Genomic DNA, 56,626 nt, shown 5'->3' with positions numbered 1-56,626 from the left:
GCGTCGATCCCGGTGCCGTTCTTGTCGAACCCGGCGGCGAGACCGAACCGGTTGGGGAAGACCAGGCCCATCGCAGCCACCGGGATCCCGGGTGCCGGGATCCGGGAGAGCAGCGGGCCGGCGGCCTGGATCGCCCGGAAGGCGTTGTGGTGCGCCTCCTCCGGGTCCTGGTGGACGAAGTAGTGGTCGAACAGGACCCGGTAGGGGCGGCCCATCACGAACGACCTGAGAGGGTCGCCCACTCCTGGAGCGAGCGGACACCGATCTCGCCGCCGCGCAGCGCCGCGATCCCCTGGACCGCGGCTGCGGCGCCCTGGACCGTCGTGATGCACGGCGTGCCGGTGAGCACAGCGGCAGCGCGGATCTCGTACCCGTCGTGGCGGGCGCCGGTGGCCGAGCCGTTCGGGGTGTTGACGATCAGGTCGACCTCGCCGTCGAGGATCATCCCGACGATGGTGCGCTCCCCGTCGGGGCCCTCACCGGCGGAGTGCTTGCGCACGACCGTGGACGGGATGCCGTTGCGACGCAGCACCTCGGCGGTGCCTTCGGTGGCGAGCAGCTCGAAGCCGTAGCCGGCCAGGACGCGCGCGGGGAAGATCATCGTCCGCTTGTCCCGGTTGGCGATCGAGATGAAGACCTTGCCCTCCATCGGCAGCGGGCCGAAGGAGCCGGCCTGCGCCTTGGCGAACGCCTTGCCGAAGTCGGCGTCGAAGCCCATCACCTCACCGGTCGACTTCATCTCCGGGCCGAGCACGGTGTCGACGAACTGACCCTCCTTGGTCCGGAACCGGTTGAACGGGAGGACCGCCTCCTTGACCGCGATCGGGGCATCGGCCGGGAGCAGGCCGCCGTCGCCCGTGGCGGGCAGCAGGCCGGAGGCACGCAGCGCGGCGATCGACTCACCGAGCATCACCCGTGAGGCGGCCTTGGCCAGCGAGGTCCCGGTCGCCTTGGAGACGAACGGCACCGTGCGGGAGGCGCGCGGGTTGGCCTCGATCACGTAGAGCACGTCGGCACCCAGCGCGAACTGGATGTTGATCAGACCGCGGACCCCGACGCCCTGGGCGATCGCCTCGGTGGCGACCCGGATGCGCTCGATCTCGGCGCGACCGAGAGTGATCGGCGGCAGCGCGCACGAGGAGTCACCGGAGTGGATGCCGGCCTCCTCGATGTGCTCCATCACGCCGCCGAGGAACAGCTCGGTGCCGTCGTACAGGGCGTCGACGTCGATCTCGACGGCGTCGTCGATGAAGCGGTCGATCAGGACCGGGCGGTCCTCGCTGATCAGCTCGGTGGCCGCCTCGAGGTAGGTCTCGAGGGTGTCGTCGGAGTAGACGATCTGCATCCCGCGTCCACCCAGGACGTAGGACGGCCGCACCAGGACCGGGTAACCGATCTCGTGCGCGATCGCGCGAGCGTCCTCGAACGAGACGGCGGTGCCGTGCTTCGGCGAGATCAGTCCGGCCTCGGCGAGCACCTGGCCGAACGCGCCGCGCTCCTCAGCGAGCTCGATCGCCTCGGGGCTCGTGCCGACGATCGGAACACCCGCGTCCTGCAGACCCTGGGCGAGACCCAGCGGGGTCTGGCCACCGAGAGTGGCGATGACGCCGGCGATCGGGCCGGCCGCCTTCTCGGCTTCGTAGATCTCGAGCACGTCCTCCAGGGTGAGCGGCTCGAAGTAGAGCCGGTCGGAGGTGTCGTAGTCGGTCGAGACCGTCTCCGGGTTGCAGTTGACCATGATGGTCTCGTAGCCGGCCTTCGACAGCTCCTGGCTGGCGTGCACGCAGGAGTAGTCGAACTCGATGCCCTGACCGATCCGGTTCGGACCCGACCCGAGGATGATCACCGCCTGGCGCTCGCGCGGGACGACCTCGGTCTCCTCGTCGTAGGAGGAGTAGTAGTACGGCGTCTTGGCAGCGAACTCCGCGGCGCAGGTGTCGACGGTCTTGTAGACCGGCCGGACACCGAGGTCGTAGCGGGTCGACCGGACGGTCGCCTCGGCCAGGCCGCGGATGTCGGCGATCTGGGCGTCGGAGAGCCCGTGCCGCTTGGCCAGCCGCAACGTGGCCGCGTCCAGCTCGGGCGCCTCGGCGACTGCCTGGGCGACCTCGTTGATCAGGAAGAGCTGGTCGACGTACCAGGGGTCGATCTTGGTGGCGTCGAAGATCTCCTCGGCCGTGGCGCCGGCGCGGATGGCGAGCATCAGCTTCTGGATGCGGCCGTCGTGCGGACGGTTCACGTCGGCCAGGATCGCGTCCTTGTCGCCGGTCTCGGCGGTCCAGGAGAACTGCGAGCCCTTGGACTCCATCGACCGCAGCGCCTTGTTCAGGGCCTCGGAGAAGTTGCGGCCGATCGACATCGCCTCACCCACGGACTTCATGTGGGTGGTCAGGGTCGAGTCGGCGGTCGGGAACTTCTCGAACGCGAACCGGGGCACCTTGACCACGACGTAGTCGAGGGTCGGCTCGAAGGACGCCGCCGTGGAGCCCTGCGGCCCGGCGGTGATGTCGTTCTCGATCTCGTCGAGGGTGTAGCCGATCGCGACCTTGGCGGCGATCTTGGCGATCGGGTAGCCGGTCGCCTTGGAAGCCAGCGCCGAGGAGCGCGAGACGCGCGGGTTCATCTCGATCACGATCACGCGCCCGTCGACCGGGTTGACCGCGTACTGGATGTTGCAGCCACCGGTGTCGACGCCGACCTCGCGGATGACGCCGATGGCCAGGTCGCGCAGGTGCTGGTACTCGCGGTCGGTCAGCGTCATCGCCGGGGCGACGGTGATCGAGTCACCGGTGTGCACGCCGACCGGGTCGAAGTTCTCGATCGAGCAGATGATGACGACGTTGTCCTTCTTGTCGCGCATCACCTCCAGCTCGTACTCCTTCCACCCGAGGATGGACTCCTCGATCAGGACCTCGGTGGTCGGGGAGGCCGAGAGGCCGGCGCCCGCGATCCGGTGCAGGTCCGACTCGTCGAAGGCGATCCCGGAGCCGAGGCCACCCATGGTGAAGGAGGGCCGGACGACCGCCGGGTAACCGAGCTCGGCGACCGCGGCCTCGACCTCGTCCATCGTGTGGCAGATGAAGGAGCGGCAGACCTCGCCGCCGACCTTGCGGACGATGTCGTTGAACAGCTCACGGTTCTCACCGCGGTGGATCGCCTCGAAGGAGGCACCGATCATCTCGACGTCGTACTTCGCCAGGACGCCGTTCTCGTGCAGGGCGGTGGCGGTGTTGAGCGCGGTCTGGCCGCCCAGCGTCGGGAGGATCGCGTCGGGGCGCTCCTTGGCGATCACCTTCTCCACGAACTCCGGGGTGATCGGCTCGACGTAGGTGGCGTCGGCGAACTCCGGGTCGGTCATGATCGTGGCCGGGTTGGAGTTCACCAGGATCACCCGCAGGCCCTCGGCCTTGAGGATCCGGCAGGCCTGGGTGCCGGAGTAGTCGAACTCGCAGGCCTGGCCGATCACGATCGGGCCGGAACCGATGACGAGGACGCTCTTGATGTCATCGCGCTTGGGCATCAGAGGGCCCCTTCCAGCAGGGAGACGAAGCGGTCGAAGAGGTAGGCGGCATCGTGCGGGCCGGCCGCGGCCTCCGGGTGGTACTGGACGGAGAACGCCTTGAGGTGGCCGTCCGCGTCGTGCAGCTCGAGACCCTCGACGCAGTCGTCGTTGAGGTTCACGTGGCTCACGGTGGCGGCGCCGTACGGCGTCTCGGTGGCGCGGTCGAGGGGCGCGTCGACGGCGAAGCCGTGGTTGTGCGCGGTGACCTCGACCTTGCCGGTGGTGCGGTCCTGGACGGGCTGGTTGATCCCGCGGTGGCCGTACTTGAGCTTGTAGGTGCCGAACCCGAGGGCGCGGCCGAAGAGCTGGTTGCCGAAGCAGATCCCGAAGTAGGGCAGGCCCTCGGCCAGCGCGCCCTGGAGCAGCTCGACCTGGCCGGTCGTCGCCGCCGGGTCACCGGGGCCGTTGGAGAAGAAGAGCCCGTCGGGGTTGATCGCCTTGACCTCGTCGAGCGTGGCGGTCGCGGGCATCACGTGAACCTCGATGCCGCGCTCGGCCATCCGGTGCGGCGTCATCTCCTTGATCCCGAGGTCGAGTGCGGCCACGGTGAACCGCTTCTCGTTCCCCCAGGTCCCGGGGAGTGCGGGGACGACGTAGGTCTCGGAGGTCGAGACCGCCTCGGACAGGTTGGCGCCGGTCATCTCGGAGCTGGCCCGCACCTTGGCCAGGAGGGTCTCGGGGTCGGTCTCGGTGGTGGAGATGCCGACGCGCATCGAGCCCGCCTCGCGCAGGTGGCGGGTCAGGGCACGAGTGTCGATGCCGCTGATCCCGACGACGCCCTGCTCGCGGAGCGCGTCCTCGAGGGAGCGCTGGCTGCGCCAGTTGCTGGGCACCCGGGCGGGGTCACGCACGACGTAGCCGGCGACCCAGATCTGACGGGACTCGGGGTCCTCGTCGTTCATCCCGGTGTTGCCGATGTGCGGCGCGGTCATCACGACCACCTGGCGGTGGTAGGACGGGTCGGTCAGGGTTTCCTGGTAACCGGTCATTCCGGTCGAGAACACGGCCTCGCCGAAGGTCTCGCCTTCGGCTCCGAAGGACTCACCGTGGAAGGTGCGGCCGTCCTCGAGGACCAGGATCGCGGGCGCATGCAGCGGCATGCCTACCTCCTTCTCCGCCTCACGGGACGGCTCTTTAAAGGATGTCGGGTCGAGGCCCGACACTACCAGCGCCCATCGACAGCCGATGCATCGCCAAGCCGAACGTGACGCCCGTCCCACCGACGTCGCAGCCACCGGTCGTGGGAGGCGATCACGACCGTGCCGGCGCTGTGCTCCAACGCCTCCTCCAGCTCTTCGGCGAGGGCCAGGGAGAGGTGGTTCGTGGGCTCGTCGAGCAGCAGGACGTCGGGCGCGACCGCGACCGCGGTGGCGAGCGCGAGGCGGCGGCGCTGGCCCACCGACAGGGCGCCTGCGGGGCGGTGCAGGTCGCTCGGTGCGATCAGCCCGAGGGTGCGCAGCGGGGTCCGTTCGGCGATCTGCTCCCCCACCGCGTCGCGGTAGACCACCTCGGCCGAGCGGGCCGGATCAGGCAGCACGGGATCCTGGACCAGCTCGACGACCCGCCGCCCCGTCACCTGCCAGCTGCCGGCCGTCGGGGCGAGGCGACCGGACAGGATCCCGAGCAACGACGACTTCCCGACGCCGTTGGGTCCGGTGACCAGCAGGTGCTCGCCGGGCGCGAGATCGAGGGTGACCGGCGCGAGCCGGCCGGCGAGCTCGACCGCGCGGACCGCGATCGCTCCCCCGCCCCCACCGGTCAGGGCGCTGTCGAAGCTGAGCAGGGGCCGCGGCTTGCGGACCTGGGACTCCTCGGCCTCGGCGAGGCGGCGCTCGGCATCGCGGCGCCGCCGGGCCAGGGTCTTGTCGACCTGCTGCCCCTTGAAGGCGTGGATGAACTTGTCGTTGTCGGTGGGCCCGCGGTTGTGCGCGATCGAGGAGGTGCCGAGCGACGCCCGCGCGCGGAGTCGGTCGATCTCCTCGTTCTGCGCGGCCCAGGTCTGCTCCCACCGCGCACGGGCGGCACGCTTGTGCTCCAGGTAGGCGCTCCACCCGCCCCCGAAGCGGCGGCCGCCCTCACCGTCGGTGCCGAACTCGCTCGGGTCGAGGTCGACCAGGGCGGTCGCGACGTCGTCGAGGAAGACCCGGTCGTGGCTGGCGAGGAGGACCACCCCCGGCAGGTCGCGGAGGAACTCGCCGACCAGGCCGATCGCGTCGTCGTCGAGGTGGTTGGTGGGCTCGTCGAGGAGCAGGACGTCGGGCCGGCGGGTGATCGCCGCGGCCATCGCGAGCCGGGTGCGCTCCCCGCCCGACAACGTTGCGATCGGGCGACGTTGGTCGAGTGCCTCCAGCCCGAACCGGGCCGCTGCCTCCTCCGCCCGCCGGGTCGCGTCCCAGGCGTCGTGGGCGATCGCCCACTCCAACAGCTCCGCGTACCGCTCCGCGGCGCTCGGGTCGTCGAGCCGGTCGCTGAGCACCTCGAGCTCGGCCACGGCCTCGTGCAGCGGTCGCAGCGCCGAGGCGAGGGCGTCCCCGATCCGCGCGTCGTCGCGGAAGGGAGGCTCCTGGGCGAGCCGGATCAGGTCCGAGCTGGCGCTGATCGAGCCGGTGAGGACGGCGGAGCCCGGAAGCGAGCCGGCGACGGCCCGGAGCAGGGTGGACTTCCCGGCGCCGTTCTCGCCGACCAGGGCGACCCGCTCGCCGGGGTTGACCGTGAGGTCGATCCCTCGCAGCACGGCGTGGGCACCGAAGTTGACGCTGAGGTCGGAGATGAGGAGGGGTTGCATGCAGGAGCCTTCGGGGCGGAGGTGGGATCCACCGGGCGGGGCCGCGGTCGTGGATCGGATCAGCGCAAGGTCAGCATGGTGGATTCAGGCTAGTCGCAGGGCCAGCAGTCGCCAAACCAATAACGTGTTCTCCATGGGAGCGGGCACGACCTACGACGTGATCGTGATCGGATCCGGTTTCGGCGGCAGCGTCACCGCGCTGCGGCTGACCGAGAAGGGCTACCGGGTCGGGGTCCTGGAGACCGGTCGGCGGTGGACCGACGCCGACTTCGCGCAGGCGGGCGCGAGGGACACCCTGTGGGCGCCACGGCTGGGCATGTTCGGACCGATGCGGCTGAGCCTTCTGGGACAGATCTCGTTGTTCAGCGCGGTCGGCGTCGGCGGAGGCTCGCTGATCTACGCCAACACCCTCTACGAGCCGCATGCCGAGTTCTTCACCGACCCTTCGTGGGCGAGGATCACCGACTGGCGCGCCGAGCTGGCGCCGTACTACGACCAGGCGAAGCGGATGCTCGGCGCCACCACCAATCCGCGGCTCGGGATCGCCGATGAGCACCTGCGAGTGATCGCCGCCGAGCTCGGTGTCGGCGAGACCTTCACGCCGACCGAGGTCGGCGTGCTCTTCGACGAGAGCGCGCCCGGCCGCACGATCGCTGACCCGTACTTCGGCGGGGTCGGTCCGGAACGAAACGCCTGCGTGCACTGCGCGCGCTGCACCACGGGGTGTCCCTCCAACGCCAAGAACACCCTGCCCAAGAACTACCTGCACCTCGCCGAGGCAGCTGGGGCCGAGGTGCACGACCTGAGCGAGGTCACCGACGTGCGGGCCCGGCGCGGAGGCGGTTACGAGATCACGGCGCGGCATCCGGCACGGCGAGGACCGACGCGGACCTTCCACGCCGACCAGGTGGTCTTCGCCGCGGCGGCACGGGGGACGCAGGAACTGCTGCTGCGGCTGCGAGCCAGTGGCTCGCTCCCAGCGATCTCGCCACGCTTGGGCGAGCTGTCCCGCTCCAACTCTGAGGCGATCGTGGTCGCGGTCGCACCGCGTCCGAGCGGGCTCGACACCGGAGTCGCGATCACGTCCTCCATCCATCCCGAGCCGCACACCCATGTCGAGCTGTGCCACAGCAGTCCGGCCCAGGATGCCGGCGCGGTGGTCAACATGCCCCTCACCGACGGCGGCCCGCGGCGTCTCCTGCGGTTCTTCGGCGGACTGCTCCGACATCCGCTCCGCTTCCTGCGCACCCGCAGCACCCGAGGGATCTCGACCCGATCCGTCCAGCTCCTGGTGATGCAGTCGCTCGACAACTCGCTGACCGCCTACCTCCGCCGCGGGCGGCTCCGCACCCGTCAGGGCTCGGGTCAGCCCAATCCTTCCTGGATCCCGGTCGCTCACGACGTCGCGCGCCGCTATGCCCGCCGGATCGGTGGGGAGCCGATGTCGTTGGCCACCGACCTGGTCGGGATGCCCGCCACCGCGCACTACATCGGCGGTGCGGTGATCGGCAGCGACGCCGCCAGCGGGGTCGTGGATCCGTACCACCGCCTCTTCGGGTACGACGGCCTGCACGTGATCGACGGGTCCACCATCGGAGCCAACCTCGGCGTCAACCCGTCGCTCACGATCACCGCGATGGCCGAACGCGCCGCTGCACTCTGGCCGAACAAGGGCGGGGCCGACCCGCGACCTGCACCCGGCGCACCCTATGTCGCCGTGGCCCCGGTTCCTCCGCACTCCCCCGTGGTTCCCGCGTCCGCCCCGGCTGCCCTCCGGCTACGGTGAGGCCATGCCGACGTACGTCTCCCTGATCCGCGGCATCGGCCCGGGCGATCCGAAGAAGTCGAACGAGTCGTTGCGTGGGGTCCACGAGGAGCTCGGGTTCACCGACGTGCGGTCGGTGATCAGCAGCGGGAACGTCGTGTTCACGAGCGACGAGACCGACTCGGCAGCACTGGGCGAGCGGATCGAGGCCGCCTGGCCCGAGCTGCGCGGGTTCACCGCGATGACGGTGGTCCGCTCGGCCGAGGAGATCGCGCACCTGCTGGCGCAGCGGCCGTTCGGCGACGTGCCGCACGAGAAGGCGACGTACCAGCTGGTGACGTTCTTCAAGACCCCGCTCACCTCGAGGCCCGACGTGCCCGAAGGTCCGGCCGTGTCGGTGGTCGGGATCGTCGACGGCGCCCTGTGCACCCAGCACGACACCACCACGACCAAGGGACCGGACGTGATGGCGTGGCTGGACAAGACCTACAAGAAGCAGACGACCTCACGCACGCCGCTCACCCTGGAGCGGATCCTGAAGAAGATGGAGGGCTGAGCCCATGTCGGATGGCCTGATGGTTGCCGGACTGATCCTCACCGGGATCGCCGCACTGCTGCACGTCTACATCTTCTGGCTGGAGTCCTTCGCCTGGACCGGTGCCGCCCGCGGCGTCTTCGGTACCTCCCGGGAGGAGGCGGAGGCGACCAGGGAGCTCGCGTTCAACCAGGGCTTCTACAACCTGTTCCTCGCGATCCTGGTCGCGGTCGGCACGGTGCTCTACGTCGCCGACCAGCACGACGCCGGCGTGGCCCTCGTCCTCGCCGGCGCCGGGTCGATGGTCGCGGCCAGCCTGGTGCTGTTCGTCTCCAGCCCGGACAAGCGGGGTGCCGCACTCAAGCAGGGCCTGATCCCCCTGGTCGGGGTCGTCCTGCTGGCCTTCGGTCTCAGCTGAGTCGCAGCGCCATCTCGACCAGGTCACCCTGCGCGGGGTCCAGGTCGAGCGGTCGGGTGCGGCCGGTGGCCGTGAAGCCGTGCCGGCGGTAGAACCGCCGCGCGGGGTCGCTGCCCTCGAAGACCCAGAGCCGCAGCTCCGGCGCTCCGGTGGCGGCGGCCCACGCCAGGACCGGCTCGAGCAGGGCGTCGGCGACGCCGTGGCGACGGAACTTCTTGGTCACGTAGACACCGGTCATCACCGGGGTGCCGCCGTGCTCGTCGTTCGGGAGGCCCTGCATCATCCCGATCCAGCGGCCGGAGCCTGTCTCGATCGCGGCGAAGCAGGCGGTCGAGGGATCGTCGCCCCGCCGGGCGCGCATCCGCCAGTCGTCCTCGGTGAAGCCGAGGGTCGTCTCCTCGGTGGCGCCGTAGGAGATCGGGTGCTCACGGGCGTTCTCGAGCCGGAAGTCGCGCAGCTGCTCCCAGTCGGACTCGGTGGTCGGGCGCACCTCGAACGCCGCGGCGCGTCGTGACGGGCCCGGCCGAGCCGCTCCGAGCGGGCGCACCATCACCAGGTGGCCCTCCTCGTTGGCGCCGCGCAGGGTGGTGAAGCCGACCTTGGCCAGGACCCGGAGGCTGGCGGTGTTCGTCGGATCGACGCTCGCCCGGATCCGGACGCCGTCGGCCTCCGCGGCGGCGACCATTGCGGTCAGGGCCTCGGTCGCGAAACCGTAGCCACGCGCCTCGGCGACGAGGCCGTAGCCGACCTCGGTCTCGGGAACCGTGGAGCCGTCCGGGTCGACGTACTCCTCGGGCGGGCCGAAGAAGCCGATCGAGCCGAGGACCGTGGTGCCGCGCACGATCGAGCGCGGGCCCCACGGATCGCCGTCGACCCACATCGTGGCCGCGTCGGCGTCGTCCTGGCGCGGGAACTCCGGGTGCCAGTGCGGGCTGCGCGCGATCTCTCCGCGGATCGCGGCGACGTCACGGCCCTGCCAGAGTGGGAGCGAGAGACGTGCGGTGGTCAGCGTTGCGGGCAGGCTCACGCGATGCTCATCGGGCGTAGGTCTGCTTCCCGCGCAGGTACGTCGCCACGACCGCGCCGGTCAGCTCCCGGCCGTGCCAGGGGTTGTTCCGGCTCAGCGACAGCGAGGCGTCCCGGTCGACGGTCCACGTCGCGGCGGGGTCGACCAGCGTGAGGTTGGCGGGCTCGCCGACCGCCAGCGGCGCACCGTGGCCGTCGAGCCCGGCGATCGCGGCGGGGTTGTGCGACATCACCCGCGCGATGCCGGCCCAGCCGAGCTGCTCGCCCAGCACCGTCCACACCACGGGCAGCGCGGTCTCCAACCCGAGCATCCCGAAGGCGGCGTCGATGAACGCGTGCTCCTTGTCGTGCCGGGCGTGCGGCGCGTGGTCGGTGGCGACCGCGTCGATGGTGCCGTCGAGCAGGGCCTCGCGCACCGCGACGATGTCCTCCATCGGGCGCAGCGGCGGGTTGACCTTGTAGACCGGGTCGTAGCCGACCAGCAGGTCCGTCTCGAGGATCAGGTGGTGCGGGGTGACCTCGGCCGTGATCCGGACCCCGGCGGCCTTGGCCGCCCGGATGATCTCGACCGAGGCGGCGGTCGACACGTGCGCGACGTGGACCCGGGAGCCGGTGTGGCGGGCGAGCTCGACGTCGCGGGCCACGATCACGGACTCGGCGATCCCGGGCCATCCCGGCAGACCGAGCTGGGCCGAGACCGGACCCTCGTGGCAGCAGGCGCCGTGCGGTGCGAGCGCCGGGTCCTGGCTGTGCTGGCTGATCACACCGTCGAAGGCCTTGACGTACTCCAGCGCGCGACGCATCAGGCGGGCGTCGCTGACGCACTTGCCGTCGTCGGAGAAGACCCGGACCTGCGCCTCGGAGTGCGCCATCAGGGCGATTTCGGCGAGCTCGTCACCCTCGAGCGCCTTGGTCACGGCCCCGACGGGCTGCACGTCGACCAGACCGGCGGCACGGCCGAGGTCGAGGACGTGCTCGGCCCTCTCCGCGGTGTCGGTGACCGGCGACGTGTTCGCCATCGCGAGGATCGCGGTGAATCCACCCGCGGCTGCCGCGCGTGATCCGGAGAGGACCGTCTCGGCGTCCTCCCGGCCGGGCTCGCGCAGGTGGGTGTGCAGGTCGACGAGACCGGGCAGCACGACGAGGCCCGAGGGCTCCGCCGACGGCGTGATCGCGCTGATCAGTCCGTCCTCGACCGCGATGTCGACGGCGTCGCCGCCCAGCAACGCCGCCCCCTTGATGACGGCCTCGTTCTTCGTGGTGCTCACGCGCGCGCTTCCTCTCCGGCCAGCAGGTGGTACAGGACGGCCATCCGCACGGCGACGCCGGCGGAGACCTGGTCCAGGACGGCGGAGTCGACCGCGTCGGCCGCCTCCGGGGAGATCTCGAGGCCACGGTTCATCGGGCCCGGGTGCAGGATCGGGGTGCCCGGCTTCAGCTTCTCCAGGCGCGACCGGGTGAGGCCGTATCCGACGGTGTACTCCCGCGCCGACGGGAAGAACCCGCCGCTCATCCGCTCCTTCTGGACCCGCAGCATCATCACCGCGTCGGCGTCCGGCAGGACCTCGTCCAGGTGGTACGACGTCGCGAACTGCTGCTCCCAGTCCCCCGGAGCGGTCGGCATCAGCGTCGGCGGCGCCACGGCGGTGACGGTCGCGCCGAGCTTGGTCAGCGACTTCACGTTGGACCGGAAGACCCGGCTGTGGGTCAGGTCGCCGACGATCGCGATGTGCTTGCCCGCCAGGGACCCCAGTCGCTGGGTCAGCGTGTAGCCGTCGAGCAGCGCCTGGGTCGGATGCTCGTGGGTGCCGTCACCCGCGTTGATCACGGGGATGTCGAGCCACTGCGCCACCTGGTGCGCCGAGCCGGAGGCGCTGTGCCGCATCACGAGCCCGTCGATCCCCATCGCGGTGACGGTCAGCACCGTGTCGCGCAGGCTCTCGCCCTTGGAGGCCGAGGAGCCCTTGGCCGACAGGTTGATCACGTCGGCCGAGAGCCACTTGCCGGCGATCTCGAAGGACGAACGGGTGCGGGTGGAGTCCTCGAAGAAGAGGTTGATCACCGTGCGCCCACGCAGGGCGGGGAGCTTCTTGACCTCGCGCCGCTGCACGTCGTGCATCTCGGCTGCGGTCTCGAACAGCACCCGGATGTCGTCGGCGGTGACGTCGTCGATGCTCAGCAGGTCACGTTTCACGCCAGGTCCTCTGCATGTCTCATGCGATGTCTTCGTCCTTCAGGGGGCCATCGACGATCCGCACCTCGTCGCCGGCCTGGGCCCGGTCGGTCTCGGCGAGCCGGACCCGGACCTTCTCGCTGCGCGCGGTGGGGAGGTTCTTGCCGACGTGGTCGGCCCGGATGGGGAGCTCACGGTGGCCACGGTCGACCAGCACCGCCAGGCGAACCGCGGCGGGGCGCCCCAGGTCGGAGAGCGCGTCCAGGGCGGCACGGATGGTGCGGCCGCTGTAGAGCACGTCGTCGACCAGGACGACGACCTTGCCGTCGATCCCGCCCGCCGGCAGAGCGGTCTTGTGCGGAGTGCGGGTGGGGTGGTTGCGCAGGTCGTCGCGGTACATCGTGACATCGAGCTCGCCGACCTCGATCTGGGCACCCTCGACCTCAGCGATCCGTGCCGCGAGGCGCCGGGCGAGCGGGACACCGCGGGTGTGGAGTCCGAGCAGGACCAGGCCGTCAGCGCCCTTGTTCCGCTCCAGGATCTCGTGCGAGATACGCGTCAGCGCGCGTGCGACATCGCCGGCGTCGAGGACGATCCGTCCGTCAGCCACAGGGCTGCCGGCACCGGTGTCCGTTGGTCGAGCACTCATGCTCACCACCCTTCTCCGCCTCACGGGACGGATCGTTAAAGGGATCTGGATAACGAACCGAACGCTAGCGCATCACTCCGGGAGCTCGGCGATCGCGGACTCGATCGCCCGGTGGAAGGTCGGGTAGGCGTAGATCATGGTGCGCAGCTGCGCGATCGGAACCTCGGCATGGACGGCCAGCACGAGGAGGCCGATGATCTCCCCGGCTGCCGGGCCGACGACCGACGCCCCGACCAGGACACCGCGGTCCGTGTCGGCCACCACCTTGACGTGACCCGTGGCGCCGGGCCCGTGGGTGAACCCGCGGGACGACGCAGCGAGGTCCGTGGTCCCGACGGCGACCGTGATTCCGGCAGCCCGGGCGGCCGCCTCGGTGAGGCCGACGCCGGCGACCTCGGGGTCGGTGAACGTCACGTGCGGCAGTGCTCGGTAGTCGGCGGCGGGGCCGTCCTGGCCGAGGATGTCGCGCAGCGCGATCCCGGCCTGGTACATCGACACGTGGGTGAAGGCGCCGTGGCCGGCGACGTCGCCGATCACCCAGAGTCCCTCGGCCGCACGCATCCGGTCGTCGACCCGCAGGTCCGCCGGGGAGAGTCCGATCGTCTCGAGGCCGACCCCGTCCAGGTTCGAGGTCCGCCCGGCGGCGACGAGCAGTCGGTCCGACTCGAGGACCTGACCGTCGGAGAGGGTGACGGTGAAGGTGCCGTCGGCGTGGCTGACCGCCGTCGCGTCGGTGCCGGTGAGCACCCGGATCCCCTCGGTGACGAAGACGTCGTGGACGATCGTCGAGGCCTCGGGCTCGTTGCGCTCGACCAACCGGTCGGCGTGCTGCACGACCGTGACCCGAGCGCCGAAGCGGGCGAAGACCTGGGCCAGCTCGACGGCGATCGGCCCGCCGCCGATCACGACCAGGCTGCCCGGCACGCTCTCGGCCTGCACGACATCACGGTTGGTCCAGTACGGCGTCGCCGCGAGGCCCTCGATCGGCGGTGCGGCTGGACGGGTGCCGGGGTTGAGCACGACACCGACCCGGGCGTCGTACTGGAGATCGGTGCCGTCCGCGAGCGTGATGCTGACCTGACGCGGTCCGGTCAGCCGGCCGGTGCCGTGGTGCAGCGTCGCGCCGGCCTTCTGCAGCCGTTCGACCGCGACGGTGTCGTCCCAGTGGTCGGTCGCCTGGTCGGCGATCCGGCACGCGACGGTGGACCACGAGGGCACCACGTCGGCGGCGCCGCCGACCTCGGGCAGGCGTCGTGCCTCGGCGATCGCGTCGGAGCCGCGTACCATGATCTTGGTCGGGATGCACCCGTAGTAGGGGCACTCGCCGCCGACCAGGTGCTTGTCGACCGCCACCACCCTCAGGCCGGCGGCGGCCGCCCTGCTGGCGAGGGTCTCGCCGCCGGGGCCGGTTCCGATGACGACGAGGTCGACTTCAGTCATGCCCCCAGCATGCCGTGGCCCGAAAACTCGGGCCAGACCTCAGACCAGAGTCGCCTTGTCCCGCTCGATCGCGCCGAGCACACCGTTGACGAAGACCGGCGAGTCGTCGGTCGACAGCTCGCGCACCAGGTGCATCGCCTCGCTGATCGCGACGTGCGTCGGCACGTCGGTGGCGAAGAGGATCTCCCAGACGCCGAGCCGCAGGACGTTGCGGTCCACGGCCGGCATCCGGTCGAGCGTCCACCCGGTGGCGTACGTCGCGAGCAGCTCGTCGATCCGAGCCGACTCGGCGGCGGCGCCACGGACGAGCGTCGAGGTGTAGACGTTGGTCGGCCCCTCGCCGTCGGCGATCGCCGAGTCGAGCAGCTCGACCGGGCTGATCCCCCGCTGCTCGGCAGCGAAGAGGATGTCGAGAGCCCGCTTGCGCGCCTTGGTGCGTGCGGTGGGCTGGCCGGAGGGTGCGCTCACTGGATCGACGATCAGCTCTTGACGCGGGAGAGGTACGAGCCACCCTCGCGAGTGTCGACCTTGATCTTCTCGCCCTGCTCGATGAAGAGCGGGACCTGGATCTCGGCGCCGGTCTCCAGCGTGGCCGGCTTGGTGCGGCCCGTGGCGGAGTCGCCGACGACGCCGGGCTCGGTGTAGGTGACGATGAGCTCGACCGAGGCCGGGAGCTCGACGAAGAGGACGCGGCCCTCGTTGGTGGCGATGTTGACGGCCTGGTTCTCGAGCAGGAAGTTGGCCACGTCACCGACGATGTCGTCCTGGACCTCGAGCTGGTCGTAGGACTCGACGTCCATGAACACGTAGGCCGAGCCGTCGTGGTACAGGTACGTGAAGGAGCGGCGGTCGACCGTGGCGGTCTCGACCTTGGTGCCGGCGTTGAAGGTCTTGTCGACGTTCTTGCCCGACTCGACGTTCTTCAGCTTGGTGCGGACGAAGGCCGGGCCCTTGCCGGGCTTCACGTGCTGGAACTCGACGACCTGCCAGAGGCCGCCTTCGATGTTGAGAACCATGCCGTTCTTGAGGTCGTTCGTGGTTGCCATCGTCCAGCCTTTTCGTCTGCAGGTATCAAAAGTTCATGGCACGAGAACGTGCCAGCGGAAGAGTTTATCGGCGCGGCGCGACTCAGCGCGAACCGGCGATGAACTCCAGCGCGCGACGGTACCCCGGCAGCCCTTCACCCTCGATCACGAGGGTGGCGTGCGGCGAGACCACCGACGTGTGCCGGAACACCTCGGCGCGCTTGCTCGGGGCACTGATGTGCACCTCGACCAACGGCGCGGTCAGCTGCGCGCAGGCGTCGTACAGGGCGTAGGAGTAGTGGGTCCACGCGGCGGCGTTGAGCACCACCGGGGTGGCGTCGTCGGCGGCGGCGTTGAGCCAGTCGACCATCGCGCCCTCCCAGTTGGTCTGACGCACCTCCACCTCGAGGCCGAGCGCAGCCCCCCACTCGATGCAGAGGTCGGTCAGCTCGGCGTGCGTGGTGGTGCCGTAGATCTCCGGCTCCCGCTTGCCGAGCCGGCCGAGGTTGGGTCCGTTGAGGACGAGCACCTTCATCCGGCCACCACCGCGAACGCGTCCCGGAGCAGGGCCTCGTCCGGGCCGGCGAGGATGCCCGGCTGGGCGAGCCCGTCGAGCACCAGGAACCGCAGCACGGAACCGCGGGCCTTCTTGTCGACCCGCATGGCGCCGATCAGCTCGTCGAACCCGGCTCCGGCGTACGTCGTCGGCAGACCGACCCGACCGAAGGCCGTGGCGTGCCGCGCGGCGACGGTGTCGTCGAGCCGGCCCGCGAGCCGGGAGATCTCGGCGGCGTAGCAGGCGCCGATGGCGACCGCCTCACCGTGCCGGACGGTGTAGCCGCTGTGCTTCTCGATGGCGTGGGCCAGGGTGTGGCCGTAGTTGAGCACCTCGCGGCCCGGATGACCGTTGGCGCCACCGGTCTCCTTGAGGTCGGCGACGACGACGTCGATCTTGACCTGGATGGCGCGCTGGATCAGCTCGGCCAGCACCGGCGAGTCAGCGGTCAGTGCCGCCGGTTCGGTGGACTCGACCAGGCGGAGGATCTCCGGGTCGGCGATGAAGCCGCACTTGATCACCTCGCCCAGGCCGGAGACGAGCTCGTCGCGGGGCAGGGTCTCGAGGGTGGCGAGGTCGCAGAGCACCCCGGCGGGCTCGTGGAACGAACCGACGAGGTTCTTCCCGGCGCCGGTGTTGATCCCGGTCTTCCCGCCGACCGCGGCGTCGACCATGCCGAGCAGGGTGGTGGGCACGTGGACGACGCGGACCCCGCGCAGCCAGGTCGCCGCGACGAAGCCTCCGACGTCGGTGGTGGCTCCCCCGCCGAAGGTGACGACGGCGTCGGACCGGGTGAAGCCGGCCTCGCCGAGGCCTTCCCAGCACTGGACGGCGATGTCGGCGGTCTTGGCCTCCTCGCCCGAAGGCAGGCCGAAGCCGTGCACGTCGTAGGAGTCCTGGAGGGCGCGGGCGATGCGCTCGGCCTGGGCGCCGAGCTCACCGGCGTACAGCAGGGCGACGCGCTCGACCTGAGGTCCGAGGATGCCCGGCAGCAGGTCGGCGAGGTCGCGACCGATCACGACCTCGTACGGCGACGCGCCGGTCACCGGCAGGACGACGGGCTCACTCACGACTGCTCCTTCTGCTCGCTCAGCGCGAGCTCGATCAGGTCGGCGACCTCGTCGGGGGTCCGGCCGTCGGTGTCGACGACCATGGTCGCGACCGCTTCGTAGATGGGGGTGCGCTCGTCGAGCAGCTGCTTGACCCGGGAGCGGACGTTGCCGAGGAGCAGCGGACGGCCGGTGCCGAGTCCGACCCGCTTGACCGCGTCGGCGAGCCCGACGCGGAGGAAGACGACGCGCTGGCCGACGAGCACCTCGCGGGTGGCTTCGGCGAGGACCGCTCCCCCGCCGAGGGAGAGCACGCCGGCGTGCTCGGCGACCGCGGTCGCGACCGCAGTCCGCTCAAGTGCACGGAAGGCGTCCTCGCCGTCCTCGACGAAGATGTCGGAGACCGGCTTGCCGGCGACCGCCTCGACGTCGGCGTCGGTGTCCCGGACCGGCAGGTCCCACCGCTCACCGAGGAGCTCGGCGACCGTGGTCTTGCCGGCTCCCATCGGTCCGATCAGGACGACCCGCGGAGCGGTCACGAGTACCGCAGCGTGTCGAGGTAGGAGCGGTGGTTGCGGGCCACCTCGGCGACCGAGTCCCCACCGAACTTCTCCAGCACGGCGTCGGCGAGCACGAGCGCGACCATCGCCTCGGCGACGATGCCGGCCGCGGGCACGGCGCAGACGTCGGAGCGCTGGTGGTGGGCGACGGCTTCCTCGCCGGTGGCGACGTCGATCGTGCGCAGCGCCCGCGGAACGGTGGCGATCGGCTTCATCGCCGCCCGGACGCGCAGGACCTCACCGGTCGACATGCCACCCTCGGTGCCACCGCTGCGACCCGACGTGCGCCGGATGCCCTCGGGGGTGGTGACGATCTCGTCGTGCGCCTGGCTGCCGGGGGTGGCGGCCAGGTCGAACCCGTCGCCGACCTCGACCCCCTTGATCGCCTGGATGCCCATCAGCGCGCCGGCCAGGCGGGCGTCGAGGCGGCGGTCCCAGTGCACGTGCGAGCCGAGGCCCGGCGGGAGGCCGTAGACCACGACCTCGACGACACCGCCGAGGGTGTCGCCGTCCTTGTGGGCCTGGTCGATCCGCTCGATCATCTGCTTCGAGCCGTCCGCGTCGAGGACGCGCACCGGGTTCTCGTCGAGGAGTGCGACGTCGTCGGGGGTCGGCAGCTCGGCGCCGGGGGTGCGGACACCGCCGATCTCGAGCACGTGGGAGACGATCCGGGCACCGATCGCCTGCTCCAGGAAGTTGGAGGCGACCCGGCCCAGCGCGACCCGGGCCGCGGTCTCGCGGGCCGAGGCCCGCTCGAGGATCGGACGAGCGTCGGAGAAGTCGTACTTCTGCATCCCGACCAGGTCGGCGTGGCCCGGGCGGGGCCGGGTCAGAGGTGCGTTGCGCGCCTGACCGGCGAGGACGTCGGCGTCGACCGGGTCGGCCGACATCACGGTCTCCCACTTGGGCCACTCGCTGTTGCCGACCTCGATGGCGACGGGGCCACCCTGGGTCTCCCCGTGCCGGACGCCGCCGACGAGGGTGACCTGGTCGGCCTCGAACTTCATCCGGGCGCCGCGGCCGTAGCCGAGACGACGGCGAGCGAGGGAGTCAGCGACGTCGTCGGAGGTCAGCCGGACGTGGGCCGGCAGGCCTTCGAGGATCGCGACGAGGGACGGGCCATGGGACTCACCCGCGGTCAGCCAACGCAACATGGGCCACATCCTCCCATGGGCGATGGTGCTGGTGTGTCGGGGTCACACGGTCCCGAGACAGCACGCCGCGATCAGGGCGAGCCAGGCGCCGGCCAGCATCGAGGGGCCGAACGGCACGTGCGCCTTCATCAGTCCGGTCGTGGTGCCCTGGTTGATGCTGGAGCCGCGCCGCCGCATCGGGATCAGGGCGAGCAGGCTGACCAGCCCGGCGGCGATGATCGAGAGCACGATCGGCGAGAGTCCCCACGGCCCGAGGACGAGCCCGATCACCCCGCCGAGCTTCACGTCGCCGAAGGCCAGCGCACGCGGGGAGATGAACCAGAACAGCCCGTACCAGGCGAGCAGTCCGGCGCCGCCGTACAGGGCGTGGAGCACGATCGCTGGATCCTCCAGCGCGATCGCCGCGGCGACCACCGCGATCGCCGCGCTGAGCGCCGCGGGGACGATCAGCCGGTTCGGCAGGTACCAGGTCTCGAGGTCGATCACGGCGAGCGCCAGCGCGAACGGGAGGACGACGACGACCAGGCCGACCCCCCAGACCAGGCCGAAGAGCAGGCCGAGGACGCCCGCGGCGATCGCGCCGATCACGACGCACCAGACCCGGACCCGAGAGCGCCGACCGAGCTCGGCGAACGGGATCGGATCGGGGAAGTCGTCCGGGTTCTCGCTCGGGTCCGGGGTGATGTCGGGCGTGGAGGCGATCAGCCGGGGCGCGATCGTGCCGGCCAGGGCGCCGAGCACGGCCCAGATCGCCGCCGCCCACCAGTCCATCGCCGGATCCATGGCCGGAGACTAGCGTGCTGCGAGGGCCGCCTCACCGGCTTCGCGCATGGCCGCGAGCGGTGCCGGCTGTCCGGTGAAGTGCTCGAACTGGAGGGCCGCCTGGTGGACCAGGAGGTCCATCCCGGAGACGATCGCGGAGCCAGCGATCTCGGCGGCGACCACCAGGGGGGTCGGCCAGACGTTGTAGGTCACCTCGAAGAGCACCTCCGAGCCGCCGAAGCGGGCCACCAGGTCCCGGTCCTGCGCGTCCACCGGGATGGTCGAGACCACGAGGTCGTCGCCGTCCAGCGCAGCAGCGTCGAGCAGGTCCACCTCGATCACAGGCGCGTTCGGGTGCGCCGCGATGGCCTCCACCGTGGCGCCGGCCCGGGAAGGGTCCCGGACGGCGAGCCGCAGCCGCCCGACGCCGAGCTCGGCCAGGGCGATGCCGACGGACGCCGCGGTCGCACCGCCGCCGAGGATGACGGCGCTGGAGAGCTGCGCGGCGTGGCGCTCCCGGATCGCGTTGACGGCGCCGGGCAGATCGGTGTTGTCCCCGACCCAGCCCGTGCCGCCGCGCACCAGGGTGTTGACCGCACCGGCGAGCTGGGCCCGGTCGGTGAGCGTGCTGGCCAGGGCGAGCGCCTCACGCTTGTGCGGAGCGGTGACGGAGAGCCCCCGCCACTCGTCCTCGGAGTCCTCCAGCGAGGCCAGGAAGGCAGCGACCCCTCCGGTCTCGACCCGCACGGCGTCGTACCGCCACCCGGCGAGGCCGGCTGCCCGGTAGGCGGCGGTGTGGATCACCGGGGAGAGCGAGTGCTCGACCGGATCGCCGATCACCGCGCAGCGGTGCATCAGCAGCGGTCCGACTGGGTGGCGCAGTACTCCTGGTACTCGGCCTTGTACTGCAGGAACTCGTCGTAGGTCTCGGCGAACTTGGTCTCACCGGTGGCCAGGTTGACGGTGACGTAGTAGTACCAGTCACCGTCGGCCGGGTGGAGCGCGGCCTGGATGGCCTCGTCCCCAGGAGCACCGATCGGACCCGGCGGGAGCCCGGCGTACATGTAGGTGTTGTACGGGGAGTCGGTCGACTCGATCTCGTCCGTGGTCAGCGGGCTGTTGCCGTCACGGCCGAGGGCGTAGAGCACGGTGGCGTCGATCTGGAGCTTCCCGACGGTGCCCTCGTCGTGGTTCTGCAGCCGGTTGTAGATCACGCGGGCGATCTTGGCCATGTCGTCGCCGCGTCCCTCGGCCTGGACCAGCGAGGCCACGGTCATGACCTGCTCGGGCGTGCACCCGGTGGTCTTCCCCTCCTCGCACCCGAGCGAGGCGGCGATCGACTCGACGTCGTTGTCGCCGACGGACTGGCGCCAGCGGTCGACCATCTGCTTGAGCATCGCGGTCGCGTCGTCCTTCGGACCGAACGCGTACGTCGCCGGGAAGAGGTAGCCCTCGGCGTTGCCGTTGGCGAAGTCGGGCAGGCCGATCGACTTCGGCTTCTGCAGCGCCTTGTTGAACGCCGACTTCTTCAGCCCGGTCTCCTTGGCCAACGTGGCGACGATGTCGGTCAGGCGCAGGCCCTCACGGATCGTGACCGTGGTGGTGACGATGTTGGCGGGGTCGACGAGGACCTCCAACGCCTCCTCCGCCGACATCTCGGTCTCCACGGGGTAGAAGCCGACCTGGATCCCGGCCGACTCCGGATTCGCGGCGGCAGCGTTGATGAACGCGTCGACGCTCTGGGTCACGCCCTCGGCCTTGAGGTTGCGGCCGATCTGGGCGATCGAGTCACCCTCGTGCACCTCGAAGGTCACCGGCGTCCCAGGGGTGCCGGCCGCGTAGTCCGACGGCCCACCGAAACCGTCGAGCATGTCGCTGACCTTGCCCCAGGCGAACCAGCCCAGGCCGATCACGATCGCCATCGCGACCAGGACCGCGAGGCAACCCGGGATCCGGGAACGGCGGGAGGTGTCGGCACGCCGGCTGCCACCCCGCGCCGCAGCGGCGGCCGCGGCGCTGCCGCCGTCGGGCTGCTGTCCTTCGGGCAGGTGGACGATCATCGCCGGCCGTTCCGCGGTGTCGTCGAAGCCCGGCACCAACGGCTCGTCGCCGTCGGGCCGCACGCCGTCGTTCTCGGGAGTCTCAGACATCGGTTCCTTCTGGTTCGGCCGGAAGCACGAGCAGTTCTCCGGGAGCGTTCCCGGAGGCACGCTCGGTGTCGAGCGCGTGTTGCAGGATGAAGACGGCGGCCGCCTGATCGACGACCGAGCGCCGGTCGGCGCCCTTGCGACCTCGGTCGCGCAGCATAGCCTCCGCCGAAACGGTCGTCAGTCGTTCATCGACGAGCCGCACCGGGACGGGTGCGAGCGAACCGGCGAGCGTCGCGGCGAACTCCCGGACCTTGGTCGTGGCCGGGTTCTCCCCGCCCTTGAGCGAGCGCGGCAGGCCGACGACGACCTCGAGCAGGGTCGACTCCTCAGCGATCTCGGCAGCGATCTGCCGGATCCGCCGTCGTGCGGCCTTGCCGCCGCGGTCCAGCTTGATCGTCTCGACCGGGGTCGCGAGGAAGCCGGTCGGGTCGCTGCGTGCGACACCGATCCGCGCGTCCCCGGGGTCGATCCCGAGCCGTACTCCGTGACGCATCGGATCAGGCGCCGGTGACCAGACCGGTCACGAGCGCGAGCGCCTCGTCGATCCGAGCCACCTCGGTGCCGCCGCCCTGGGCCAGGTCGTCCTTGCCTCCGCCCTTGCCGCCGAGGACCGGGCTGAGTCCGCGCAGCAGGGTGTTGGCCGAGAGCCCCCGAGCACGCGCGGCCTCGTTGGTCGCGGTCACGACGGACGCCTTGTCGTCGGCGTCGCCGATCAGCACCACGACGGCCGGCCGGTCACCCAGTCGGGCCCGGATGTCCATCGCGAGCGTGCGGACGTCGCCGCCACCGGCGCCGGCGGCACGGGCGGCCACGACAGCCACCCCGTCGACGTCGGCGGCCGCCTCGGCCATCGCACCGGCCGAGGCCAGCAGCTGACCGACCCGGATCTTCTCGATCTCCTTCTCCGCGGCACGGAGCCGCTCGGTGAGGTCCGTGATCCGGCCGACGAGGTCGTCGGGCTGCGCCTTGACCAGCTCGGTGAGCTGGCCGACGATGTCGCGCTCGCGGGCCAGGTAGCGGAAGCCCTCGACCCCGGTCAGGGCCTCGATCCTACGGTTGCCCGAGCCGACCGACGCCTCGCCGGTCAGCACGATCGTGCCGATCTGGCTGGAGTGGTCGACGTGGGTGCCACCGCAGAGCTCGCGGCTCCAGGGGCCCCCGATCTCGACGACCCGGACCTTGGAGTCGTCGTAGGTCTCACCGAAGAGCGCGATCGCGCCCCAGTCCTTGGCCTGACCCAACGTCATGTAGTCCCAGGAGACCGGCAGGTCGGCGCGCAACGCGTTGTTGGCGACCTCCTCCAGCTCGCTGAACTGGCCCGGGGTCAGCCCCTGGGTCCAGCCGAAGTCGAGGCGCAGGTAGCCGGGGCGGTTGTAGGAGCCGGACTGGAGGGCGGTCGGCCCGAGCACCTCGCGCAGGGCGGCGTGCACGACGTGGGTGCCGGAGTGCGCCTGACGGGCACCGATCCGCCACTCGGGGTCGACCTGGGCGTGCAGCGCGTTCGCCCCCGGCGTGAACTCACCGTCGACGACGCGGACCTGGTGAACGACCAGACCCTTGACGGGGCGCTGGACGTCGAGCACCTCGAGCCGACCGCCGTCGAACTCGATGATGCCGGCGTCGGCGACCTGGCCTCCGGACTCGGCGTAGAACGGGGTCCGGTCGAGCACGAGCTCGCCGACCTCGCCGTTGCCCAGACTGGTCGCGGGGCGACCCTCCTGGAGCAGCGCGATCGGCGCGGACTCGGTGGCGAGCGTCTCGTAGGCCAGCCAGGTGGTCGGCCCGTTGGTGTCGAGGATGTCGCGGTAGACCGAGACGTCGGCGTGCTGGCCCTTCTTCGCCTTGGCGTCGGCCTTGGCACGCTCGCGCTGCTCAGCCATCAGGGAGCGGAAGCCAGCCTCGTCCACCGTCAGACCGGCCTCGGAAGCCATCTCGAGCGTGAGGTCGATCGGGAACCCGTAGGTGTCGTGCAGCTGGAAGGCCTGAGCACCGGCCAGGACGGTGGCGCCGGAGGACTTCACGTCGGTCGCGGCCAGGTCGAAGATCTGCGTGCCGGCGGTGAGCGTCTTGCGGAACGTCTCCTCCTCCGCCGTGGCGACACGCAGGATCCGGTCCCACTCGGAGTGCAGCTCGGTGTAGGTCTCCCCCATCTTGTCGCGGGAGACCGGCAGCAGCTCGGGCAGCGCGGGGTCGCCGTACCCGAGGAGGCGGACGTTGCGGATGGCGCGGCGCATCAGGCGACGCAGCACGTAGCCACGGCCCTCGTTGCCCGGGGTGACGCCGTCGCCGATCAGCATCAGCGAGGAGCGGATGTGGTCGGCGATCACGCGGAAGCGGACGTCGTCCTCGTACGACGCGCCGTACCGCTTGCCGGTGAGCTCCTCGGCCTTCTCGATCACGGGGAAGACCACGTCGGTCTCGTACATGTTGTTCTTGCCCTGGAGCAGGTAGGCGACCCGCTCGAGGCCGAGGCCGGTGTCGATCCCGGTCTGGGCGAGCTTCCCGGCGATGTCGACGTCGTACTTCGAGCGGGCGGCCGAGATGTCGTCCTGCATGAAGACGAGGTTCCAGAACTCCAGGTAGCGGTCACCGGCGTCCCAGTCGCGGTCGGCGCCGAAGGCCGGGCCACGGTCGATCAGGATCTCCGAGCAGGGGCCACCCGGACCAGGGACACCCATCGACCAGTAGTTCTCGCTCGGGGGCAAGCGGACGATCCGGTCGTCGGGCAGGCCGGAGATCTTCTTCCACAGCGCGACGGCCTCGTCGTCATCGTCGAGCACGCTCGGGTAGAGCACGGACTCGTCGAAACCGAACCCACCGTCGGCGATCGACTTGGTGACCAGCTCCCAGGCGAGCGTGATCGCTCCCTCCTTGAAGTAGTCGCCGAAGGAGAAGTTGCCGCACATCTCGAAGAAGGTCCCGTGCCGGGTGGTCTTGCCGACCTCTTCGATGTCGGGCGTCCGGATGCACTTCTGGACGCTGGTCGCGCGCTGGTACGGCGGCGTGGCCTGGCCCAGGAAGTACGGCTTGAACGGCACCATGCCGGCGTTGACGAAGAGCAGGTTGGGGTCGTCGAGCAGCAACGACGCCGACCGGACCGGCTCGTGCGGCAGGGCGGTGTTGTCCGCGAAGTGCGAGGTGAAGCGCCGGCGGATCTCCGCGGTGCTCAGCCAGGTGTCAGGGCGCGACTCGGCTGCGGACGACTGGGGGTCGGTCACTTTTCGTTATCCAGTTCTTCGAGTGGTGCGGGCAGTTCAGACGTCACGGGGGGCCGCGTCGGAGCGGAGTTGAGCTGCTTGTCGCGCGCCGCCTGGCGGAGCGCGAACTCCTTGTCGACCTGGGCCTGCGCCATCTGCTGGCGCAGCACCCGCGCTCCGGCCTTGAGGGACTCGGTGCGCTCGTCGCCGTGGGCCTCGCGGTAGGCACGCACGGCGGCCTTGATCTTGAGCTTGCGGTCGTGCCGCCGCCGCTTCCACTCGGTCGAGGCCAGCAGTCGGGCCTGGAAGAGCGCCTCGGGGTCCAGGGCGGCACGGATCCCGGACCAGCGGGAGGCGGCCCAGATCCGGGACTCACGCGGCAGGTCGGACGGGTTCACAAGGATGGAGCCTATCGGACCTCAACCACCCCGGATGATCCGCCGCACTCGCTCCCAGCGCTCCTTGATCCCCGCCTCGGCGCCGATCTCCTTGGGCTCGTAGTACCGGGCGTCGAGCAGCGCGTCGGGGAGGTGTTGCTGGGGTGCGATCCCGAACGGGTAGTCGTGGGCGTAGCGGTAGTCGACACCGTGGCCGAGCTTCTTCGCGCCGGCGTAGTGCGCGTCGCGCAGCGGCGCCGGGACCTGTCCGATCCGCCCGGCTCGGACGTCGTCGAGCGCCGCCCCGATCGCGGTCGTGACGGCGTTGGACTTGGGGGCGATCGCCAACGCGATCGTGGCGTGGGCCAGGGTCAGCTGCGCCTCCGGCATCCCGATCAGCTGGACCGTCTGCGCGGCCGCGACGGCCGTCGTCAGGGCGGTCGGGTCGGCCAGGCCGATGTCCTCGCTCGCCGAGATCATCAGCCGTCGGGCGATGAAGCGCGGGTCCTCCCCCGCCTCGAGCATCCGGGCGAGGTAGTGCAGCGCGCCGTCCACGTCGGAGCCGCGGACGGACTTGATGAACGCGCTGATCACGTCGTAGTGCTGGTCACCGTCGCGGTCGTAGCGCACGGCGGCGACGTCGGCGGCGGTCTCCGCGGTGACCAGGTCGATCACGCTGCTGCCTGCGGCCTGCGCGGCCCCGGCGGCCGCCTCGAGGTAGGTCAGGCTCCGGCGTGCGTCCCCGCCGGCGAGACGGACCAGGTGGTCGAGGGCGTCGTCGGCGATCTCGAACTCGCCGGCCAAGCCGCGCTCGTCGGTCAGGCCCGCGCGCAGAACGCCCCGGATGTCGTCCTCGGTGAGCGACTCCAGCCGCAGCAGGAGGCTGCGCGAGAGCAGCGGCGAGACCACGGAGAACGACGGGTTCTCCGTGGTCGCGGCGATCAACGTCACCCAACGGTTCTCGACCCCGGGCAGGAGCGCGTCCTGCTGGGCCTTGGAGAAGCGGTGCACCTCGTCGACGAAGAGCACGGTCTCCGCACCGGTGGCCGCGAGCCGGCGCCGGGCGCTGTCGATCGCGGCCCTGACCTCCTTGACCCCGGCCGAGACGGCCGAGATCTCGACGAACGTCCGGTTCGTCGAGCGCGAGACGATCGAGGCGATGGTGGTCTTGCCGGTCCCCGGCGGCCCCCACAGCAGGAGCGAGAGCGAGCGCTCCCCCTCGGTCACCTGGTGCAGCGGGGAGCCCGGCGTCTTGAGGTGACGCTGCCCGACCAGCTCGTCCAACGTCCGCGGCCGCATCCGCACCGCGAGCGGGGCGTGCGCATGGTCCGCATCAGCCAGCGAGCCGCCGGACGAAACGTCCGACGGCTCACCGGCGATCTCGAAGAGTCCGTCACTCACCAGGTCAGCCTAGAGGCGCCGCAAGGACGGACGGGGCGGCGGATCAGGCCTTGCCCATCGTGTTGTTCGTCAGGTCGAACCAGGTGTCGGAGAAACCGGGGGTCGACGGCAGCTCGATGGCCGGGCCCTGACCCGGGTCGTGGTCACCGAACTCGTTGACACCGAGCAGGCGCTGCGTGATCGGCTTGCTCGGGTGCTGACCGAGGTCGCCCGGGAAGTGGCAGGCCACCTTGTGCTTCGCGCCGATCTGGAGCAGCGGCGGCTCGACCTTGGCGCAGATCTCCTGGGCGATCGGGCACCGGGTCCGGAAGTGGCAGCCCGACGGCGGGTTGATCGGCGACGGGACGTCGCCGGTCAGCCGGATCCGCTCGCGGCGGCCACCGACGTGAGCCTGCTTGATGTCGGGAGCGGCCGACAGCAGCGCCTGGGTGTACGGGTGGTGCGGGCGACCGTAGATCGTGTCGCGGTCGCCGATCTCGACGATCTTGCCCAGGTACATCACCGCGATCTGCGGCGAGAAGTGCCGCACGATCGCGAGGTCGTGGGCGATGAAGAGGAACGCGATCCCGAACTCCTTCTGCAGGTCCTGCAGAAGGTTGATCACCTGGGCCTGGATCGACACGTCGAGCGCGGAGACCGGCTCGTCGGCGACGAGGAGCTTCGGCTGCAGCGTCAGGGCGCGGGCGATGCCGATGCGCTGGCGCTGACCGCCGGAGAACTCGTGCGGGTAGCGGTTGTAGTGCTCCGGGTTGAGACCGACGATCTCGAGCAGCTCCTGGACCCGCGGGAGGACCTTGTCCTTCGGGACGATCTTGTGGATCTCCAACGGGGCACCGACGATCGAGCCGACGGTCTGCTTCGGGTTCAGCGACGTGTACGGGTCCTGGAAGATCATCTGGATGTCGCGGCGAAGCGGCAGCAGCTGCTTCTCCTTGATCCTGGTGATGTCCTGGCCCTCGAACCGGATCGAGCCACCGGTCGGCTCGTAGAGCCGGGTGATCAGGCGGCCGGTGGTCGACTTGCCACAGCCCGACTCACCGACGAGGCCGAGCGAGTCGCCGGCGTTGAGGGTGAACGAGACGCCGTCGACGGCCTTGACCGCACCCACGGTCCGACGGATGATCCCCGACGACTTCACCGGGAAGTGCATCTGGAGGTCCTCGACCTCGAGGATCGGGGTGCTGGCCGGGGTACCGGCGGTAGAGGCGGCCGGAGTGGCCGGAGTGGCGCTCACGCGGAGGCTCCCGTCTTGGCGAAGAGGCTGGCCGGGTCGATCAGGTGGCACCGCTTGAGGTGCGGGTCACCGGCCGTGATCGGGACGAGGTCGGGCTGGGTGGTGACGCACTTGTTGTCCGGCACCTCGGCCACGTACGGGCAGCGCGGGTGGAAGGCGCAACCCGTCGGCGGGTTGAGCAGGCTCGGCGGGTTGCCGGGCACCGGGATGAGCGGCTCGTTCGGGTCGGAGTTGACGTCCGGCACGCTGGAGAGCAGGCCCCAGGTGTAGGGCATCTCCGGGTCGGTGAGGATCTGTCGCGTCGAGCCGTACTCGACGGCCTTGCCGGCGTACATCACGAGGACGTCGTCGGCCATCTCCGCGACGACACCGAGGTCGTGGGTGATGATCATGATCGCCGAGTGGAACTCGCGCTGCAGGTCCTGCAGCAGGTCGAGGATCTGGGCCTGGACCGTCACGTCGAGTGCCGTGGTCGGCTCGTCGGCGATGATCAGGCTCGGGTCGTTGATCAGGCCCATCGCGATCATCGCGCGCTGACGCATACCGCCGGAGAACTGGTGCGGGTAGTCGTCGACGCGGCGGTCGGGCTGCGGGATGCCGACCCGGTCGAGCATCTCAATGGTGCGGGTGCGAGCCGCCTTCTTCGAGACGTCGTTGTGGACCAGGTAGGCCTCCATGATCTGGTTGCCCACCGTGTAGTACGGGTGCATCGCCGAGAGCGGGTCCTGGAAGATCATCGCGACGTCGAGACCGCGGCGCTTGCGCATCTCCTCGTCGGAGAGCTTCAGCAGGTCGACGCCGTCGAGCAGGATCTCGCCGCTGACCTGGGCGCGGGTGTTGCGGTGCAGACCGAGGATCGTCGAGGTCGAGACCGACTTGCCCGATCCCGACTCGCCGACGATGCCGAGCGTCTTGCCCTTCTCGAGGGAGAAGCTGAGCCCGTCGGTGGCCTTGACGATGCCGTCCTGGGTCGGGAAGTGGACCTTGAGGTCGCGGACCTCGAGGTACGACGTGTGGCTGGTGTTCATTCTTGTTCCTGTCCTACGCCGCTGGTCAGTTCACCCGCACGCGCGGGTCGATGAACGAGTAGAGGATGTCGACGATCAGGTTGGCGATGATGAAGACCATGCCGGAGAAGACCACCATCCCGATCAGGGTCGGCAGGTCGAACGCCTGGGCAGCGCCGAGCGACAGCTTGCCGAGGCCGTTGTAGTTGAAGACCGACTCGGTGATGATCGCGCCGGTGAGCAGGGCGGCGAGGTCGAGACCCGCCATCGTGACCAGCGGGGTGAGCGCGGCGCGGAGCGCGTGCTTGAAGATGATCGGGCGACCCTTGAGGCCCTTGGCCCGGGCGGTGCGGACGTAGTCCTCACCCAGGGACTCGATCACGAAGGATCGGGTGACCCGGACGTAGGCGGCCATCAGGAGGCCGGCCAGGGTCAGGCCGGGCAGCACGATGCTGACGGCCCAGTCGGCTGGGTTCTCCGTGAACGGCACGAAGCTGGGTGTGGGCCACAGTCCCCACTTGATCGACACGAACCTGAGCAGGAACGTCCCGGTGAAGAAGACGGGGAAGGCGTAGATCACCAGCGCGACGCCGACGATGCCGCGGTCGAGCAAGGTGCCCTTCCTCAGCGCGGCGATGATGCCGATCCCGAGTCCTCCGATCATCCAGAAGATGATGGCGGCCAGGGAGAGCGACAGCGTGACCGGCAGGCCGTCGGATATCTCCTGGTTGACCGTCTTGTTGTTGATCTTGGAGTACCCGAAGCACGGGGCGGCACAGTGCACCGCCTGCTCGGGGTGGGCCTCGCGGAACGCGTCGTCGGCGGGGTAGTCACGACCGACGACGATGCCCTTGACGAAGTCCCCCCAGACCCGGATCGGGTCCAGGATGATGTCGTCGACGAAACCCTGGCCCTTCTCGGGGTAACCGAGCGAGAGACGCGCCTGGGCGAGCAGCTCGGGCGACGGGTTCTTGCCGGCCGCGTAGCGGGCGGGGTCCACCGGAGAGGCGAAGAAGAGGATGAACGTCACGAGACTCATCACCAACAGCATGATGATCCCGACGAAGATTCGTCGTACGACGTAGGCGAACAATTTTCCCTCGATCCGGCAGGTGTTTCAGGTGGTACGGCAGGTGGTGCGGTCGTGCTGTGCGCAGGTATCCGGGGGTGAGGCAGCGCCTCACCCCCGGAATACTTGCTGTGTTACTCGGGTGTCAAGAGGTCACTTCTTGATACCGATGGCACCCAGGTCCGGGAAGCCGTTGGAGGCAGCGTTGGTCGTGAAGTTCGCGACCTTGGAGCCCCAGGCCCAGTTGAACAGCGACTGCTCGAGCGGGATGTACGCGACGTCCTCACCCAGCTGGACGTCGGCCTTCTTCAGGGCCTCGGTCTGAGCGTCGAGGTCGGAGGCGTTGGCGGCCTCGTCGACGAGCGCGTTGAACGCGTCGCTGTCGTACTGTCCGTAGTCCTGACCGGTGGAGTTCTTGGTCAGGTTCGGGCGGGAGTCGAACAGCGGCGGCGTCACCGTGATGGCGGACGGCCAGTCAGCACCCCAACCGGCCCACGTGATGTCGGACGTGTTGTTCGGCTTCTGGATGACGTCGTAGTACGTGTCCGTCAGCGGGTCCAGGGTGACCTTGAAGCCGGCCTTGTCCCAGGTGTCCTTCAGCGCCGCGGCCTGCTTGGCAGCGGTGTCGGTGGAACCGTCGAAGGTGAACTTGATCGGGTACGGCATCTTCACGCCGGCGTCGGTCAGGATCTTCTTCGCGCCCTCGATGTCGCCCTCGAGCGGGATGTCCTTGAACGCCGGGTTCGGCTCGTAACCGGTGACCGCGGTGTTCACGATCGAGTCGGCCGGGACGTAGAACTTGTCGCCGCCACCGGCGGTGATCCAGGCCTTCTTGTTGGTCGCAGCGGCCAGGGCCTTGCGGATCTCGAGCGAGAGGCGCTTGGTGTTCGGGACCAGGTAGTCCGTGTACGGCGAGTCGACGTTGGAGTAACGCGTCTTGTCGGTGACCTGCGGCAGGTACGCCGGGGGGATCCGGGACCCGGTGACGGCGCCCTGCGCCTCACCCGAGTCGGCGATGATCAGGTCGTAGATGTTCTCCGGGGTCTTGCCGATGTCGAACGTGATCTTGTCCGGCAGGGCCTTGCGGAGGTCCTGGCTGTCGGTCTTCGCGTCGTAGTTCGTGTTGCGAACGAACGTGGCGCCCTTGTCCTTGTCCCACGCGGTGGTGCCACCGTCGATCATGTAGGGACCGTTGGAGAAGATCGAGTAGTTGGACAGGTCGCCCTTGTCCTGGTCCTTCTTGTACGGGTCCATCATCTCGAGGGACGCGACCGCGAGCGGGAAGTCCGGCCACGGCTTGTTGAAGTGGTAGGTGATCGTCTTGCCGTCGCAGGTGATCGCCTTGTCGAAGGCCGCCTGGCCCTCGGGGGTCGACTGGTACGGACCGGTGTAGGACGGCAGGCCGGTGGCCGGGTCCTTCGGGACGTCGAGGTAGCTGAGCAGGTAGTTCGGGCCACCGGTGATCACGTCGGTCGCGAACACACGGGAGGCGCCGTACTTGAAGTCCTCACACGTGATGTCGGACCCGTCCTGCCACTTGATGCCGTCCTTGAGCGTGAACGCCCAGGTCTTGCCGCTGTCGGTGGCGGTACCGGTGTCGGTCGCCAGGTCGGAGACCGGGGTGTTCGCAACGGCCGGGTCGTCGGACATCGGGAAGGACACCAGCGTGCGGTACACCGTGCGACGGAAGTTGACCAGGTCGCGACCAACGTAGAGACGCTGGGGGTCGGTGTGGCTCAGCGGAGCGGTGATGTAGTAAGTGAGGCTGCCGCCCTTGGACGCCTCGCCGGACGAGCTTCCGCTGTCGGAGTCATCGCTGCCACCGCAAGCGGCGAGCGAGAACGCGAGAGCGGCCGCAGCGGTGCCCGCGAGGAACCGCTTCGTGTTGTTGGCCATTACTTCTCCTTGGATGTGTGACGCGCCGAGGACGGCGGCACTGACTGGTGACCCACTGTCACCAGAGACTGTGGGGGCGCTGGATCAGCGGTTGGACTTCGGGTCGAGCGCATCGCGCAGGCCGTCACCCAGCAGGTTGAAGCAGACGACGAGCGTGGCGATCGTGACGCCCGGGAGCAGGAAGTAGAAGGGCACGATCTGCGCGTAGTTGAGCGTGTCGTAGAGGACGTTGCCCAGGGTCGGCGTGGGCGGCGGGACGCTGACGCCCATGTAGGACAGCGCCGCCTCGGTGGAGATGTACAGCGGCAGGATCAGCGTGAACTGGATCAGCAGCAGGGTCCACAGGTTCGGCAGGATCTCCTTGAGGTAGATCCGGCGCCGCGAGGCACCGAGCACGACCGCGGCGTCGACGAACTCGCGCTGCCGGGTCGAGAGCACCTGGGCACGGACGAGCCGGCACAGGCCCGGCCAGCCGAAGACGGCCATCACCACGGTGACGTAGAGCGCGGCGGCGAACGGCTTGTTCGAGATGCCGATCGTCTCCTGGATGAACGCCAGGGCCAGACCCGAGAGCGCCAGCAGCATCAGCTGCTGCGGGAAGGACAGCACCAGGTCGCAGGAACGGCCGATGAGGCCGTCGAGCCACCCGCCCCGCATGCCGGCGATGATGCCGAGCAGGGTGCCGACGAAGACGGAGAGCAGGCTGGAGATCAGCGCGATCGTGACCGAGATCGACAGGCCGAGCCACACCCGGGACAGCATGTCGCGGCCCGAACCCGGCTCGATGCCGAGCGGGTGCTGCCACGAGGCACCACTGAAGGCGCCCTGGGGAAGCGTGTCCTCGCCCAGCAGGTCCTGGTGGAACGAGTACGGGTCGATGATGCCCAGCTTGAGCACGATCGGCGCCGTGATCGCCAGCACGACGAACCCGACGATCACCCAGAAGGAGACCATCGAACGTCGGTCTTCCCGGAAGCGCGCCAAGGCAAGCTGATTGGGCGACTTGCTGGCGACCGCGGTCGCCGGTGCGGCTTGGGCAGGCGGAAGTGCCTCGGTGGTTGTCACAAGTGTGACCCTAAGTGACCAAACGACCCCGACCGATCAATCGGGAGTAACGATTGGATCAAGACGGGGCCGTAGGGTCACGAGTCGGTCACGATGCTGCTCAGGCGGGGTCGTCGACCTGCTTCGGCTTGGCGTCGACGCCGGCCTCCTTGCGCTGCTCGACGGTGATCGGCGCAGGCGCCTCGGTGAGCGGGTCGAACCCGCCACCGGACTTCGGGAAGGCGATCACGTCGCGGATCGAGTCCACCTTGGCCAGGTGGGCCACGACGCGGTCGAGACCGAGCGCGATGCCGCCGTGCGGCGGGGCGCCGAACTTGAAGGCGTCGAGCAGGAAGCCGAACTTCTCGTCGGCCTCGTCGTCACTGATCCCCATCACGTTGAAGACGCGCTTCTGCATCTCCTCACGGTGGATACGGATCGATCCGCCGCCGAGCTCGGAGCCGTTGCAGACGATGTCGTAGGCGTAGGCCAGGGCCGAGCCCGGGTCGGAGTCGAAGGTCTCGGCGAACTCCGGCTTCGGACCGGTGAACGCGTGGTGGACCGCGGTCCAGGCACCCGCGCCGACGGCGACGTCACCGGAGGCGACGGCGTCGCTGGCCGGCTCGAACATGGGAGCGTCGACGACCCAGACGAACTCGAACCGCTCGGGGTCGAGGTGACCGAGGCGCTTGCCGATCTCGAGGCGGGCCGCACCGAGCAGCGCCCGGCTGGCCTTGGTCGCACCGGCGGCGAAGAACGCGCAGTCCCCCGCCTTCGCGCCGACCAGCTCGGCCAGACCGGCCTGCTCGGCCTCGGAGAGGTTCTTGGCGACCGGGCCGCCCAGGGTGCCGTCCTCGTTGAACAGCACGTAGGCCAGACCGCGGGCACCGCGCTGCTTGGCCCAGTCCTGCCAGGCGTCGAGCTGCTTGCGCGGCTGGCTGGCGCCACCCGGCATCAGGACGGCGCCGACGTACTCGGACTGGAAGACCCGGAACGGGGTCTCCTTGAAGTAGTCGGTCGCCTCGATCAGCTCCAGGCCGAAGCGGAGGTCGGGCTTGTCCGAACCGTAGAGACGCATCGCGTCGGCGTAGGTCATCCGACGGATCGGGGTGGCGATCTCGACGCCGATGGTGCGCCACATCGCGGAGAGGACGTCCTCCATCATCTCGATGACGTCGTCCTGGTCGACGAAGCTCATCTCGATGTCGAGCTGGGTGAACTCCGGCTGCCGGTCGGCGCGGAAGTCCTCGTCGCGGTAGCAGCGTGCGATCTGGAAGTACTTCTCGATGCCGCCGACCATGAGGAGCTGCTTGAACAGCTGGGGGCTCTGCGGCAGCGCGTACCAGCTACCGGGCGAGAGCCGCGCCGGGACCAGGAAGTCACGGGCACCCTCGGGGGTGGAGCGGGTCAGGGTGGGGGTCTCGACCTCGGTGAAGCCGCGACCGGTCAGGACCCCGCGCAGGGCGGCGTAGACGTCGGAGCGCAGCCGGATCGCGGCGGCCGGGCCGGAGCGGCGCAGGTCGAGGTAGCGGTACTTGAGGCGCGCCTCCTCGCCGACCTCCACGTGGTCATCGATCTGGAACGGGAGCGCGGCAGCGGTGTTGAGCACCTCGACGTCGTGGGCCACGATCTCGATCTCACCGGTGGCGAGGTTCGGGTTGATGTTGCCCTCGGTGCGCGCGACGACCTCACCGGTCACCTTGAGCACGAACTCGTTGCGCAGCGGGTGCGCGACGGCCTCGTCGCGGATGACGACCTGGACGATGCCACTGGCGTCGCGCAGGTCGATGAAGGCCACACCACCGTGGTCGCGGCGACGGCCGACCCACCCGGCGAGGGTGACGGTCTGGCCGACGTGGTCGGCTCGCAGGGTGCCGGCGTCATGGGTGCGGATCACTTCGTTGTCTCCTGTGCTGCGGTGGTGGCTGCGGTGCTGGCTGCAGTGATGGTGGGGCGGAGGTCCTCGCTCGGAGGCGCCCAGGTCTCGGGGTCCATCGGGGTCTGGTCCCCGCTGCGGATGTCCTTGATCTCCGGACCATTCTCGGTCACGAAGAGGACGAACGGGATGCCGCGCTTCTCGGCGAAGCGGATCTGGCGGCCGAACTTGTCGGCCTTGGGGGCGATCTCGGTCGCGATCCCACGGCTTCGCAGCTGGGCTGCCAGTCGATCAGCCTGAGGACGCGACTCCTCGTCGGTGAGAGCGACCAGGACAGCGCTGGGCACGCTCCGGTTCGCCGTCACGGCACCGTCCCCGATCAGGGGGACCAGGGTGCGGCTGACGCCGAACGAGATGCCGACGCCGGGGTAGGTGCTGCGACCGTCACTGGCCAGGGCGTCGTACCGTCCGCCGGAGCAGATCGAGCCGAGGCCCTCGTACCCGTCGAGGCGGGTCTCGAAGACGGTGCCGGTGTAGTAGTCCAGGCCGCGGGCGATCGAGAGGTCGGCCACGACCCGGACCCGGTCGTCGGTGATCGCGGCGCAGCCCTCGATCACGGCGGCCAGCTCGGTGAGGCCCTCGGTCAGCAGCGGGTGGGTGACGCCGAGCGCCTCGACCGCCGCGACGAAGCTGGTGTCGTCGGTCGTGATCTGGGCCAGGGCGAGGGTCTGCTCGGCCTGGTCGGCGGTGAGTCCAGCATCCGTCTGCAGCAGCTCGGCGATCTTCTCGGCCGGAACCTTGTCGAGCTTGTCGACGACCTGCATCACCTTGGTCGGGTCCGCGGCGCCGAGGCCGGCGTAGAAGCCCTGGATCAGCTTGCGGTTGTTGACCTGGATCCGGAAGCCGGGCAGGAAGGTGAGCTTGCCCAGCGCCTCGGCCATCACCCGGGCGACCTCGACGTCGTGGTGGAAGCCGAGGGTGTCGCGGCCGACGACGTCGATGTCGGCCTGGGTGAACTCCCGGAACCGGCCCGCCTGCGGGCGCTCGCCGCGCCAGACCTTCTGGATCTGGTAGCGCCGGAACGGGAACTCGAGCTTGCCGGAGTTCTCCAGCACGAACCGGGCGAACGGGACGGTCAGGTCGAAGTGCAGGCCCATCCCGGCGTCGCCGGCCCCCTCGTCCTGGAGCCGCTTGAGGACGTAGACCTCCTTGGAGGTCTCGCCCTTGGCGAGCAGCTGGTCCATCGGTTCGACCGCGCGGGTCTCGAGGTTGGCGAAGCCGTGCAGCTCGAAGGTGCTGGCCAGGGTGGCGAGGACCTGCTGCTCGACGATGCGGTCGGCGGGCAGGAACTCAGGGAAGCCGGAGAGCGGCGTGGGCTTGGGCATGTCGGTCCTGTCACAGGTCCTGGAGGAAGGGGTTGGTGGCGCGTTCGCAGCCGATGGACGTCTGCTCGCCGTGGCCGGGGAGCACCACGATGTCGTCGGCGAGCGGGAGCACCTTGGTGCGCAGGCTGGTCAGCATCTGGGCGTGGTCCCCGCCCGGGAGGTCGGTGCGGCCGATGGAACCGGCGAAGAGCAGGTCCCCGGAGAACATCACCTCGGAGATGTCGGCCGGGTCGGTCCACGGCGTCCGGAAGGCGACCGAGCCGGCGGTGTGGCCCGGCGCGTGGTCGACGGTGAACGTCAGGCCCGCGATCTCGAGGCGCTGACCGTCGGTGAGCTCCGCGACGTCGTCGGGTTCGGCGAAGGTGTAGTCCCCGCCGAGCAGCATCCGAGCGCTCTGCGGGCTGACCCCGGCCATCGGGTCGGCCAGGAGGTGTCGGTCCCCCGGGTGGATCCACGCGGTGGCGTCGTACGTCCCGGCGACGGGGGCGACGGAGAACATGTGGTCGATGTGGCCGTGGGTGAGCATGATCGCGACCGGCTTGAGCCGGTGCTCGCGGACCAGGTCGGCGATGCCGGACGCTGCATCCTGGCCCGGATCGATGATGACGCACTCGGTCCCCGGGCCGGTCGCGGCCACGTAGCAGTTGGTGCCCCACGCACCTGCAGGGAAACCGGCGATCAGCACCCCGGAAGCCTAGCGAGGAACAGACCGGCGCACTGCATCGGCCAGCATCGACCCAGGAAACGTCAGGCATGCATAGGATGTGGGCCGTGACCACGCCTGAGCCTGACAACACCCCCTGGGGTCGCGTCGACGAGGACCGCAATGTGTACGTGCGCACCGCTGACGGGGAGCGCGCTGTCGGACAGTTCCTCGACGGGAGCGCCGAGGAAGCACTTGCGTTCTTCACCGACAAGTACGACCAGCTCGCCTTCGAGGTGGAGCAGCTCGTGCTGCGGGTGAACGCCGGGAAGGTCACGCCGGACGAAGCCGCCGAGGCGGTCAAGATCGTCCGGGGGCGCGTCACCGACGCTCGTGCGGTCGGCGACCTGGCCGCCCTGAACGCCAAGCTGGACGCGCTCGCCCCCGTGCTCGCCGCCCAGCGCGAGGCCCGCAAGGCCGAGCGTTCGGCACGCGCCGAGGAGACCCGCGTCGCCAAGGACGCGATCGTGACCGAGGCCGAGACCCTGGCCGTCGGCACCGACTGGCGCAACGGCGCCAACCGGCTCCGCGACCTGCTCGAGGCATGGAAGGTGCTCCCCCGGCTCGACCGCGGCAGCGACGAGGCGCTCTGGAAGCGCTTCTCCACCGCGCGGACGACGTACACCCGGCGCCGCAAGGCGCACTTCGCCGAGCTCAACGAGAAGCGGGCGGGTGCGCAGGCGATCAAGGAGAAGCTGGTCGTCGAGGCCGAGGCGCTCTCGGCGTCGGACGACTGGGGCGTCACCGCTGGGCGCTACCGCGACCTGATGGCGCGCTGGAAGGCCGCCGGCCCGGCGCCCAAGGAGATCGACGACGCGCTGTGGAAGCGCTTCCGCGCCGCCCAGGACGCCTTCTTCGGCGCGCGTGACGAGACGAACGCTCAGATCGACGCGGAGTTCGCCGCCAACGCCGAGGTCAAGGAAGTCATCCTGGTCGAGGCCGAGGCGCTGCTGCCGGTGACCGACCTGGCCGCGGCCAAGGCCGCGTTCCGCGACCTCGCCGACCGCTGGGACGCGGCCGGCAAGGTGCCCCGGGCTCGGATCAAGGAGCTCGAGGGCCGGATGCGCAAGGTCGAGCAGGCGATCAAGGCCGGCGAGGACGAGCAGTGGCGCAAGTCCGACCCGGAGAAGTCGGCTCGCGCCGACGACATGATCACCAAGCTCGAGGACGCGATCGCGAAGATCGAGGCCGACATCGCCAAGGCCGAGGCCGCCGGGGATGCCAAGAAGGTCGCGACGCTGCAGGAGAACCTCGACGGTCGCCGCGCCTTCCTCGACATGGCCAAGAAGGCTTCCGAAGACTTCTCCTGACCTGCCCGCCCCGGATCAGGTGCCGAGCTGTCGGGCGCTGACCGAGAACGTGTCACACGCCCGCGGCCCCTCGTCGAAGCCGGTCTCGAACCACTGCTGGCGCGCCGCGCTGGACCCGTGCGTCCAGGTCTCGGGGTTCGCCTGACCCTGCGTGCGCTCCTGGATGCTGTCGTCACCGACCGCGGCCGCGGCGTTCAGCGCGTCGGCGATCTCCGCCTTCGTCGGCGGCTCCAGGATCCGGTCCTGGCCGCGTGAGGCGGCTCCGATCCACGCGCCCGCGTAGCAGTCGGCCTGGAGCTCGAGCCGGACCGAGTCCGAGGCACGGCCGGTCGCGCGCAGGTCGAGGCCCTTCGTCTGGCCGGTGATCGCCTGGATGTGGTGGCCCCACTCGTGCCCGACGACGTAGACCTGCGCGAGCGGCCCCGCCGTGGCACCGAACTGGTCGCGCAGGACGTCCCAGAACGAGGTGTCGAGGTAGATCTGCTGGTCGGCCGGGCAGTAGAACGGCCCGACGGCGGACGTTGCGCTCCCGCACCCGGTCGAGGTAGCGCCGTCGAAGATGATGATCTGCGGGTCCGTGGCGCCCTTCACCTGGCTCGCCCAGTAGACCTTCAGCGACGCGGCCGAGGCCTGCACCCGACAGTCGATGTCGTCGTTGGCCTGCTGTGCCGAGCAGCTCAGCGCGGTCTCGCTCGGATCGCCGGCCGGGTCACCTCCCGACGCGCCGAGCAGCGCCGACGGATCGACGCCCGTGAGCGCGGCGATCAGCACGACGATCAGGGCCAGCCCACCACCGCCCAGGCCGAGCCCGATCCCCGCGCTCCTCCCCCGGCGACTCACCCGGCCGCCCGAGATGTCCGAGTTCGGATCGAACGTCATGCTCCGAGGCTATCCCCACCCGCGACTTGAGGGTTCCAACCGCCGACTTGAGGGTTCCAACCGCCGAGTTGAGGGTTGGTGCAGCCGAGTTGAGCCACGTTCCGTCCCAGACTGTGGTGCCTGAGAGGTTTGTCCACAGCTGGGGCGATCCCAGGAACGACCGCGTCGTGTTCAGATGCAACGTCGGCCCATGGTCGCCATCGTTCTCTCCCCGGTTCCTGATGTTCCCTTCACGCGCTCCGATCTCGCCAGGTTCGCGATCTCCGACGCCCAGCTGCGGGCATGGATCGCCGCCGGCACCGTCAAGCGCCCGACTCGAGGGCTCTACATCCCTGATCATCTGGGTGACACGCTCACCATGCGCGCCTACGCCCTGTCTCTGGTGGTCACGCAACATCACGTTGTGGTCGATCGGACGGCGGCCTGGCTGCACGGGGTCGGATCCTTCGCCTACGGCGAACTTCAGACCGTCCCACCGATCGAAACCTGTGCACTCCCCGGTCATCGCCCGACCGAGCGGCCCCTGACTCGCGGTCGCACCCGTGACCTCAGTCCTGATGATGTCGTCGACATCGGCGGCCTTTCAGTGACATCGCCACTCCGGACGACCCTCGACCTGGGCTGTCATCTCCGCCGGCGCGAGGCGTTCGCTGCGATGTGCGCGCTGGTCGACAGCTGTGGCATCGAACTCAGGTCGCTGGTCGAGACCAGCCTGAGATTCCGCGGTCGCCGGGGCGTCGTACAACTGCGCGATCTCCTGACTAAACTCGTCCAGGGCCTGGAATCACCACGCGAGGGATGGACTTACTTGGCCATCCTCGACGCCGGCCTTCCGGCACCAACGCTGCAATTCTGGATCGAGATCGACGGCGTCCCGACCTACCGACTCGACTTCGCCTACGAGAAGCGACGAATCGCCATCGAGTACGACGGCCGCGAAGGTCACAGCACACCAGAGCAGCTCCAGCACGATGCCGAGCGACGCGCGTGGCTCGTCGCGAACGGCTGGATCGTCATCGTGATCAAGGTAGGCGACTTCTCCGGCCGTGGGATGGACCGGTGGCTGGGCGAACTTCGGCAAGCGCTGGCGTCGACGTACTCGTCCCGGCGTTGGTAACCCTCAACTCGGGGCCAATAACCCTCAAGTCGGCGGTCGGAAACCTCAAGTCGGCGCCCCGAACCCTCAATTCGGCGGAGGGGACTACGACGTCACTCGGTAGGCGTCGAAGACGCCGGGGACGGAGCGGACCGACTTCAGGACCTGGTCGAGGTGCTTGGCGTCGGCCATCTCGAAGGTGAAACGGCTCTTGGCGACGCGGTCGCGGTTGGTCGAGAGGTTGGCCGAAAGGATGTTCACGTGGCTGTCCGAGAGGGCCATCGTGATGTCGGAGAGCAGCCGGGAGCGGTCGAGGGCCTCGACCTGGATGTTGACCAGGAAGACCGCGGTGGCGCTCTGGGACCACTCGACGTCGATCATCCGCTCAGGGTGGGTGTGGAGCGAGTCGGCGTTCGTGCAGTTCTCCCGGTGGACCGAGACCCCGCCGGCCTTGGTGACGAAGCCGATGATCTCGTCACCCGGAACCGGGGTGCAGCACTTGGCGAGCTTGGCCCAGACGTCGGGCTGCCCCTTGACCAGGACGCCGACGTCGGTCGACGTGGTGGCCTGACCGCGGCTGGAGCGCCGGGTCAGGGTGACGGCCTCGGCCAGGTCCTCCTGCGCCGCGTCGCTGCCACCGTGCTCGTCGACCACCCGGCGCACGACCGCCTGCGCGGAGATGTTGTGCTCGCCGACCGCGGCGTACAACGCTTCGACGTCGGCCACGTTGAAGTGCTTCGCCGCCAGGGTCAGCGACTCGTGGGAGAGCAGCCGCTTGAGCGGGAGCCCTTCCTTGCGCATCATCTTGGCGATCTGCTCCTGGCCCTTCTCGATCGCCTCGTCGCGGCGCTCACGGGTGAACCAGGCCTTGATCTTCGAGCGGGCACGACTCGACTTCACGAAGCTGAGCCAGTCGTGGGACGGACCGGCGGTCGGCGACTTCGAGGTGAAGACCTCGACCGTGTCGCCGTTCGTCAGCGTCGACTCGAGCGGCACGAGACGACCGTTGACCCGCGCCCCGATGGTGTGGTGCCCGACCTCGGTGTGGACCGCGTAGGCGAAGTCGACCGGGGTGGCGTCGGCGGGCAGTGCGATCACGTCGCCCTTGGGCGTGAAGACGTAGACCTCGGTCCGGTTCATCTCGAAGCGGAGCGACTCCAGGAACTCGCCCGGGTCCTCGACCTCGGACTGCCAGTCGAGCAGGGTCCGGACCCAGCTCATGTCCTGGCCGCCGGCCTCGGGGCCGAGCGGGCGGTCGGTGTCGACCCCGGCTCGCCCGTCCTCCTTGTACTTCCAGTGCGCGGCGACACCGTACTCAGCGCGACGGTGCATCGCGAAGGTCCGGATCTGCATCTCGACCGGCTTGCCGGCCGGCCCGATCACCGTGGTGTGCAGCGACTGGTAGAGGTTGAACTTCGGCATCGCGACGTAGTCCTTGAACCGGCCGAGGACCGGGTTCCAGCGCGAGTGCAGCACACCGAGGACCGAGTAGCAGTCCCGGTCGGAGTCGACCAGGATCCGGATCCCGACCAGGTCGTAGATGTCGGCGAAGTCCTTACCGCCCACGATCATCTTCTGGTAGATCGAGTAGTAGTGCTTCGGGCGCCCGGTGACGGTCGCCTTGATCTTCGACTCCTTCAGGTCCTCCTGGACCTGGCTGATCACCTGCGCGAGGAACTGGTCGCGCGAGGGTGCGCGGACGGCGACCAGGCGCACGATCTCGTCGTAGATCTTGGGGTGCAGGGTCGCGAAGGCGAGGTCCTCCATCTCCCACTTGATCGTGTTCATGCCGAGCCGATGGGCCAGCGGCGCGTAGATGTCGAGCGTCTCGTTGGCCGTCCGCTCCTGGCTCTTGAGCGGGACGTAGCGCAGGGTGCGCAGGTTGTGCAGCCGGTCGGCGAGCTTGATCACGAGGACCCGGATGTCGCGCGACATCGCCACGATCATCTTGCGGATGGTCTCCGACTGCGCGGAGTCGCCGTACTGGACCTTGTCCAGCTTGGTGACGCCGTCGACGAGCTGGGCGACCTCGGCGCCGAACTCCTTCTTCAGCTGCTCGAGCGTGTACGGCGTGTCCTCGACCGTGTCGTGCAGCAGCGCGGCGACCAGGGTCGCTTCGGTCATGCCCAGCTCGGCGAGGATCGTGGTGACGGCGAGCGGGTGGGTGATGTACGGGTCGCCGCTCTTGCGCATCTGCCCGCGGTGGAGCCGCTCGGCGGTCACGTAGGCGCGCTCGAGCAGCGCCAGGTCGGCCTTCGGGTGGTTGGTCCGAACGGCGCGGAACAACGGCTCCAGGACCGGGTTCGCGGCCCCGCTGCGCTGACCCATCCGAGCCAGTCGGGCCCGCATGCTGCGCCCGGAGGTGACACCGCCGCCCGGCGCCGGGGCGGGCGAAGGAGTGGGCTCCCCGCTGACCGGGACAGCGCTCCGTCGTGCTGGTGCGACGCTGCGATCCTCGGTCATTCCGTCAGTCTACGGTGACCAGCGAGGTGACGGGCAGCGATGGAAGGGCCGCCCGACCGGGCAGGAACGCCAGCTCGATCAGCACCGCGACACCGGCGACGGTGCCGCCGGAGCGCTCGATCAACCGCCGGGTCGCGGCCAGCGTGCCGCCGGTCGCGAGCACGTCGTCGATCAGCAGCACCCGGTCGCCCGGCACGATCGCGTCGGCGTGGATCTCCAACGTCGCCTGGCCGTACTCGAGGTCGTAGGACTCCCCCACGACCTCGCGCGGCAGCTTCCCGGCCTTGCGGGCAGGGACGAAACCGACGCCGAGCTCGAGGGCGACCGGGGCGGCGAAGATGAACCCGCGCGCCTCGGTGCCGACGACCTTGGTCACCGTCGTGCGACCGCCGGCGTCCAGACCCGCCGCCGCCAGGCCGCTCACCGCTGCACCGAACGCACTCGCGTCGGTGAGCAGCGGCGAGATGTCCTTGAAGACGACACCCGGCGTCGGGTAGTCCGGCACGTCCAGCAGGTACGTCGCCAGATCGATGGTCACCGGAACGGCCCTGCCTACTTCTTGCCGCGCTGCGAACGCGGCTTGCGGCTCGGCTGAGGACGCCCAGCCGCACCGGAGTCCTCGACCGGTCCGTGCGCCTCGGGCGCGATCCGGCCCTTGCCCATCGGACGGGTGTCAGGCGCCGTGCCGGCTCCGGTGCTGGGACGCTCGACCAGCTCGCCGGTCTCCTCGTCGAAGTCGTAGCCCTCCGGGTCCTCCACGGCCATCGACTCGCTGAACGACGGCACCGAGGCGTACTTGTCGGCGGCGTGGCGCTCGCGAGCCTTCGCCCGGCGCTCGGCCAGCTTGACCTCGTCCTCGGTCGACTTGAGGTGGACCAGGATGCGCGGGGCCACCCAGACCGAGGAGAAGACACCCGCGGCCATACCGACGAACTGCGCCAGCGCGAGGTCCTTGAGCGAGCTCGAGCCCAGCAGGATCGAGCTGGTGAAGAGGATCGCGCCGATCGGGATGAGGGCGACGATCGACGTGTTGATCGAGCGCACCAGGGTCTGGTTGACGGCCAGGTTCGCCGCCGGAGCGTACGGCGTCCGCGGGTTCTTGGTGTTCTCCCGGATCTTGTCGAAGACCACGACCGTGTCGTAGAGGGAGAAGCCGAGGATCGCGAGCAGACCGGTCACGGCGGCCGGGGTGACCCGGAAACCGGACAGCGAGTAGACGCCCATCGTGATGACCACGTCGTGGAAGAGCGCGACGAAGGCTGCCGCGGACATCTTCCACTCGCGGAAGTAGATGCCGATGAAGAGCATCGACAGCACCAGGAAGATGATCACGCCGAGGATCGCGCGCTGCGCGACGGCCTGGCCCCAGCTGGCGCCGATCTCGTCCTGCGAGACCTGGTCGGCCGGGATCCCGACGGTGGAGGTGATCAGGGCGAGCATCTTGGTGCTGCCCGCCTGGGACAGCTCCTCGACCTCGATCGTGATGCCGTCGCGGCCCGAGGTGGCCACGGTCGGCTCCTCGGCACCCTCGATGCCGGCTTCAGCGATCGTGTCGCGGAGGGTGTCGACGGTCTCCTGGGTGGCCTGGCTCGAGGTCAGGCCGCTGAGCTGGTACTGGGTACCGCCGGTGAACTCGACACCGAAGGTGAGTCCCTTGAAGACGACGATCAGCAGCGCACCGAGCACGATGGCGCCGGAGATGGAGTACCAGAGCGCTCGCTTGCCGATGAAGTCGAACGACTTCTCACCGGTGTAGAGGTCGTGGCCGAGCTTGGAGAAGTTGAACATCAGGCCTTGCCTCCGACACGGGCCGCACGACGGACCTCACGCGGGTCGACACCGAGCGCGTGCACGCTCAGCCCCGACATCGCGCCGCCGCCGTTGAAGAACTTGTACCGGGCGAGGAAGCTCACCATCGGCTTGGTGAACCAGAAGAGCACGGCGAGGTCGATCAGGGTCGACAGACCCAGAGCGAAACCGAAGCCCTTCACGACACCGGTGGCAAAGATGTAGAGCACCGCAGCGCTCAACAGCGAGACCACGTTGGCCGCCACTCGGGTCTGGCGGGCACGGACCCAGCCGGACTCGACCGCGACCCGCATCGACTTGCCGTCGCGCATCTCGTCGCGGATGCGCTCGAAGAAGATGATGAACGAGTCGGCAGTGATACCGACCGCGATGATCAGACCCGCGATACCGGGCAGGGTCAGCGTGAAGCCGGCCGTCTTGCTGAGCAGCAGCACCAGCGCGTAGGTCCAGGCCGCCGCGACCAGCAGCGACGCCAGCACGACGATGCCGAGACCGCGGTAGTAGATCAGGCAGTAGAGCATCACCAGGAACAGGCCGATCGCACCGGCGATCAGGCCCGCGCTGAGCTGGTTGCCGGCGAGGGTCGGACCGACGACCTCGACCGAGACGTCCTTCTCGAACGCGATCGGCAGGGAGCCGTACTTGAGGCTGGTGGCGAGGCTCTTGGCCTCCTCCATCGTGAAGTCGCCCGAGATCTGGGCGCTTCCGCTGATCCGCTCCGAGGCGGTCGGTGCCGAGAGAACGACACCGTCGAGGACGATCGCGAACTGCTGACCGGTCTGCGAGATCGCGCCGGTCGCATCGGCGAAGGTGACCCGGCCGTCCTTGTTGAAGTCGAGCGTGACGACGTAGTTCGCCTGGTTCTGCGGGATCGCGAAGCCGGCGTCAGAGAGCTCGGTGCCCTGGATGATCGTCGGGCTGAGCAGGTACTTGATCTGGCCCGTGGGGTCGCAGGTGATCAGCGGCTGGGCGGGATCGTCGTTGATGTCGCCGGTCGTGGCCGGGCAGGTGAACGCGTTGTACTTGTCGGTCCACTCCGCCGGCGGGTTGTTCATGAACTCCACGGCCGCGTCGAAGACGCTCTTGTCCTCGGCCGGGGCACCGGACGCGGAGGCCGTCGGCGAGCCCGTCGGGCTGGCCGCGGTGACCGACGGCGAGGCGCTGGCGGTCGGGCTGGGGGTGGCGTCGGCCTGCTTCACGCCGTAGCCGAGCGGTGCGCGCTGGGCGGTGCCCGGAGCCGTGATGCCACCGGTGCCGTCGGACGGGGCGACCGCGGAGGAGCCCGTGCCACAGGTGGCACTGGACGACGAGTCACACGCCACGAAGCGGAAGCGGAGCTGGGCCTGGCGGGCCACGGTGTCGACGAGCTCGCGGCGGTTGGCGCCGGGGATCTCGACGACGATGAACTGGTTGCCCTGCGTCGTCACCTCCCCTTCGGAGACACCGGAGCCGTTGACCCGGTTGTCGATGATGCTGCGGGCCTCTTCGAGGTCCTCCTGCGACGGGTTGCCCTTGGCAACCAGGGTGATCCGGGTGCCGCCCTGGAGGTCCAGGCCGAGTTCGGGCTTCCATTTGCCGCCGATGGCCACGAGGCCGTAGGCGATCGCCAAGGCCAGGAAGAACACCACCAGGGTGCGTCCTGGCTGGGACTTGCGTGCCATGGTGTGTCAGTTCTCCTTGGGAGCCTCGGCAGCGCCGGGCTCGTCAGTGTCAGTCGCGTCCTGCGGCTCCGCCGCCTCGATCGCGTCCACGTCGTCGTCAGCCGCCGGCTCGTCCTCGGGCAGCACGTGACCGATCGCCGCCCGGGCGATCTCGACCACGACGCCGTCAGCGATCTCCACACGAGTGTGGTCGTCGGAGTTCTCCACCACCGTGCCGAGGATCCCGGAGGTGAGCATCACCCGGGAGCCGGCCTGAGCCTCACGCTGGGTCTTCTGCTGCTCGACCTGACGGCGACGCTGCGGACGGATCAGGAGGAACCAGAAGACGACCGCAATCAGGAGAAGCGGCAACAACTCAGCCATGAGGAGAACTTTCCAACAGGGGACATGCGACAGGGACCCGGAAGGGTCGACGGGTCAGTGTAGCCATGCGGCACACACGATCCGGTGATTCAGCCTGCCATGGCACGCATCGTCACCGGAACTTCACCCGGCACTCCTCGAACTACTCCTCGAACAGGGTCCCGTCGGAGCCGTAGGCGACCACCGGCGCAGCGAGCCCGAGATGCCCCCAGGCGGCCGGAGTGGCGATCCGCCCGCGTGGTGTCCGAGCGAGGAAACCGTTGCGGACGAGGAACGGTTCGGCGACCTCTTCCACGGTCTCGCGCTCCTCGCCGACCGCGACGGCGAGCGTGGACAGCCCGACCGGACCGCCCCCGAAACGACGGCACAGGACGTCGAGCACGGCACGGTCCAGCCGGTCCAACCCCAGCGGGTCGACCTCGTAGAGATCGAGCGCAGCGGCTGCGATCGGCTCGGTCACGACGCCGTCGGCGCGGACCTGGGCGTAGTCGCGGACCCGGCGCAGCAGCCGGTTCGCGATCCGTGGGGTGCCCCGCGACCGCGAGGCGATCTGGGCGGCTCCCCCATCGGTGAGCGTGACGTCGAGCAGCCCGGCCGATCGACGGACGATCAGGTCGAGATCAGCGGGGTCGTAGTACTCGAGGTGGCCGGTGAACCCGAAGCGGTCGCGCAGCGGACCGGGCAGCAGCCCCGCACGGGTGGTCGCACCGACGAGGGTGAACGGCGGGATCTCCAACGGGATGCTGGTCGCTCCCGGCCCCTTGCCGATGATGACGTCGACGCGGAAGTCCTCCATCGCCATGTAGAGCATCTCCTCGGCGGGTCGCGACATCCGGTGGATCTCGTCGACGAAGAGGACGTCGCCCTCGTTGAGGCCGGACAGGATGGAGGCGAGATCGCCGGCGTGGGTGATCGCGGGGCCGCTCGTGAGCCGCAGCGGCACCGTCATCTCGGCGGCGATGATCATGGCGAGAGTGGTCTTGCCCAGCCCCGGCGGGCCGGAGAGCAGCACGTGGTCGGGGGTCCTCCCCCGTTGGCGCGCAGCCTCGAGCACCAACCCGAGCTGCTCACGGACACGGACCTGACCGACGACCTCGTCGAGGGATCGCGGTCGGAGAGCGGCCTCGACCGCACGCTCGTCGCCTTCGGCCTCAGCGGTCACGATCCGCTGCAGGTGCAGCTCCTCGGCGGCGTCGAGCTCGTCCTCGTGGAAGGGCATCTCGGGTCAGGCCTTGGACAGGATCTGGAGCGCGGACTTGAGCAGCAGGCTGACGTTGACCTCGCCGGTCGGCTCGGGCACGGCCTCGACCGCACGGTCGGCGTCCTTGGCGTTGTACCCCAACCCGACGAGCGCCTCGCCGACCTGGGCGCGCCACGGCGCAGCGCCCTGGGGTCGGGTTGCGGAGGCCGCACCGGTCGGCGCGCCGATCCGGTCCTTGAGCTCGAGGATGATCCGCTGGGCACCCTTCTGCCCGATCCCGGGGACCTTGGTCAGTGTCTTGACGTCGTCGGTGGAGATCGCGAGTCGGAGCGTGTCCGGGCTGAGCACCGCGACGATCGCCTGCGCGACCTTCGGCCCCACCCCCGAGGCGGTCTGGACGAGCTCGAAGGTCGCCTTCTCGTCCTCGTCGGCGAACCCGAAGAGCGTCAACGAGTCCTCCCGCACGACGAGCGAGGTCGGCAGCAGCGCCTCGGAGCCGGATCGGAGGCCGGCGAGCGTCGACGGGGTGCAGAGCAGCTCCAGGCCGACTCCCCCGACCTCGAGGACGGCGCTGGAGAGGGTCACGGCGGCGACCGTGCCGCGGACGTGGGCGATCATCGGGGGATCCTGTCTTTCGAGGGTACGGCGGCCAGGGCCGCGTCCAACCGAGCCTGAGCGCCTCCGCGCCAGATGTGGGTGATGGCCAGGGCCAGTGCGTCAGCGGCGTCGGCGGGCTTGGGCATCGCGTCGAGCCGGAGGATCCGCACGACCATGGCGCCGACCTGCGCCTTGTCGGCGCGACCGTTGCCGGAGACGGCTGCCTTGACCTCCGACGGCGTGTGCAGTGCCACCGGGATCCCGCGCCGGGCCGCGCAGACCATCGCGAGCCCGCTGGCCTGGGCGGTGCCCATGATGGTGGAGACGTCGGAGCGGGCGAAGACCCGTTCGATCGCGACCGCGTCGGGACGGTACTCGTCGAGCCGGGCCTCGATGCCCTGCTCCAGCTGCACCAGCCGCTCCCAGACCGGGAGCGAGGCCGTCGTACGGATGACCGAGACGTCGACCAGACGCAGCGGGCGCCCGACGGAACCCTCGACCACGCCCGCGCCACAGCGGGTCAGGCCGGGGTCGATCCCGAGCACGCGCATCGGCACGCCTTCCTAGGTAAGTCGAACATCTGTTCTAGGAAAACACTAGCCCCCTGCCAGTGGCAGGGGGCTAGTGACACGCGGATCAGGCAGCGAGACTCACTCCGCGTCCAGCTCGGCGAGGATCTCGGCCGAGATCTCCGCGTTGCTGTACACGTTCTGCACGTCGTCGAGGTCGTCGAGCACGTCGACGAGCTTCATCACCTTGGTCGCGGTGGCGGCGTCGGCGACGGGGATGTCCATCGACGCGATGAACTCGACGTCGGCGGACTCGTAGTCGAGGCCAGCGTCCTGGATGGCGGTCCGGACCGCGAGCATGTCGGTCGGCTCGGAGATGACCTGCCAGTGCTCGTCGTGGTCGTTGACGTCCTCGGCCCCGGCGTCGAGCGTGGCTTCGAGCACCGTGTCCTCGTCGACGGCCGTGCCTTCCTGGTCCTTGGCCAGCACCACGATGCCCTTGCGGTGGAACAGGCGCGACACCGAGCCCGGGTCGGCCATGGTGCCGCCGTTGCGGGTGACCGCGGTGCGGACCTCCATGGCGGCACGGTTCTTGTTGTCGGTCAGACACTCGACCATCAGCGCCACACCGGCCGGGCCGTAGATCTCGTACATGATCGTGTCGTAGGAGACCGCTTCGCCGCCGATGCCGGCGCCACGCTTGACCGCCCGATCGATGTTGTCGTTCGGGACCGACTGCTTCTTGGCCTTCTGGATCGCCTCGTAGAGCGCAGGGTTGCCCGACGTGTCAGCGCCGCCGGCCTTCGCCGCGACCTCGATGACCTTGATCAGCTTCGCGAAGCTCTTCGCGCGCTTCTGGTCCTTCGCAGCCTTCTGGTGCTTGGTGGTTGCCCATTTGGAGTGACCTGACATGGGAACAGATCCTATCGAGCGTTGATGAGGTCGAGGAACAGGCCGTGCAGTCGGGTCTCCCCGTTGACCTCGGGATGGAAGGACGTGGCCAGCTTCCGCCCCTGCCGTACGGCGACGGGGTGGCCGCCAGCCCGGGCGAGCACCTCCACGTCGGGCCCGACCTCCTCCACCCACGGAGCGCGGATGAAGACGGCGTGCACGGGGTCGTCGAGTCCCTCGACCGCGAGCGACTCCTCGAAGGAGTCGACCTGGCGACCGAACGCGTTGCGGCGCACGGTCAGGTCGAGACCGCCGAAGGTCTCCTGGTCGGCGGTGCCGTCGAGGATCCGGTCGGCGAGCAGGATCATCCCGGCGCAGGTGCCGAAGACCGGCATGCCGGCCGAGATCCGCTCGCGCAGCGGGTCGAGCAGGTCGAAGATCCGGGCCAGCTTGGCGATGGTGGTCGATTCCCCGCCGGGGAGGACGAGACCGTCGACCGTGGCCAGTTCGGCGGGGCGACGGACCGTGATCACGTCGGCGCCGAGCGTGCTCAGTGCCGTGACGTGCTCGCGGACGTCACCCTGGAGTGCGAGGACCCCGACCCGTGGACGGGGTGAGGTCACCAGCCGCGCTCGGCGAACTGGATCGACCGAGCGGGCTCGTCGACATTGATCCCGACCATCGCCTCACCCAGACCACGCGAGACCTTCGCCACCACGTCCGGGTCGTCGAAGAACGTCGTCGCCTTCACGATCGCCTCAGCCCGCTGAGCCGGGTTGCCCGACTTGAAGATGCCGGAGCCCACGAAGACACCCTCAGCACCGAGCTGCATCATCATCGCCGCATCCGCCGGCGTCGCGATCCCACCCGCAGTGAACAGCACCACGGGCAGCTTCCCGTTCTCGGCGACCTCCTTGACCAGCTCATAAGGCGCCTGGAGCTCCTTGGCCGCCACGTACAGCTCATCGGTGGTCAACGCAGCCAACGACCGGATCTGCTTGCGGATCGTCCGCATGTGGGTCACCGCGTTCGAGACATCACCCGTGCCGGCCTCACCCTTGGACCGGATCATCGCCGCACCCTCGGTGATCCGACGCAGCGCCTCACCCAGGTTCGTCGCACCACACACGAAGGGGACGGTGAAGGTCCACTTGTCGATGTGGTTCTCATAATCAGCCGGAGTCAGGACCTCGGACTCGTCGATGTAGTCCACACCCAACGACTGCAGGATCTGAGCCTCGGCGAAATGCCCGATCCGGGCCTTGGCCATCACCGGGATCGAGACCGCGGAGATGATCCCGTCGATCATGTCCGGGTCACTCATCCGCGACACCCCACCCTGGGCACGGATGTCAGCCGGAACACGCTCCAACGCCATCACGGCGACAGCACCGGCGTCCTCAGCGATCTTGGCCTGCTCCGGAGTGACGACGTCCATGATCACGCCGCCCTTGAGCATCTCCGCCATCCCACGCTTCACGCGCGAGGTCCCCACGACGGTGTCCTCGATCTTGCTGTTCTCGGTGCTCTCAACCATGAGTTCCATCCTAGGTGCGACCTGCGCCGCGGATGTCACAGGGGTTTCAGGCATCCAGTGCCAGCGCCTGCTGGCGAACCACCCAGACCCGCTGGATGACCGTGATCGTGCTGGCCGCAGCCAGGACCCACAGCGTCAGGAAGCACATCCACGGCTGGTTGAAGAGATCGGACAGTCCCGTCATCACCAGGATCGCGACCAGCCGGTCCGCGCGCTCGGCGATGCCGACGTGCGCGTCGAGGCCGATCGACTCGGCCTTCGCCCGGGCGTACGAGGTCACCGACCCCATCACGACGCACCACAACGACAGGTAGAGGTAGAGGTCGGAGTCACCGGGCCCGGCGAAGTAGAGCGCCAGCGCACCGAAGATCGCGCCGTCGCCGATCCGGTCGAGCGTGGAGTCCCAGAACGACCCGAAGGTGGAGGCACCCTTGCTCCGGCCGACCTTGCGCGCCATCGCGCCGTCGACCAGGTCGGAGAAGACGAAGGCGGTGATCACCAACGTGCCGACGAAAAGCTCACCGCGCGGGTAGAAGCCGAGGGCGCCCGCACAGACACCGAGGGTGCCCACGAGCGTGACGGTGTCGGGGCTGACCCCGAGCCGAATGAGGAGATTGACGATGGGGGCGAGGACGACGCCCTGCCAGAACGCCTTGAACCGATCCAACATGGTGGGCTCAGGCTAGCCGCGAACGAGCGCGTCGGCCGCCTCCGCGACCGCGCTCGGCGCGCCGATCAGCGTCCAGGTCTTCCCTGCGGCCTCGATCTGACGGGCCGCTCCCCCGGCGCCGAGCACCAGCGCGAGCCCGGGAAGACGGTCCCACGGGTGCACGGTGTGCTGGCAGAAGAGGTGCAGGTGCCCCTGCGCGACGGCGGTCATGTCCATCGATCCGGAGCCCAGCATCCGCTGGGTCGCAGCGCCCGCGACCACCCGGGTGTAGGCCTCGCCGGGGGCCTGGCCGTAGTCGGTCGGGTGCAGGTACGTCGTCAGGCACGACTCGGCCAGGGGGCGGTCGGCGAGCGGCGGCAGCGGGTTGCCGTTGCGGGTCGTGCCGAGGTCGGGTCCGCCGAGGAAGAGCGTGTCGGACTCGGGGTGGTAGATCGCACCGACCAGCACCCGCTCGCCGCCGTCGGGAAGCTCCTCGGTCAGCGCCAGCGCCGAGCACCACCAGCTCAGACCGTTGACGAAGTTGTAGGTCCCGTCGACGGGGTCGATGGTCCACCGGCGGCCGCTGCGGCTCTCCCGGGCCGCGCCCTCCTCGCCCAGGATCCCGTCCTCGGGCCGCTCGGCGACGAGCCGGTCCATGATCAGGGCCTCGGCGGCACGGTCGGCCTCGGTGACGACGTCGGAGATCGAGGACTTGAAGTCGGTCTCGATCCCGGCGGCCCGCATCTGCGCGGCCAGTCGACCGGCGGCACGCACCAGCTCGCCGGCGAGGAGGGCGTCGGGGGCGAGGTCGTTCACGCGGTGGTGGCCTTCCAGGCGTCGGCGAGCAGCTGGCGGGTGTCGCCGAGCAGCTCGGGCAGGGTCTTGGTCTTGCCGATGATGGGCATGAAGTTCTGGTCGCCGACCCATCGCGGGACGACGTGCTGGTGCAGGTGGGCAGCGATCCCAGCCCCGCCGGCCTCGCCCTGGTTCATCCCGATGTTGAACCCCGGCGCCGACGAGACCTCACCGATCACCCGGATCGCGGTCTTGGTCAACGCCGCGATCTCGATCGCCTCGGCCTCGGTCGTGTCGACGTACCCCGGGATGTGGCGGTAGGGGCAGACCATCAGGTGGCCCGGCGTGTAGGGGTAGAGGTTGAGCACCACGAACGCGGTCTCACCGCGGTGCACCATCAGTCCTTCGGCATCGTCGAGGCTCGGCACCCGGCAGAACGGGCACTGCTCCTCGCCCGGGTGGGCGGGCCGGTTCTCGCCGCGGATGTAGGCCATCCGGTACGGCGTCCAGAGCCGGTCCAAGTGGTCCGGCTCGCCGATCCCGTCCTGCTCGAGTGGTGCGCTCACGCAGGCAGGCTACCGGGCTGCACCAGCAGGCCGGCGACGTCCTCGGCGGTCATGTCGGCCTCCAGCCGGAGACCGAAGGCTGCCGCGTGCCCCTGGATCACGAACCAGATCGACTGGCTGACGAGGCCGGCGACCATCTCGGGACCGAGCACTCGCTCGGGCCGCGAGATCCATCGCCGGACGGCGGAGAACGCCGCCCCGACGATGCCGTAGACGAGCGGGTCGAGCAGGGCGACGAACTCCTCCGGCTCCATCCCGAAGACCTCGGCGGCACGGTCCTCCCCGTGCGGCACCGCCAGCAGGAGCAGGGTGGTGATCCGACCCGCGATCTGGTCGAGTCCCGCCTCGAGCGGCCCCGGCTCCGCGGTGGTGTCGTGGTCGGCCAGTCGGTGCAGGGCCGGGTGCTCGACCGCCCAGTCGACGTAGGTGGTGATGATCCGACCGATGATCTCGACGATCGTGCCGTCGAGGGTCATCTGCGGGAGGAGCAGGCCCCAGACCTGGTCGAGGATCTCGGTCTGGACGGCACGGTCGAGGTCGGCCCGGTCGCTGAAGTGGCGGTAGAGCACGGTCCGCGACAGGCCCGCGCGCTCGGCGATCTCCTGGACGTGGATCTCGGTGCCCGGCTGGTTCTCCTGCGCGATCGCGATGGCTGCGGCGATGATCTGGCGCCGGCGCTCCTCCTTGTGGGAGTCCCACCGCGTCTGCCGGCCGTCCCGGCCCTGCTCACTCGGCATGGGCACACCCTACGGTCAGCGCCGGGCCAACCGGCGCAAGCCCGTACGACGCCCCTCGGCCGCCTCCGACGCGACCCGGAACGCTTCGTCGACGTCGACGATCTTGGTCCGGACCCGACCCTGCTCGGCGCCGCGTCTGCGTTCCTCGGCGTCGATCGCCTGCCACCCGGTCCCGTCGACCAGACCGGGCACCGCGGTGGCCACCCGCTCGCGGAAGGCGGTGGCAGGCACGGTCGGTCGCGTCAGCACGCCGGCGTCGAGGTCGTCGAGGAGGCTGCTCACCGTCTCGGCGGCGTCGGTCTTGTTGGTGCCGATGAAGCCGGTCGGGCCGCGCTTGATCCAGCCGGCGACGTAGACGCCGGGCCGCACCCGACCACCGGTGTGCGGCACCGTGCCGGTGGCGTCGTCGTAGGGCAGGCCGTCGACGGGCATCCCGCGGTACCCGATGGCACGGAGCACCAGTCCCGTCTCGATCCGTTCCAGCTCGCCGGTGGCGACGGCCCGGATCGTGCCGTCCGCGGCCGGCTCCAGCCGGGTGCGCTCGACGACGATGGCCTCGACCCGCTCGGAGCCGAGGAGCTCGACCGGAGCCAGGCCGAAGCGGAGCACGATGGTGCGTCGGGTCGGGTCGATCGGGGCGTCGGCGAGCTCGCGGAGCAGCCGGGCGCGGGTGTCGTCCCCGGAGATCGGCAGGCCGCCGCTGTCGAGGACGACGTTGACCCGACCCTCGACGACCGCCAACCCGTGCAGTCCGACCAGCTCCGGCAGGGTGAAGGCGGCCTGGTCCGGTCCCCGGCGCCCCAGCACGAGCACGGTCCGGACGTGGCTGCGACGCAGCTGCTCCAGCGGCAGGGCGGCGATGTCGGTCGGAGCGAGCTCGGCCGGATCGCTGACCAGGATCCGGGCCACGTCGAGCGCGACGTTGCCGTTGCCGATCACGACAGCGGTCTCGGTGTCGAGCGGCACGGCGAGGTCGGTCCGGTCGGGATGCCCGTTGTACCAGCCGACCACGTCGGTGGCCGAGAGCGATCCGGGCAGCGTCTCCCCCGGCACGCCGAGCGCCCGGTCGGTCGCAGCGCCGACGCTGTAGATCACCGCGTCGTAGGCCGCGTCGAGCTCGGCATGGGTGACGTCACGCCCGACGTCGACGCCCAGCAGGTAGGAGAAGCCGGGCTGGCTCTCCACCGCACCGAAGAGCTCCGCGACCTGCTTGGTGTGCTGGTGGTCCGGAGCGACGCCGAACCGGACCAGCCCGTAGGGCGTCGGCAGCCGGTCGATCACGTCGACCCTGATCTCGGGGTGCGTGAGCAGCTCGTCGGCGGCGTACAGGCCCGCCGGCCCCGCGCCGACCACGGCGACCCGGAAAGGACCGGGTCGCAGCACCCGGCGTTGCGGCGCGACCAGGGCGATCGGCGTCCGGTCGGCGTGCGGGAAGGCGTCGTAGTACTCGGCGTTGAGCGCCTGGAACGGCTGTTGCGCCGCGGTCAGGGTGGTGTGCGGCACGATCGCGTCGGCCGGGCAGGCGGTCGTGCAGGCGCCGCAGTCGACACAGCTGGCGGCGTCGACATAGAGCATGTCGGTGGTGCCGAAGCCCGGTTCACCCGGCGCCGGATGGATGCAGTTGACCGGGCAGGCGACGACGCACGAGGCGTCGGCGCAGCAGGACTGGATGACGACGTGCGGCACGGCGGTCCCCCGAGGCTCAGTGGGTGGCCGAGGCCGGCTCGCCGCGGAAGCGGGCGGGCTTGCCGTCGATCTTGAGCATCCGCCACAGGGGGCGCGTCACCCGGGTGCGCAGTCCGAGCTCGTCGGCGAGCATCCGGACGTCGCTGAACATGTCACGCAGCGTCTTGCGGGAGTCCGGGCTGTCCCACCAGATCTCGCGGGCGACCTCGTCGGGGATCCCCATGTCGTCGCGGGCCTGCTTGCTCGGCACCATGATCACGTCGCACAGGCCGCGCATGATGATCGGGAACAGGACGGCGAGCAGCTGGCGGCGTACCGGGCCGAGCTCGGGGACGTGCTGCTCGAGGTACTGGTGGGCGAACCCGATGTGCCGGGCCTCCTCGGCGATGTGGATCTGCATGATCCGGTCGATCAGGGGGTGTCCGCCGCCGGCCCGCAGGATCGACTTCTGCAGGTGGTCGATCGGCTCCTCGCCGGCCAGGATCCCGACGAAGAACGCCTCCGGGAAGAACGCGCCGGCTGCGGCGGCGACCGGGAACAGCACCTTGAAGTACGTCGGCGCGCCGGCGACATCGACGCCCCAGCGGTTGACCGCCTCCTGGAACATCTGGGTGTGGTGGGTCTCCTCGGTCACCTCGTGGGTGGCGTAGCGGAACTCGGGGTTGCGGTCCTCCATCCAGACCAGCCGGTTCATCACGCCACTGATCAGGAGCTGCTCGAACTGACGACCCACCTTGGCCACGGAGGCGTAGCGGTACCCGCCGACCTCGATCTGGCGCTCACGCGACAGCGACTTGTACCAGGGGTGCCGACCGATCTCGTCGGCGTCGGTGAGGATCAGGCGCTCGTCGCCCGGCTTGAACGAGAACTCCGGGGAGTCCCAGTCGATGTCCTTGAACGCGTCGAAGTGCTGGTCCACGGACGCCTGCGAGAGCGTCTGGAGGGTCTCGTAGTAGCCCTGCTTGCCCTGCGACGAGTGCTTCACCTGCGTAGCGGTCATGCCAGCAGGTTAGTGCGACACGGGTCCCGGATACAAGGGTATCCGCGACGCCGTGTCGCACTAGTTCAGGTCTCAGACC

At 69.7% G+C, this 56,626-nt stretch carries 54 protein-coding genes (2 of these 54 running past the window's edge); 5 read left to right on the top strand and 49 right to left on the bottom strand.

The window, feature by feature from the left end:
* From ACZ5J1_RS06520 to ACZ5J1_RS06505, 4 genes are all read right to left on the bottom strand, one after another.
* Positions 1–215 carry the 5' portion of a quinone-dependent dihydroorotate dehydrogenase gene (locus ACZ5J1_RS06520; RefSeq protein WP_464563643.1) on the bottom strand. 829 nt of this gene lie to the left of the window's left edge, so the window shows 215 of its 1,044 coding nt (coding positions 1–215); the start codon lies at positions 213–215; its stop codon lies beyond the left edge, outside the window.
* Positions 215–3,520, bottom strand: a complete 3,306-nt coding sequence (carB, locus tag ACZ5J1_RS06515; protein WP_464563641.1) for a carbamoyl-phosphate synthase large subunit — start codon at positions 3,518–3,520, stop codon at positions 215–217. Before carB ends, ACZ5J1_RS06520 begins: the two co-directional genes overlap by 1 nt.
* Positions 3,520–4,662, bottom strand: coding sequence for a glutamine-hydrolyzing carbamoyl-phosphate synthase small subunit (gene carA, locus ACZ5J1_RS06510; RefSeq protein ID WP_464563639.1), 1,143 nt, complete (start codon positions 4,660–4,662; stop codon positions 3,520–3,522). The genes carB and carA overlap by 1 nt, the downstream gene beginning before the upstream one ends.
* Before the next feature lie 62 nt (positions 4,663–4,724).
* Positions 4,725–6,347: an ATP-binding cassette domain-containing protein gene (locus ACZ5J1_RS06505; protein WP_464563637.1), complete on the bottom strand. Its 1,623-nt coding sequence runs from the start codon at positions 6,345–6,347 to the stop codon at positions 4,725–4,727.
* Between the two features lie 133 nt (positions 6,348–6,480).
* On the opposite strand from ACZ5J1_RS06505, the gene ACZ5J1_RS06500 reads away from it, so the two are divergent.
* Genes ACZ5J1_RS06500 through ACZ5J1_RS06490 form a run of 3 tightly spaced genes read left to right on the top strand, consistent with a single transcriptional unit; the run spans position 6,481 to position 9,065 of the window.
* Positions 6,481–8,133: an FAD-dependent oxidoreductase gene (locus tag ACZ5J1_RS06500; protein ID WP_464563635.1), complete on the top strand. Its 1,653-nt coding sequence runs from the start codon at positions 6,481–6,483 to the stop codon at positions 8,131–8,133.
* A 4-nt stretch (positions 8,134–8,137) separates the two neighbouring features.
* Entirely contained in the window at positions 8,138–8,668 is a 531-nt protein-coding gene (locus ACZ5J1_RS06495; RefSeq protein ID WP_464563633.1) for a DUF1697 domain-containing protein, read from the top strand.
* Positions 8,669–8,687: 19 nt separating this feature from the next.
* Positions 8,688–9,065 (top strand): DUF1304 domain-containing protein, encoded by a 378-nt coding sequence (locus ACZ5J1_RS06490; RefSeq protein WP_464563631.1) that lies wholly within the window; start codon positions 8,688–8,690, stop codon positions 9,063–9,065.
* Here the strand turns inward: ACZ5J1_RS06490 and ACZ5J1_RS06485 are convergent.
* From ACZ5J1_RS06485 to ACZ5J1_RS06360, 26 genes are all read right to left on the bottom strand, one after another.
* The gene (locus tag ACZ5J1_RS06485) at positions 9,058–10,092 is read right to left on the bottom strand and encodes a GNAT family N-acetyltransferase (RefSeq protein WP_464563629.1); all 1,035 of its coding nucleotides are present in this window, start codon (positions 10,090–10,092) and stop codon (positions 9,058–9,060) included. The genes ACZ5J1_RS06490 and ACZ5J1_RS06485 overlap by 8 nt on opposite strands.
* Positions 10,093–10,099: 7 nt before the next feature.
* Positions 10,100–11,359 carry a dihydroorotase gene (locus ACZ5J1_RS06480; RefSeq protein WP_464563627.1) on the bottom strand — a complete coding sequence of 420 codons (1,260 nt, stop codon included), beginning with the start codon at positions 11,357–11,359 and terminating at the stop codon, positions 10,100–10,102.
* Positions 11,356–12,285, bottom strand: coding sequence for an aspartate carbamoyltransferase catalytic subunit (locus tag ACZ5J1_RS06475; protein WP_464563625.1), 930 nt, complete (start codon positions 12,283–12,285; stop codon positions 11,356–11,358). Before ACZ5J1_RS06475 ends, ACZ5J1_RS06480 begins: the two co-directional genes overlap by 4 nt.
* Positions 12,286–12,304: 19 nt before the next feature.
* Entirely contained in the window at positions 12,305–12,913 is a 609-nt protein-coding gene (pyrR, locus tag ACZ5J1_RS06470; protein WP_464563623.1) for a bifunctional pyr operon transcriptional regulator/uracil phosphoribosyltransferase PyrR, read from the bottom strand.
* Between the two features lie 72 nt (positions 12,914–12,985).
* Positions 12,986–14,353, bottom strand: a complete 1,368-nt coding sequence (locus tag ACZ5J1_RS06465) for a dihydrolipoyl dehydrogenase family protein (protein WP_464563621.1) — start codon at positions 14,351–14,353, stop codon at positions 12,986–12,988.
* A 39-nt stretch (positions 14,354–14,392) separates the two neighbouring features.
* Positions 14,393–14,821 (bottom strand): transcription antitermination factor NusB, encoded by a 429-nt coding sequence (gene nusB, locus ACZ5J1_RS06460; RefSeq protein ID WP_464563619.1) that lies wholly within the window; start codon positions 14,819–14,821, stop codon positions 14,393–14,395.
* Positions 14,822–14,832: 11 nt separating this feature from the next.
* Entirely contained in the window at positions 14,833–15,399 is a 567-nt protein-coding gene (gene efp / locus ACZ5J1_RS06455) for an elongation factor P (protein WP_464563617.1), read from the bottom strand.
* An 82-nt stretch (positions 15,400–15,481) separates the two neighbouring features.
* Positions 15,482–15,913, bottom strand: a complete 432-nt coding sequence (locus ACZ5J1_RS06450) for a type II 3-dehydroquinate dehydratase (RefSeq protein WP_464563615.1) — start codon at positions 15,911–15,913, stop codon at positions 15,482–15,484.
* Positions 15,910–17,004: a 3-dehydroquinate synthase gene (gene aroB, locus ACZ5J1_RS06445; RefSeq protein ID WP_464563613.1), complete on the bottom strand. Its 1,095-nt coding sequence runs from the start codon at positions 17,002–17,004 to the stop codon at positions 15,910–15,912. Before aroB ends, ACZ5J1_RS06450 begins: the two co-directional genes overlap by 4 nt.
* Positions 17,001–17,522, bottom strand: coding sequence for a shikimate kinase (locus ACZ5J1_RS06440; RefSeq protein WP_464563611.1), 522 nt, complete (start codon positions 17,520–17,522; stop codon positions 17,001–17,003). Before ACZ5J1_RS06440 ends, aroB begins: the two co-directional genes overlap by 4 nt.
* A complete protein-coding gene (gene aroC, locus ACZ5J1_RS06435; RefSeq protein WP_464563609.1) occupies positions 17,519–18,697 on the bottom strand; it encodes a chorismate synthase in 1,179 nt (392 codons plus the stop codon). The genes ACZ5J1_RS06440 and aroC overlap by 4 nt, the downstream gene beginning before the upstream one ends.
* A 42-nt stretch (positions 18,698–18,739) precedes the next feature.
* A complete protein-coding gene (locus ACZ5J1_RS06430) occupies positions 18,740–19,480 on the bottom strand; it encodes a prepilin peptidase (RefSeq protein WP_464563607.1) in 741 nt (246 codons plus the stop codon).
* 9 nt (positions 19,481–19,489) lie between these two features.
* Positions 19,490–20,314 (bottom strand): shikimate dehydrogenase, encoded by an 825-nt coding sequence (locus ACZ5J1_RS06425; protein WP_464563605.1) that lies wholly within the window; start codon positions 20,312–20,314, stop codon positions 19,490–19,492.
* Positions 20,314–21,609: an endolytic transglycosylase MltG gene (mltG, locus tag ACZ5J1_RS06420; RefSeq protein ID WP_464563603.1), complete on the bottom strand. Its 1,296-nt coding sequence runs from the start codon at positions 21,607–21,609 to the stop codon at positions 20,314–20,316. Before mltG ends, ACZ5J1_RS06425 begins: the two co-directional genes overlap by 1 nt.
* Positions 21,602–22,102 (bottom strand): Holliday junction resolvase RuvX, encoded by a 501-nt coding sequence (ruvX, locus tag ACZ5J1_RS06415; RefSeq protein ID WP_464563601.1) that lies wholly within the window; start codon positions 22,100–22,102, stop codon positions 21,602–21,604. Before ruvX ends, mltG begins: the two co-directional genes overlap by 8 nt.
* A 4-nt stretch (positions 22,103–22,106) precedes the next feature.
* Positions 22,107–24,779, bottom strand: coding sequence for an alanine--tRNA ligase (gene alaS, locus ACZ5J1_RS06410; RefSeq protein WP_464564728.1), 2,673 nt, complete (start codon positions 24,777–24,779; stop codon positions 22,107–22,109).
* A 44-nt stretch (positions 24,780–24,823) separates the two neighbouring features.
* A complete protein-coding gene (locus ACZ5J1_RS06405) occupies positions 24,824–25,204 on the bottom strand; it encodes a hypothetical protein (RefSeq protein ID WP_464563599.1) in 381 nt (126 codons plus the stop codon).
* A 21-nt stretch (positions 25,205–25,225) separates the two neighbouring features.
* Positions 25,226–26,587: a replication-associated recombination protein A gene (locus tag ACZ5J1_RS06400; protein WP_464564726.1), complete on the bottom strand. Its 1,362-nt coding sequence runs from the start codon at positions 26,585–26,587 to the stop codon at positions 25,226–25,228.
* A 40-nt stretch (positions 26,588–26,627) separates the two neighbouring features.
* Positions 26,628–27,818 (bottom strand): ABC transporter ATP-binding protein, encoded by a 1,191-nt coding sequence (locus ACZ5J1_RS06395; protein WP_464563597.1) that lies wholly within the window; start codon positions 27,816–27,818, stop codon positions 26,628–26,630.
* Entirely contained in the window at positions 27,815–28,846 is a 1,032-nt protein-coding gene (locus ACZ5J1_RS06390) for an ABC transporter ATP-binding protein (protein ID WP_464563595.1), read from the bottom strand. Before ACZ5J1_RS06390 ends, ACZ5J1_RS06395 begins: the two co-directional genes overlap by 4 nt.
* Before the next feature lie 25 nt (positions 28,847–28,871).
* Positions 28,872–29,864, bottom strand: coding sequence for an ABC transporter permease (locus tag ACZ5J1_RS06385; protein WP_464563594.1), 993 nt, complete (start codon positions 29,862–29,864; stop codon positions 28,872–28,874).
* A gap of 183 nt (positions 29,865–30,047) precedes the next feature.
* Positions 30,048–31,790, bottom strand: a complete 1,743-nt coding sequence (locus tag ACZ5J1_RS06380; protein WP_464563592.1) for an ABC transporter substrate-binding protein — start codon at positions 31,788–31,790, stop codon at positions 30,048–30,050.
* Between the two features lie 84 nt (positions 31,791–31,874).
* Positions 31,875–32,744, bottom strand: a complete 870-nt coding sequence (locus ACZ5J1_RS06375; RefSeq protein ID WP_464563590.1) for an ABC transporter permease — start codon at positions 32,742–32,744, stop codon at positions 31,875–31,877.
* Positions 32,745–32,955: 211 nt separating this feature from the next.
* Positions 32,956–34,731 carry an aspartate--tRNA ligase gene (gene aspS / locus ACZ5J1_RS06370; RefSeq protein ID WP_464563589.1) on the bottom strand — a complete coding sequence of 592 codons (1,776 nt, stop codon included), beginning with the start codon at positions 34,729–34,731 and terminating at the stop codon, positions 32,956–32,958.
* The gene (hisS, locus tag ACZ5J1_RS06365; RefSeq protein ID WP_464563587.1) at positions 34,728–36,095 is read right to left on the bottom strand and encodes a histidine--tRNA ligase; all 1,368 of its coding nucleotides are present in this window, start codon (positions 36,093–36,095) and stop codon (positions 34,728–34,730) included. The genes aspS and hisS overlap by 4 nt, the downstream gene beginning before the upstream one ends.
* 10 nt (positions 36,096–36,105) lie before the next feature.
* Positions 36,106–36,780: an MBL fold metallo-hydrolase gene (locus ACZ5J1_RS06360; protein ID WP_464563585.1), complete on the bottom strand. Its 675-nt coding sequence runs from the start codon at positions 36,778–36,780 to the stop codon at positions 36,106–36,108.
* 77 nt (positions 36,781–36,857) lie between these two features.
* On the opposite strand from ACZ5J1_RS06360, the gene ACZ5J1_RS06355 reads away from it, so the two are divergent.
* Positions 36,858–38,108: a DUF349 domain-containing protein gene (locus tag ACZ5J1_RS06355; RefSeq protein WP_464564724.1), complete on the top strand. Its 1,251-nt coding sequence runs from the start codon at positions 36,858–36,860 to the stop codon at positions 38,106–38,108.
* 15 nt (positions 38,109–38,123) lie between these two features.
* Here ACZ5J1_RS06355 and ypfJ read toward each other — a convergent pair whose 3' ends face one another.
* Positions 38,124–38,987, bottom strand: coding sequence for a KPN_02809 family neutral zinc metallopeptidase (ypfJ, locus tag ACZ5J1_RS06350; RefSeq protein ID WP_464563583.1), 864 nt, complete (start codon positions 38,985–38,987; stop codon positions 38,124–38,126).
* A gap of 190 nt (positions 38,988–39,177) precedes the next feature.
* Between ypfJ and ACZ5J1_RS06345 the strand changes: the two genes are divergently transcribed.
* Positions 39,178–40,104, top strand: a complete 927-nt coding sequence (locus ACZ5J1_RS06345) for a DUF559 domain-containing protein (protein ID WP_464563581.1) — start codon at positions 39,178–39,180, stop codon at positions 40,102–40,104.
* Positions 40,105–40,188: 84 nt separating this feature from the next.
* On the opposite strand, the gene ACZ5J1_RS06340 is transcribed toward ACZ5J1_RS06345, so the two are convergent.
* From ACZ5J1_RS06340 to thrS, 18 genes are all read right to left on the bottom strand, one after another.
* Positions 40,189–42,546, bottom strand: coding sequence for a RelA/SpoT family protein (locus ACZ5J1_RS06340; protein WP_464563579.1), 2,358 nt, complete (start codon positions 42,544–42,546; stop codon positions 40,189–40,191).
* A 4-nt stretch (positions 42,547–42,550) separates the two neighbouring features.
* The gene (locus tag ACZ5J1_RS06335) at positions 42,551–43,084 is read right to left on the bottom strand and encodes an adenine phosphoribosyltransferase (RefSeq protein WP_464563577.1); all 534 of its coding nucleotides are present in this window, start codon (positions 43,082–43,084) and stop codon (positions 42,551–42,553) included.
* 14 nt (positions 43,085–43,098) lie between these two features.
* The gene (gene secF / locus ACZ5J1_RS06330; RefSeq protein ID WP_464563576.1) at positions 43,099–44,334 is read right to left on the bottom strand and encodes a protein translocase subunit SecF; all 1,236 of its coding nucleotides are present in this window, start codon (positions 44,332–44,334) and stop codon (positions 43,099–43,101) included.
* Positions 44,334–46,016, bottom strand: coding sequence for a protein translocase subunit SecD (gene secD / locus ACZ5J1_RS06325; RefSeq protein WP_464563574.1), 1,683 nt, complete (start codon positions 46,014–46,016; stop codon positions 44,334–44,336). Before secD ends, secF begins: the two co-directional genes overlap by 1 nt.
* Before the next feature lie 6 nt (positions 46,017–46,022).
* Positions 46,023–46,379, bottom strand: coding sequence for a preprotein translocase subunit YajC (gene yajC / locus ACZ5J1_RS06320; protein WP_464563573.1), 357 nt, complete (start codon positions 46,377–46,379; stop codon positions 46,023–46,025).
* A 142-nt stretch (positions 46,380–46,521) separates the two neighbouring features.
* Positions 46,522–47,598, bottom strand: a complete 1,077-nt coding sequence (ruvB, locus tag ACZ5J1_RS06315) for a Holliday junction branch migration DNA helicase RuvB (RefSeq protein WP_464563572.1) — start codon at positions 47,596–47,598, stop codon at positions 46,522–46,524.
* 6 nt (positions 47,599–47,604) lie between these two features.
* Positions 47,605–48,198 carry a Holliday junction branch migration protein RuvA gene (gene ruvA, locus ACZ5J1_RS06310; protein ID WP_464563571.1) on the bottom strand — a complete coding sequence of 198 codons (594 nt, stop codon included), beginning with the start codon at positions 48,196–48,198 and terminating at the stop codon, positions 47,605–47,607.
* Positions 48,195–48,728 (bottom strand): crossover junction endodeoxyribonuclease RuvC, encoded by a 534-nt coding sequence (ruvC, locus tag ACZ5J1_RS06305; protein ID WP_464564722.1) that lies wholly within the window; start codon positions 48,726–48,728, stop codon positions 48,195–48,197. The genes ruvA and ruvC overlap by 4 nt, the downstream gene beginning before the upstream one ends.
* Positions 48,729–48,827: 99 nt before the next feature.
* Positions 48,828–49,598: a YebC/PmpR family DNA-binding transcriptional regulator gene (locus ACZ5J1_RS06300; RefSeq protein ID WP_464563569.1), complete on the bottom strand. Its 771-nt coding sequence runs from the start codon at positions 49,596–49,598 to the stop codon at positions 48,828–48,830.
* 11 nt (positions 49,599–49,609) lie between these two features.
* Positions 49,610–50,200 (bottom strand): pyridoxal 5'-phosphate synthase glutaminase subunit PdxT, encoded by a 591-nt coding sequence (pdxT, locus tag ACZ5J1_RS06295; protein WP_464563567.1) that lies wholly within the window; start codon positions 50,198–50,200, stop codon positions 49,610–49,612.
* Positions 50,197–51,114, bottom strand: coding sequence for a pyridoxal 5'-phosphate synthase lyase subunit PdxS (pdxS, locus tag ACZ5J1_RS06290; RefSeq protein ID WP_464563565.1), 918 nt, complete (start codon positions 51,112–51,114; stop codon positions 50,197–50,199). The genes pdxT and pdxS overlap by 4 nt, the downstream gene beginning before the upstream one ends.
* Positions 51,115–51,160: 46 nt before the next feature.
* Positions 51,161–51,784 (bottom strand): phosphatidylinositol phosphate synthase, encoded by a 624-nt coding sequence (gene pgsA, locus ACZ5J1_RS06285; protein WP_464563563.1) that lies wholly within the window; start codon positions 51,782–51,784, stop codon positions 51,161–51,163.
* A 12-nt stretch (positions 51,785–51,796) separates the two neighbouring features.
* A complete protein-coding gene (locus ACZ5J1_RS06280) occupies positions 51,797–52,579 on the bottom strand; it encodes an inositol monophosphatase family protein (protein WP_464563561.1) in 783 nt (260 codons plus the stop codon).
* Positions 52,576–53,124, bottom strand: a complete 549-nt coding sequence (locus ACZ5J1_RS06275) for an HIT family protein (RefSeq protein WP_464563559.1) — start codon at positions 53,122–53,124, stop codon at positions 52,576–52,578. Before ACZ5J1_RS06275 ends, ACZ5J1_RS06280 begins: the two co-directional genes overlap by 4 nt.
* Complete coding sequence (locus tag ACZ5J1_RS06270) at positions 53,121–53,861, bottom strand: TetR/AcrR family transcriptional regulator (protein ID WP_464563557.1); 741 nt, start codon at positions 53,859–53,861, stop codon at positions 53,121–53,123. The genes ACZ5J1_RS06275 and ACZ5J1_RS06270 overlap by 4 nt, the downstream gene beginning before the upstream one ends.
* A gap of 15 nt (positions 53,862–53,876) precedes the next feature.
* Positions 53,877–55,547, bottom strand: a complete 1,671-nt coding sequence (locus ACZ5J1_RS06265; RefSeq protein WP_464563555.1) for an FAD-dependent oxidoreductase — start codon at positions 55,545–55,547, stop codon at positions 53,877–53,879.
* A 16-nt stretch (positions 55,548–55,563) separates the two neighbouring features.
* On the bottom strand, positions 55,564–56,547 hold the full coding sequence (locus tag ACZ5J1_RS06260; RefSeq protein ID WP_464563553.1) for an AurF N-oxygenase family protein: 984 nt from the start codon (positions 56,545–56,547) through the stop codon (positions 55,564–55,566).
* 72 nt (positions 56,548–56,619) lie between these two features.
* Positions 56,620–56,626, bottom strand: the final stretch of a protein-coding gene (gene thrS / locus ACZ5J1_RS06255) for a threonine--tRNA ligase (RefSeq protein ID WP_464563552.1). It continues 1,913 nt past the right edge of the window; only the last 7 of its 1,920 coding nucleotides appear in the window; its start codon lies off the right edge, out of view; it ends in the stop codon at positions 56,620–56,622.

It is taken from the genome of Nocardioides sp. JCM 18999, assembly GCF_055391175.1.
The sequence above is the reverse complement of the archived record's forward strand: the minus strand, read 5'-3'. Positions and strand labels throughout refer to the sequence as shown.

What these genes read in the sequence shown, in the direction of transcription:
- carB (WP_464563641.1), bottom strand. Translation starts at nt 3,520, where the DNA reads ATGCCCAAGCGCGATGACATCAAGAGCGTCCTCGTCATCGGTTCCGGC.
- carA (WP_464563639.1), bottom strand. Translation starts at nt 4,662, where the DNA reads ATGCCGCTGCATGCGCCCGCGATCCTGGTCCTCGAGGACGGCCGCACC.
- ACZ5J1_RS06505 (WP_464563637.1), bottom strand. Translation starts at nt 6,347, where the DNA reads ATGCAACCCCTCCTCATCTCCGACCTCAGCGTCAACTTCGGTGCCCAC.
- ACZ5J1_RS06500 (WP_464563635.1), top strand. Translation starts at nt 6,481, where the DNA reads ATGGGAGCGGGCACGACCTACGACGTGATCGTGATCGGATCCGGTTTC.
- ACZ5J1_RS06495 (WP_464563633.1), top strand. Translation starts at nt 8,138, where the DNA reads ATGCCGACGTACGTCTCCCTGATCCGCGGCATCGGCCCGGGCGATCCG.
- ACZ5J1_RS06490 (WP_464563631.1), top strand. Translation starts at nt 8,688, where the DNA reads ATGGTTGCCGGACTGATCCTCACCGGGATCGCCGCACTGCTGCACGTC.
- pyrR (WP_464563623.1), bottom strand. Translation starts at nt 12,913, where the DNA reads ATGAGTGCTCGACCAACGGACACCGGTGCCGGCAGCCCTGTGGCTGAC.
- ACZ5J1_RS06465 (WP_464563621.1), bottom strand. Translation starts at nt 14,353, where the DNA reads ATGACTGAAGTCGACCTCGTCGTCATCGGAACCGGCCCCGGCGGCGAG.
- efp (WP_464563617.1), bottom strand. Translation starts at nt 15,399, where the DNA reads ATGGCAACCACGAACGACCTCAAGAACGGCATGGTTCTCAACATCGAA.
- ACZ5J1_RS06450 (WP_464563615.1), bottom strand. Translation starts at nt 15,913, where the DNA reads ATGAAGGTGCTCGTCCTCAACGGACCCAACCTCGGCCGGCTCGGCAAG.
- aroC (WP_464563609.1), bottom strand. Translation starts at nt 18,697, where the DNA reads ATGTTGCGTTGGCTGACCGCGGGTGAGTCCCATGGCCCGTCCCTCGTC.
- ACZ5J1_RS06430 (WP_464563607.1), bottom strand. Translation starts at nt 19,480, where the DNA reads ATGGATCCGGCGATGGACTGGTGGGCGGCGGCGATCTGGGCCGTGCTC.
- ACZ5J1_RS06425 (WP_464563605.1), bottom strand. Translation starts at nt 20,314, where the DNA reads ATGCACCGCTGCGCGGTGATCGGCGATCCGGTCGAGCACTCGCTCTCC.
- mltG (WP_464563603.1), bottom strand. Translation starts at nt 21,609, where the DNA reads ATGTCTGAGACTCCCGAGAACGACGGCGTGCGGCCCGACGGCGACGAG.
- ruvX (WP_464563601.1), bottom strand. Translation starts at nt 22,102, where the DNA reads ATGCGTCACGGAGTACGGCTCGGGATCGACCCCGGGGACGCGCGGATC.
- ACZ5J1_RS06390 (WP_464563595.1), bottom strand. Translation starts at nt 28,846, where the DNA reads ATGAACACCAGCCACACGTCGTACCTCGAGGTCCGCGACCTCAAGGTC.
- ACZ5J1_RS06385 (WP_464563594.1), bottom strand. Translation starts at nt 29,864, where the DNA reads ATGAGTCTCGTGACGTTCATCCTCTTCTTCGCCTCTCCGGTGGACCCC.
- ACZ5J1_RS06380 (WP_464563592.1), bottom strand. Translation starts at nt 31,790, where the DNA reads ATGGCCAACAACACGAAGCGGTTCCTCGCGGGCACCGCTGCGGCCGCT.
- ACZ5J1_RS06375 (WP_464563590.1), bottom strand. Translation starts at nt 32,744, where the DNA reads ATGGTCTCCTTCTGGGTGATCGTCGGGTTCGTCGTGCTGGCGATCACG.
- hisS (WP_464563587.1), bottom strand. Translation starts at nt 36,095, where the DNA reads ATGCCCAAGCCCACGCCGCTCTCCGGCTTCCCTGAGTTCCTGCCCGCC.
- ACZ5J1_RS06355 (WP_464564724.1), top strand. Translation starts at nt 36,858, where the DNA reads ATGTGGGCCGTGACCACGCCTGAGCCTGACAACACCCCCTGGGGTCGC.
- ypfJ (WP_464563583.1), bottom strand. Translation starts at nt 38,987, where the DNA reads ATGACGTTCGATCCGAACTCGGACATCTCGGGCGGCCGGGTGAGTCGC.
- ACZ5J1_RS06345 (WP_464563581.1), top strand. Translation starts at nt 39,178, where the DNA reads ATGGTCGCCATCGTTCTCTCCCCGGTTCCTGATGTTCCCTTCACGCGC.
- ACZ5J1_RS06340 (WP_464563579.1), bottom strand. Translation starts at nt 42,546, where the DNA reads ATGACCGAGGATCGCAGCGTCGCACCAGCACGACGGAGCGCTGTCCCG.
- secF (WP_464563576.1), bottom strand. Translation starts at nt 44,334, where the DNA reads ATGTTCAACTTCTCCAAGCTCGGCCACGACCTCTACACCGGTGAGAAG.
- secD (WP_464563574.1), bottom strand. Translation starts at nt 46,016, where the DNA reads ATGGCACGCAAGTCCCAGCCAGGACGCACCCTGGTGGTGTTCTTCCTG.
- yajC (WP_464563573.1), bottom strand. Translation starts at nt 46,379, where the DNA reads ATGGCTGAGTTGTTGCCGCTTCTCCTGATTGCGGTCGTCTTCTGGTTC.
- ruvB (WP_464563572.1), bottom strand. Translation starts at nt 47,598, where the DNA reads ATGCCCTTCCACGAGGACGAGCTCGACGCCGCCGAGGAGCTGCACCTG.
- ruvA (WP_464563571.1), bottom strand. Translation starts at nt 48,198, where the DNA reads ATGATCGCCCACGTCCGCGGCACGGTCGCCGCCGTGACCCTCTCCAGC.
- ruvC (WP_464564722.1), bottom strand. Translation starts at nt 48,728, where the DNA reads ATGCGCGTGCTCGGGATCGACCCCGGCCTGACCCGCTGTGGCGCGGGC.
- ACZ5J1_RS06300 (WP_464563569.1), bottom strand. Translation starts at nt 49,598, where the DNA reads ATGTCAGGTCACTCCAAATGGGCAACCACCAAGCACCAGAAGGCTGCG.
- pdxS (WP_464563565.1), bottom strand. Translation starts at nt 51,114, where the DNA reads ATGGTTGAGAGCACCGAGAACAGCAAGATCGAGGACACCGTCGTGGGG.
- pgsA (WP_464563563.1), bottom strand. Translation starts at nt 51,784, where the DNA reads ATGTTGGATCGGTTCAAGGCGTTCTGGCAGGGCGTCGTCCTCGCCCCC.
- ACZ5J1_RS06270 (WP_464563557.1), bottom strand. Translation starts at nt 53,861, where the DNA reads ATGCCGAGTGAGCAGGGCCGGGACGGCCGGCAGACGCGGTGGGACTCC.
- ACZ5J1_RS06260 (WP_464563553.1), bottom strand. Translation starts at nt 56,547, where the DNA reads ATGACCGCTACGCAGGTGAAGCACTCGTCGCAGGGCAAGCAGGGCTAC.